Below are 57,671 nucleotides of genomic sequence, written 5' to 3' on the forward strand. Positions count from 1 at the left end.
TCTCATCTTCACTTTCCGTTGCTTTTGCTTAAATTGTGCATAGCGTTTGTCATACCAAAGCCCCAAATCCAGTTGCTCTCATTGATATTATCAAAAGCAGGAACACTTACATCGGCAATAGATGCTGGTGTATAACCTTGCATTGCCTTATCAGCATCTTCAGCAGCCTTAGCATACTCACCCATAGCAAGATAAGCACGAGCACGAAGACCATAAGCCACATGCTGGTCAATCTGGGTCTTGTCAGTACGACTATAACCATCCAGGAGTTCGATAGCCTTTGTCAGGTCTGCGACAATTACATCATAAACCTCAGCCACGGTAGCACGTGGATTGTTGTTAGCATCGTTTTTGCCGATGATAGGTACACAAGGCTGATCCTTGGAAGTTGCATAGCCAAACTGGAAATATGGCGCAAGTGCCATATAATCGTATGCACGAGTAGCATAAGCCTGTCCAGCCTGAGCCTTACCCTTTGCATCTGCGGTCTCTACATTAATAGAGTTAATAACCTGCTCGGCAACACCAATCTGACGATATGGCAATGTATAGCGAGCATAAGGGTTGGCATAATCAGGATTACGGGTTGAATACTGACAAGCTGCAGAGAACCAGTTGTAGGTATTATTACCTGAGAACATATCAGCACCTTCCAAATCCTGTGACAATGCTGCAGAAATGAATCCGAAATCATCAGCTCGGTCATTATCAATACCAAACACTGTCAATGGAGAACCAGCCATGGTATACATACCATTCAATGTGGCATCAAGACGACTAGACAGGGCATCTGTAGTTTCCTGTACCTGTCCACCAGTAATTTTACCTGATTCAGGATTCTGATCATCAATATCAGAGCATGATGCAACAACCATTGCACCAAGCAATAAAGCTGAAATCTTATTTAGTTTCATATTTATTCCTTTTTTTAATTTTTAGAATGTGAGACTGATACCCGCAGTAATAGAGCGCAAAGCTGCATAACCACCACCTGCAAGACCAGATCCAGAAGTCATAGAACCGATACCATAGTTGAAACGTGGATCAAGTCCCTTGCGCTTCGTAAGCATGAAGATATTCTCTCCTGCTACATAAATGCGGAGATTGGTCAACTCGAGTGGGCGAATCAACGCCTTAGGGAATGTATAACCCAATGTCAAGTTGTTCAAGCACAAATAATTAGAGCTTGTCAAGAAACGATCCTGAGTTGTCTGTGAACCAATACCTGGATCATCAGCAGCAGCCTGGCTTAAACGTGGAATATCAGAATTCTTATTAGTCTCGCTCCATGCATTGAGCAAGTCTTTATGCATAGCACTACCTTGGCTTGTACCATTGTGCATCAAAGCCTGATACTGACCATCGTAAATCTTACCACCCAACTGATATGAGAACTGAGCACTCAAATCAAATCCATAAGCAGCTACACTTGTTCCAAAACCACCAAAAATGGTTGGGAGAGTAGAACCACAGTCATACTGTGTTGCCTTTGTGATATCTGTAGTAAGTTCCTTCTTAGTATAAGCGTAATCGGCAGCCTTTGCAGATTCCACCTTCTTACCATCGGCATTGTAATACACATCCTGGTACCACTGAGCCTGACCAGTCTCGTGGTTAACTCCTGCATACTGAACCATAAATGCTTCATATACAGAACCACCAACTTTCAGGACACGACCACTAGACTGAAGACCATTCTCGCCAAGTGATGGGTCGAGCTTTGTTATCTCATTATGGTTAAGTGTACCATTCCAATTGATACTCCACTCGAAGTTCTGTGTTCTAATTGGAGTACCCTCCAAAGAGATCTCAACACCACGGTTCACCATCTCGCCGATGTTAGCATAGTATGAAGATACTGAAAGACCTGATGACAATGGCAATGACTTTGACCACAGCAGATCTACAGTCTTCTGATTGTAGTATTCGATAGTACCAGTCAGACGGTTCTTGAAGAATCCGAAATCCACACCAACATTCCAGTCATTATGAGTCTCCCAAGTCAAGTTCTCATTACCTTTTTGACTCATTGTTACAGAGAACTGGCCTGTTTCTTCATTATAGGAAGGAGTATAGCGATCTGCCCAATAGTAGTAGTACTCACCAATTTGGTTTGCATACGGAGTTGTATCCAACTGGTCGTTACCTACAGAACCATAGCTAACCTTCAACTTCAAAAGGTCAATCCACTTAACATCCTTCAAGAAATCTTCCTTGTTCATCTGCCAAGCCAAACCGACACTTCCGAAAGTACCCCAACGATGACCAGGGGCAAATGCAGAAGAAGCATCACGACGAAGAGAGGCATTTACAAAGTATTTGTCTGCATAATCGTACATCACACGACCGAAGAAACCTTCTGTCATATAGTTATTTGTGAAAGAATTGTTCTTCTTCTTGCTTGTGCCAAATGCATTACCCAACTCACCAATGAATGGATCGTAAAGACGGGTATTTGAACCTGAGAGATATTGATACTTGAGCTTATACTGCTCGTAACCAGCCAATATATTGAAATGGTGATTACCGAGAGACTTATCGTAGTTGATAGTATAACGCTGGTTTACTGTAAAATATCGGTTTGCACTTACAGAAGCAATACCATCATCTGCCTGACCGTTGGCAAAAGCGCTCGCCAAATCATTGACACGAGTATTACTAGAGAAAGCATTCAGGTTGGCATCCAAAACCAAGCCCTCGATAGGAGTAATCTGTACATCCCACTGTCCCTGCAGAATATCACGATAACTGTGGCTGCGGTTATATTCGTTATCACGAACAGCATTACCAGAAATAGCAGGACGCTGGAAGCCTGTCTGATTAGCATCATAAACAACACGACCACCTTCTGTCTTGATACTTCCATCTGCATTGCGAACATACAATGGATAGATAGGAGCTACATTGTTGGTGATATAGAACAGGTTGCCAGAACTACCATACGTATAGACATCATATTGTGGAGACTGAGAATCGGTGTGAGTAAAGCTCAAACCTGTAGTCAATTTTAACCATTTCTTTGCCTGATAATCCACAGTGGTGCGGGCAGTATAACGCTTCAACTCTGAGTTGTCAACAATACCACCATCCTGCAAGTAACCTGCACTGGCAAAATAATTCATCTTACCATTAGAACCTGTTACGTTAGCATTGTATTCCTGACGGAAAGAACTATGGAACACCTCATCATACCAATTATCTGGAGTATAATAGTATGTACCATCACTATATCCCAAGGTTGCCTTAGGATTAATCTTAAAGTCCTTTCCAATCAGCTGTTCACCCTGAGGAACGGTATATACCTGATAACCCAAACCACCATCGCGGCTATTGTAGAGGTTTTTGCAAGCGAAATCGTATGCCTCATCAGCAGTTGCACCATGATAGTACTGAGAATTGTACATTGCCTTGAAATGAGTCTCGTAGTACTGAGCAGGATCCTTGATTACGTCATACTGAGGAACGAAACGTGAGTTGGAACCCCACTTTGCATCAAATGTTACACGAGCATCCTGACCATCACGAGCCTTCTTAGTTGTGATAATAACAACACCGTTGGCACCACGAGCACCATAGATGGCACTAGCAGAAGCATCTTTCTGTACAGAAATGCTCTCAATATCAGCAGGATTGATGTTTGAAATTCCTGCCTCGTAAGGAGCACCATCAACAATGTAAAGAGGCTGTGAACTGGCACTGACAGAACCAATACCACGAATACAGATTGTTGGAGCTGATCCTGGCTCGCCTGAAGAAGAAGTAGCCTGAATACCAGCTACCTTACCAACCAAAGCTGTAGTTGCAGAAGAAGCTACATGGGCTGTAATGTCTTCTGACTTGATTTCTACGGCAGAACCTGTAAATGCTGATTTTTTAGTCTTACCGTAGGCAATGACCAATACATCATCCAATGCATTGTTGTCTGGGTCAAGAACAATTTTCATGTTCTTGCCAGCCTTTACAGTCTTACCAATCATACCGATGTAAGAAATCTCCAACTTAGCATTTGCAGGAGCATTCAATGAGAAGTTACCATCAACATCGGTAACTGTACCGGTTTGTGTACCAGCAACTTTGATAGAGGCACCAATGACTGGGCTTCCATCCTCAGAAGAGGTAATAGTACCGGAAACTTGAGTTTGCGCCAACGCCATTCCTAAACTAAGGAAGAGGCAGGCAATAAACGTCATGAGTCTTTTTTCCATAAATCTCTCTCGTTTAATTAATTAATAAATATATAATGTTTTATATTTCTTTCTCACTACATATCCTCCCAACTTTTATTGAGCGTGGGGGCTCATTTCTTGTCTCCAACTCTTATCCCGAACTGGTGGGGGTGGGTATGTTGGCATACCTTATTATATATAGGGAAGTATCTCAAACTTCACTAAATTTTAATAATATTTTTAATCGGCTGCAAAAATAAGCATTTTTTAGGAAATCACCAAACTTTTTTCTAGAAAAGTTGCACTTTGCTCGACATTTTATTATAAATATGCGGTTTTTATACACATTTGCTTATGAAAAACAAGCGAAAGCGGCAGTTTTGTCAAAAACTGCCGCTTTCGCTGAAATACTAACTTTCTGTCTTTAATTCTTTGTCTAGAACAAAGAGCATATAGAGTGGGATGTTGATGGTTTTTGAACTGTTGTTTCTCTCGTATGACAAGAGACTGGTGCGAACCAACTTGTCTTGCACCTTCCAGTATGAGTGGCTTCCTTCCGTGACTGTCTTTCCATTTTAACAATTGGGATATAAGTAGTCTTTCCATACGCTAAAAATTATGTTTTGGCAAAGGTACTAATAAACAGTGAATTACGCAAGGAAAATCACATTTTCCTAAGGACTTTTAAGTATATTTATCACATTTTCCTAAGGACTTTTCTGTTAAATCATCACATTTTCCTAAGGACTTTTTGGGGCTTAAATCGAGAATTCTGTCGTAATCTCAGAAAAAAAGCAAGATTACGACAACTTTTAAACGAGAAATCTGTCGTAATCTCGATAAAAAAGTGAGATTACGACAGATTTTCATGATTTTTCTCTTTAAAAGATTAATTATTTTGTTTCGTCTTTACTAGTCTGTGGATGGATTAGAAATCAGAAACGCTTACGGCTGTGATAGGCACGATGCGGAAGTTGTCCAGTGCAGATTCCCTTTATACCTTATTATATATATATTTAGTATTCGTATAGCTTGATGTGGAGTATTTTGTTGTCTCCACATGAGATGCGGGCATGACGCCCCTGGTGGTCCTGATCGCCATTATCACGACGGATAAACTGTAATTTGCCGTTTTTGTCTATTTCAACCTGGTCTACATATCCGATACCGATACGCTTACCTTTGAAGGTTGTGGCTTGTTTCTTTGTTTCGGTTCCACCGTTGTCAACAAATCCGTCCTCACCGAGTTTCTTTTCTTCAGCTTGCGCTTTTTCAGTCCTGCTTTGGAAGACTACGACGATTCCATTACCTGCTATGATGTATTCGTTCTTGGCTAGTTTCACAATCAAGCCACCGCCTTCAGGCCATTTACTTCCATCTGTAGCGCGAGGATCCCATGGTAGCGTGAAGAAATGACGGCAGGTCATGGTGATATCGCCATCTTCAATGATGCGCTCTTTATCTTCCTGGTCGAAGAGTAATCCCCAGTTTTTACCCTTTCCCTGATGCTGAAGCAGGATAGGAGAGAGCTGATTGATAACCTTGTATGAACGTCTGAGACTGTTCTTCACCTTGTAGTAAGCTTCATCGAGAGCAAACGGACTGAAACTGATGGCATCTGTTTCGCCGAAGGTATAATATGCCTTTACGCCGCTATTGATATCGCATTTCACTTCAGGAGTGAAGAAAGGATTGTCGGCACGCTTGTATTTCTCTACCCATCCCTTGTAACCGGTATCATAGATATCTGGTGCAAAGATGTCGATACTTGGTGCACCGCATTTCCAGATATCAATCAGATGGACAAGTGGTCCGGCAGAAGGATATTCGCCTGGTTTTCTGCCACGACTGTTCATTGCAGCATTTACATACATCGGAATATTGTAGATGGCTTTGCCTGCTGAGGCTAGCTGCTCTACATACTTGGCATAATAATATGCTTGGAATTTCTCGTCAGCATAACGGTCTGTTCCGAAAACTTCTGCCCATGTACCTTTCTTCTTGAGCTTGAGTGCCTTGAGCAATGAAGCAGGAACGGGTTGTCTGTAAGCTTTTTCGGCAAGAGGAGAGTGGTCGCGGGCAGATTCGAGCATGCCGATTTCGTTTTCTACCTGCATCATGATAACGGTATTCTCCTGACTGTCTACTGCTTTAATGTGCTTCATCAGTTCGCAGAATGCTCGCTTGTCTGCTTGAAGCAGGTTATTGCTGAAGGCTGTGCATATCTCTAATGGCTTGCTGTTCTCTGTGAGTGAACGAGGAAAACGCTTGGTGTTTTCCTTTACCCATAGTGGAGCATAGCAGCTCATGGAGTTCTTCCAGGCACCGAACCATAGGAAGACAATCTTCAAGTCATGCTTACGGGCAGTTGTGATGACGCTGTCTACAAGTGCAAAATCATATTTGCCCTCATTAGGTTCTACAAATTCCCAATATGCAGGAACGAAGACAGAGTTGACTCCGCTATTCTTCATCTGTTTCAATGCTTTCCTGATGTCGGCAGGACTCGTTGCGGCTGAGTTGCTCAACTCACCAGCCAGGAGAAGCATCGGCTTGTCGTTGACAACAAGCTGGGTTGCAGAGCCTTGCTTCTGCAGTTTCACTCCAGCTTGTATGTTGATGCAGCATAATAATGCAAGAAAAGATAATACAATCTTATTCATAAATCTTCATTTTAGAAAAGGTTTGAAAATACTTGAGACAGGTATTGCGCCATTCCTTTGCATTCTCCAACTGTACATTGAGCAGAGAGTCTGTATGTTGCCATTCCTGCTCATGTCCCTTCATATACTGCTTGGCTGAGGTATGCCAGAAGTCGCGGTAAACTTCTACCATCGCCACACCCATGTTGTACTTCATGCAGAGTTCCTGCCAGAGGGTGCTGCCTGATTTCATCTTGTAAGTCCAAGGCACATGATGGAACCAGAGGAGATATTCCTCAGGGCAAGTCTCGATGTTGTCATACATACTGCGGTAAGGTTCCGGATACTGACCAACGGCATCTGTACCTTTGGATGACCGGTCGAAACCTACGCCCTGTGCATTTGCCTTATGGTAGTATACCGGGCACCATTCCAAAGGATAACTTGCGATGAAACCATCTGGCTCCGGACCGTAGTGGTGGTCGAACTTGAAGATGTGGTGCAAACCCAAAGGCATCATATAGTTGACGCAAGCTTCGCGCGAAGTCATCATCATCATCTCTACCGGCTTGGTAAATTTCTCGTCCTGATTTTCGTAGGTCTGTACGAGCCATTCGTGAGCAATCTCCTCGGCTGTAAGTGAAGGATTCCATGCCAATCGGCCAAAAGCATACCAGTTAGCCTGAGAGAAAGAATGACCGCACCAGTTGGCATCATCACCGATATTGGCTACACCTGAGATTCCAACCAGTCTGTCTGGATTAACAAAGCCAAAGAATTCCTTCCACATAGGAGCGAGATAGGTGAGATGCTTAGACTGACCGAGATATTCCTGGGTAATCTGAAGTTCTGCTATCTGTGGAGTCTGTTTGATGTTGTCGAAGATAGGAGCGTATGGCTCACGAGGCTGGAAGTCGAGCGGACCATTCTTTGACTGTAGGATGACGTTGTCACGGAACTTGCCATCCATACCTTTGAATTCGCTGACAGCTTGCTTCACACGGTCTTCTCCCTTATGGTTAGCACCATATACAAAGCTTCGCCACATGATGATACCTCCGTATGGTTTGACGGCATCGGCAAGCATGTTGGCTCCATCGGCATGTGTGCGGTGGTAGTCGCCAGGACCAGGCTGTCCTTCAGAATTGGCTTTTACGAGGAAACCGCCAAAGTCGGGGATGGTAGCATATATCTCTTTTGCCTTCTTCTTCCACCACTGCTGAACCTTCTTATCCAGTGGGTCGGCAGTCTTGGTGTAGCCTAAAGCCATAGGCGAAGCGAAGTTGATGCTTAGGTATACCCGGATGCCATAAGGACGCAGGATGTTGGCGATGACTTTCACCTTATTAATATATTCTGCAGTCATCATCTTTGGCGATGCGTTTACATTGTTCAGTACGCTGCCGTTGATGCCCAAAGAGGCGTTGGCACGGGCGTAGGTGATGAGACGGTCGTGCAGACTCTTACTGATGCTGCCGCCCTTACCGTTTTTGCCGAGTTTGATTTCTTCCCATTTGAAAATGCTCTTTCCGGCATAGCCACGTTCGATGCTGCCATCGAGATTATCCCAATGGTTGAGAATGCGGAGACCCACTTTTGGTTTCTCGGTCTCATCGATAGCTTTGCTGAAGTTCTGCTGATTGCCGCTACCTGTGTTGTAGGCATCGGTGTTCTGAAGTCGAATTAACTCGTAGGCACCGTAGAGCAAACCGATAGGATTGCTGGCGGTGATAGTTGCTTCGTACTGAATGTTGTCGCCTTGCTGGGCAGGACGGGCGTAGATGTTATAGCCCTCGCCCAGGTTGAGACTCTTGTCTATCTTGAGCTCAACATTCTTGCCACGCCAGTTGTTTTCTAACTCCTGCTTGGCAATCTTGGCTGTTGCATCATCAGGCAACTGTGAGATGACTTGGCATGAGTTAGCATACTGCTTTCCGAGCCATAACTGTGAACCATCACTCTGTGCAGAAACATGGAGTGATGTAAGTACCGTAAATAATAAAATGAGGTATTTCTTCATATCTTTGCAGATCGTTAGTTTGTATTGTTATTGTTTCTGCTGCAAAGATACGAAAAAATACCTTTTATATATATAGCGGTCGTTTATTTTTCATTTCTCTTTGTTTCAGCATACTCGCTAGGCGACATGCCATAGTGTTTTTTGAACACGGTAGAGAAGTGGGTCTGGTTGTTGAAACCTACAGAGTAGGCTACCTGCGTGATATTAATCTGCCCCTCTTCGATGAGTCGTGCCGCCTGTTCCAGTCGGAGGTTACGTATAAATTCTCCGGCAGAAACACCAGCAATCTCCTTCAGTTTACGGTGGAGCTGTGCACGGCTGATACCTACCTCCTCGGTAAGTTTCTCTACATTTAGGTCGGGATCGGCAAGGTGGCCGTTGATATATTTCATCACGCGTTCCATCAGGGCATCGTTATTGCCCTTTACCTGAATCTGCTCAATCTTCGCCTTTTGGCCCTGTGCTCCGCTGTATTTGCCGCGGATGCGTCGCACATTATCCACCAGGTTGTCGATAAGGATATGCAGCTCTTCCATGTCGAAAGGCTTTGCCAGGAAAGCATCGGCTCCTCTGCGAAGTCCCTCCAACCGGTGTTCCACCTCGCTCTTCGAGGTGAGCAGGATGACAGGAATATCGCTGATGTTGCTGTTGCTCTTGATGTTCTTGAGCATGGTGATTCCATCCATCTCCGGCATCATCACATCGCTTATCACGAGGTCGTACTTGCCGGTGAGCAGCATCTTCAAACCCTCCTTGCCGTTGCAGGCACGCTCAAAGCGGTACCAGTCGCTCAGTTCTGTCTTGATGTATTGGGCAATCTCGCTGTCATCGTCAACTATCAGGATATTGAAGTTGCGGTTGGCCTGTACTTTCTTTTTGGTAATCTCCTGCTCCTTCTTGTCTTCTTCTTCCAGTATCTCGCCTGGCTGCAGATGGCTGTTGCCCAGTGGAATGCTTACTTCGAAGCAGGAACCCTTGATGCCGTCGGTACGGTTGTAGGCCTTGATCTTGCCTCCGTGCATTTCTACAAATGCCTTACAGAGGTTGAGTCCGATACCGGTTCCTTCGATATGGAGACCGCTGCTGTTGTTTCCCTGATAGAAACGTTCGAAGAGGCGGTCGGTCTTCTCTTCCTTCAGTCCGATGCCTGTATCTTCTACCCTGATGGTGGCATTCTTTTCGTCTTTACCTATGATAACAGTAATCTCGCCGCCATCAAAGGTATACTTCATGGCATTGGAGAGCAGGTTGGAGATAACCTTGTCAAAGTTGATGCGGTCTATCCAAACCTTCAGCTTGCCTTTATCGCTGCTGAGGCTTTCGTCTTCTTTGAGCTCAAGGGTGATGTTGCGCTCCTGTGCATTGAAGCGGTAGAGCGATACGATGCCATGCAGGAAATCCTTGAGCGGAGTCTCCTGGCAATGGAGATGCATCTGGTTCTTGTCTATCTTTCGTTCATCAAGAATCTGGTTTACCAGAAGCAGGAGGCGCTGGGCATTGCGGTCGATGGTATCGATATCCTGTTTGCTTTCGGCATCTGTTAATCTTGTTTTCAGCTTGTTGAGCGGTCCCATGATTAATGTCAGCGGCGAGCGGATGTCGTGGGTGGCATTGATGAGGAACTGCATCTTGGTCTCTTCCAGGTCTGCCTTGCGGCGGCGCTCGTATGTATAGATAACATACAGGATGACGCTTGCTATGATCAGGATATAGAGGAGATATGCCTCGGGTGATGCATACCAAGGGTCGCATACCTTGATGTTGATGATGGTAGGATTCTTGGAATATCTGCCATTGCTTGTAGCTCTCACCTCCAGCGTATAGTCGCCCGGTTTCAACTTGTTGAATGCTACGGCATTGGCTCCCTCATTGGTGCTGTTCCATTTGCCGTCGTTGATGCGGTATTGGAAACTGATATTATCGGTGTTCTTGTAGTTGAGCAGCGAGAACTCCAGAGTGAATGAATTCTGGGAGTAAGGAATGCTGAAGTCTTTGACCATACAGTTGATTGGCTTTCCGTCGATGATGAAGTTGGTGAGATGTACATCTCCCAGTTCCATCTTCTTGGCTCTGACAACGTCAGGATAGAAGGTTGTCATACCGTCACTGGTTCCGAAGGCGATAAGGTCGCTGGCGGTATGCATGGAAGAGCCCAGCACGTACTCACGGGTAGTAAGTCCGTTGCCGTTGATGTGCCCGATAAACTGTCTGTTCTTCTGTTCGTACTGCCAGATGCCCATGGTTGTACTTACCCACAAGTCACCCTTCTGGTCTTTGATGATGCTGCAGACCTGCTTGCCTTTCAACGCTTCCGCATGAGGGAAGTTCTTCGTCTTGTTGCTCTTTCTGTCAAACAGATAGAGTCCTTCTTCGGTACCGATGATAATATCGCCGTTCTTTCCTTCGCAGATACCATTCGCCTGTCTGTCTTTCAGAATGTTGAGCCATCCGAAATCCTTGAAACTGAGCGTTCGGGTATTGAGACAGGAAACTCCATTAGAGGTTCCTATCCATAAATGGCCTGTATGATCGAGCGCCATGCTTCGCACCCAGTCGTTGCAGAGAAATCCTTTATCGCCTCTTTGCTGCATATTCAGAACGGTAACCTTGCCGCTTTCCACATTATATATATATAGGCCTTTGCTGTATACAGAAATGTAAAGGTTGCCCTGTGCATCGTCAGTCATACAGTAGATGCCGGCGCTGGTAAAGGTGAGTTTCTGCTGGTATGTACCTGTATGGGGGTTGTAGCTGTAGAGTGCGCTGCCATTGCTGATCCAGTAATCGCCACGTCGGTCTTTATAGATGATGCCGGTACCTGCAGGTGACTGAGGGTGGGCGATAATCTTGCCTGAAGCGTCAAAACAGAACACACCACTGTTCTGTACCGTACACCATGTTTCACCATTTTCGCCTTGTGCAATAGATGAAACGCTGCTGCCGATGATGTAGTTCTGTGCAGAGAAACTCCAGCTGTTGAAAGCCTGCTGGCGCTGGTTGATCAGGTACAGACCTTTGTTGTAACATCCTATCCAGAGATTGTTGTCCTTATCTTCGATGATTTCGTTGACGAAGGCGGTAGCCAGATTGAAACTGCTGTTGCTGTTCTCCAACTGTTCTACCCTGTTGCTTCCCTTTCTGATCATGAGAACACCATGCTCGGAGGTGCTGATATAGAGGTTGCCTTCGTGGTCGAAGGTAGCATTGTTGATGGTTACATTATTCTTATAGCCGCCAAAGTCGTAGCCGGCATCAGCGATGCGGCCTGTGCGGTAATCATAATAGACGATGCCATACATGCAGGCGATGAGCATGGTCTGCGGGCGATGCTGGATGAAAGCCACAGGTGCTCCGCATGGCGATTTGAAGTCTTTGCGCTGCACCTTGCCTTGTTTCTTGATGAAACGGGTGAAGATAGAAAGGTGGCTACTCTGCCAGAGATAATGATGCTTATCTTCGTAGATATGGGTAAAGAATACATCAGAATCGCGCTCAGCGTATTGCCTTTCCTGTCTGATAGTGAAAAGGTCGTCTGTTCCTTTCTGGGTATTTCTGTCTTTTACAGAATAGAGACCATATCCTGCAGTACCTAGCAGGATATCGCCATTGTGACTTTCTACCATAGAATAGATACGTGGCTTTCTGCCATCAGGAAACTGGAGACGGGCGAAATCGTTCGTCTCATAATTATAGCGCATCAGTCCCTTGGCACAACCTATCCACAGATTACCTTTCTTATCTACCAGCAGGTCGGAGATAATGTTGTCAGTAATGGAGGTTGTGTCTTCTTCGTTGTGCAGATAGTTGGTAAAGCGATAGCCGTCGAACTTGCTGAGTCCGTATTCGGTTCCCACCCAGATATATCCGTATTTATCCTGCACAATGCAGTTGATAAGCGAACTTGACAGTTTGCCCGATGTGAAAAGTTCACCACTGTCAGCCCATACCATGAGCGAGATGGTGATAGCGAAGAGTGCCGTTAGGCAATGTCTGATATGCTTCATATTTTCTGTCCGTTTTCTTGTTTAAAATAGGTTGTTACGGCTGCAAAAATAACAAAAAACAATGAAAGAAACAAATTCTAATGCAACAAAATGTTTCATTTCTTTTTGTTTCTTTATCTTTTTGTGCCCTTTTTGCAAGTATGAAACAAATAGAAAAGTAATGGTAACTATTAAATACCTGTTATTTCATTACTTATCAGTAAATTTGCATCGTCAACAACAATAGAAACATTAAAAGCATCATAATAACAATGAATAGACAAGCAATCAAAATCTTATCGCTGGCGCTCGTATTGGCTACGTCAAGTTCTGTAGCTTTTGCCCAGAAGGTATGGAAAGGAACTTGGGCTACTGCAGTGGAATGGACTGGTAAAGGAGATATGCCTAAGGAAAGCTTGAGCAACCGTTCTTGCCGACAGATAGTTCATGTATCTTTTGGAGGAGAGGAACTCAGAGTGAAGCTCAGCAACGAGCAGAGTAAGGAGCCGGTAGAAATCAAATCGGTGTATATTGCAGATACTGATGTTCCAAGCAATTGGGGAATCAATGCCAAGACGGTGAAGTATCTCAAGTTTAATGGCAAGAAGAATGTAACCATTGCTCCGGGCAAGGCTATCTTCTCTGATGATTTGAAATATGCCCTGAAAAGTGGACAGCGCCTTACGATTACCATCGACTATGGCAAGCAGACTCCAGTGAATGCAACATCCCATCGTGGTTCGCGTACTACCTCTTATATAGTAAGTAATGTAAAGGGCAAGGCGGTGAAACCTGCAGATGCAGCTTTCGATAAGCAGGAGAAGGCTGACCACTGGTACAATCTTTCTGCCATTGATGTGAAGACCGATAAGGCTACCCCTGTGGTAGCTATCCTCGGAAACTCTATTACCGATGGCCGTGGAAGTACTACTAACCATCAGAACCGCTGGACCGATTTCCTCTCGGATGCCCTGAATGCAGAGAAACCATATGGCGTGTTGAATCTCGGAATCGGTGGCAACTGTGTGGTACAGGGCGGATTGAGCGAACCGGCCATGAAGCGTTTCGACCGTGATATCCTGGGGCAGACAGGTGTGGATAAACTCATCATCTTCGAGGGAACCAACGATATCGGTTGCTGCAGCGGAAATTATGAGCATGTAACAGATACCCTGATTGCCTGCTACAAGGTGCTGATAGCGAAAGCCAAGGCAAAGGGAATCAAGGTGTATGGCGGAACCATCACCCCAACCAAGGGAAACGGCTGGTATTCTTACTGGCATGAGGCGATGCGACAGACCGTGAACGAATGGATCAGAAAAAGTGGTGCCTTCGACGAGGTCATCGATTTCGATGAGCTGACCCGCGATCCGAAAGACCCTCAGCGTCTGAAGGCTGAGTATTCTGACGACTGGCTGCATCTCAATCCGAAGGGATATGAGGCAATGGGCAAGTTTGCCGCAGAGAAATTGAAGTAAATATATTATATGCATCTTTTATGTTATATATATAATAAGGTGTAAACTTAATGACAGAATAAAATATGGAACAGACATCTGTAACACAGGAATCTAAGGGATTCTACAAACTGAATTGGCTACAACGCATCGGATTCGGATCTGGCGACTTGGCGCAAAACCTCATCTACCAGACCATCTGCATGTATCTGTTGTTCTTCTACACCGACATCTATGGACTTAATCCTGGTGTTGCTGCCACCATGTTCTTGGTGGTTCGCTTGGTCGATGTACTCTGGGACCCGTTGGTGGGAACTTATGTAGATAAGCATAATCCACGTTGGGGTAAGTATCGTTCATATCTCGTCCTGGCGGGTTTGCCACTCACCGTACTTGCCATCCTCTGTTTTTGGAATGGTATGGAAGGACAGACAGAAACCATCAAACTTATCTATGCCTATGTAACATATGTAGGCTTGTCTATGCTTTATACATTGATCAATGTGCCTTACGGAGCCTTGAACTCTTCGCTGACTCGCGATACAGACGAGATAACCATCCTTACCTCTGTACGTATGTTCATGGCAAATGTGGGTGGACTCTGTGTATCGGCAGGTGTTCCAATCCTGGTAGCCATGCTCGCAGCAGCCAAGGATCTCCCTATCGAGATGGCACTCTTCATGGGTTTGGGCTCTTTGCCATCTTTCATCTTTATGCCACTGGTTCCTGCCATCAAGAAAAAGGTGGGCAAGAAGAATATGTTCTACATCTTCCTTACTGTGGCTATCGTGGGTATGGCGATGCTTTATATCATCAGCAAGATGGGATCTGTAAAGGATCATATCACGCTGGTTTATATCGCTCAGTTCATCAAATCAACAGGCGTAATCGTAGCTACAGGATATATGTGGGCTCTGATTCCAGAGGTTATCTCTTTTGCAGAATATACCAGCGGCAAGCGTATTGCCGGCATCGTCAATGCCCTGACCGGTATCTTCTATAAGGCAGGTATGGCTCTGGGTGGTGTTATTCCTGGTGCAGTTCTTGCATGGACCGGTTATCAGGCAGCAGCTGCTCAGGAGGGCAACTCTCTTCCTACCGACAGTAATGCTTGGTTTGTTGCCATGCTGATTTTTGCCCTGGTAGGTTTCGCCCTTCTGGTATTCTGCTTTACCCAAACCAAGGAGCGTGTGGTAATGGACGAGAAGGAAACCAAGAATGTTAAGGTGAGTGACCTGTGGACAGAATTCTTCCATAACCGTCCTCTCCGTATCGTGGCACTCTTCTTCATTACAGCCTTCGCCATGATGTCGGTAGGTAATGCTGCCGGTGCTTACTTCATGAACGATTTGGAGCAGCAGACTCCTCTGGCACAGGAGGGTATCCGTTGGCTGGTATGTGTGATTCCTGCCATCTTGCTGGGTTTGGCGATGTTCATCATCTCTAAATATGAGTTGACCGATGAGGTCATCGACGACATCAACAAGAAGATTGAGGCCCGACACAAGGGAGAAAACTAGATACTATAATTATTAACGAGAAAAATAGATATAAGACATGAAAAAGATCACAACTCTGACACTGGGGCTGATGCTTGCTTCAACAGCTTTCGCTCAAAAAGCGAACTCAGTAGCTCAAATCCCAACATTCCAGGAAGCTATGGGTAAGTACTTCCTGGTAGGTGCTGCCATTAATACCGATTTGCCTGATGGACAAGACCCTGCAGGTGAGGAAGTAGTGAAGAAACAGTTTAACCAGGTAGTTGCCGAAAACTGTATGAAGGGTGAGAAGAATCATCCGGAGGTGAATCGCTTTGATTTCACAGATGGCGATAAGTTGGCCGACTGGGCAGAGAAGAACGGCAAGACCTTGATCGGGCATTGTCTGGTTTGGCATTCTCAGCCACCTAAGTGGATGTTTACCGATGATAAGGGTAATCTGGTAAGCCGTGAAGTGCTTATCGGCAGAATGTATAACCATATTATGAATGTGGTTACTCATTATAAAGGTAGAGTAAAGGGTTGGGACGTTGTGAACGAGGCTTTCGAGGATGATGGCTCTTACCGCAAGTCTCTATATTATAAGATTATCGGTCCGGAGTTCATCGAACTGGCTTTCCGCTTTGCGCATGAGGCTGACCCTAACGTAGAACTCTACTACAATGATTATTCTACTTCGAAGCCAGCCAAGCGAGAGGCTATCTGCAAACTGGTTCGCGATTTGAAGGCGAAGGGTCTCCGCATCGATGCAGTAGGTATGCAGAGCCACAATGGTTTTGATTATCCTGACTATGCTGAGTATGAGAAGAGCATCGAGGCTTTTGCTGGTGAAGGCGTGAAGGTGATGCTGACGGAGTTAGATATGAACATGCTTCCTAATCCGGAAGGATTCGGCGGAGCGGAAATCAGTCAGAAGTTTGAACTTCAGAAGAAGTACAATCCATACGTGAAGGGACTTGACAAGAAGGCGCAGAAACTCTTCAATCAGCGTTATCTCGATCTCTTTAAGATTGTAGAGCGTCACAAGGATGTCATTAGTCGTGTTACCTTCTGGGGTGTCAACGATGGTCACTCTTGGTTGAATGGCTGGCCTATCCCTGGCAGAACCAACTATCCACTGCTCATCGACCGCAACAACGAGGTGAAGCCAGTGGTGAAGGAAATCGTCAATCTCTTTAAGTAAAATCTCTTTAGATAATATTGTACATCTCTTAAAATAATAAACAACAATGAAAGCAAGATATTTGTTCCCAAAGGATTATATGGCAGACCCATCTGCCAATGTGTTTAACGGTCGCCTGTATGTTTACCCATCTCATGACTGGGATAGCGGCGAATGCTTCGACGATGATGGCGGTCACTTCCAGATGAAAGACTATCATGTTCTCTCTATGGACGACGTGATGGAAGGTGAGGTAACCGATCATGGTGTGATTCTCGACGTGAAGGATGTGCCATGGGCTGAGAAGCAGATGTGGGACAACGATGTAGTAGAGAAGGATGGCAAGTACTATCTCATCTTCTCTGCCAAGGATTATAATGGTGTGTTCCATCTAGGTGTGGCTGTAGCTGATAAGCCAGAAGGTCCTTTCATTCCGAATGCCGACCCTATCCGCAAGTCATACAGCATCGACCCTTGTGTGTTCAAGGATGATGATGGCAAGATTTACTGCTACTTCGGTGGTATCTGGGGCGGTCAGCTTCAGTGGTATAAGGACAACAAGGCTCTGAAGGATGAGCATCTCCCTGAAGGCAAGGAGAACCCATTGCCATCTCGTGTAGCCATGATGACGGATGATGTGCAGCAGTTTGCTGAAATGCCAAAGCCTGTTGTCATAGTTGACGAAGAGGGTAATGTATTGCCAGCTGATGATCCACATCGCTTCTTCGAGGCCAGCTGGATGCATAAGTATAAGGGCAAGTATTACTTCAGCTACTCTACCGGTGATACTCATTATCTCTGCTATGCTGTAGGTGATAATCCTTATGGTCCGTTCACTTACAAGGGTGTTATCCTGGAGCCTGTAGTAGGTTGGACAACCCATCATAGCATCTGTGAGTACAAGGGACAGTGGTATCTGTTCCATCACGACTGCGTGCCATCAAATGATACAACCTGGCTTCGCAGCGTAAAGGTGGCTCCTCTCTTCTATGATGAGGATGATAACATCTTGCCGGTTCAGCCTGAATAAGAGTATTATAATTTTTAGGTTTATAATAGTTTTGATGAATAGTTGATATATAAGTTAATGTTAGTTTAGAAGGAACGGCATCTTCGTGAGGAGATGCCGTTTTCACATATATGCCTTTTCTTTCTTTTCTTCTCTTTCTGTTTTCTCTTACTTTTCATCTAATGTTATTTTTAAGTTATTTCTATCATTTTATAGGAGATTTCGGATATTTTTGTTTACCTTTGTGCCCGTAAACCATAAAAAGAATAATTTATGTTGAGATTACTTTTAAGGCTTTGGTGGTTGCAGCAGCGCCGTAACTTCCACAAGCGAGATGCCTTCGTGGCGTGCTACATCATCTTCCTGTATGTGGTGATGGGCGTGAGCTTCTTTCTCAGCTTCACCGAGAATGGGGGAGAACTTGGGGGCGAAGACATGCCTGCCCTGTTGGGAGCCGGTATCGTTGTCGGTATGCTGATTCCGGACATCATCATGAAGATGGTGATGAAGCGGGATATTACGGCGATGGATGATTACGTGAAGTCGCGACCTGTGCCGGAGAAAATCTGGAACAAGTTCCTGCTCACCACCAATCTCGTGAGCTTCTGGAACTATGTGCTTCCAGTGCTTATGCTTCCTGTATTTATCTATTTCCTGCCTGTAGGTCAGGTTATTGCCAGTTTCTTTCTGTTTCTGGCGTTCTCTTATATTGACGGCATCTACATCACCTGCTACCGCAAGGCAACAGAGTGGATTCTGAAATGGCCCTTGATATTGGGATGGGTGGGAATGTTTGCCGTGCTGATAGGATATATGTTTGTGAGTTCCTTTTTCCCGGTATGGATGGGATGGGCGGGTATCTTCTTCCTTGCCGGAGCGGTATTCGCCGGACTTACCATCTATCTCTATCACGAAAAGATTTATAACGAGCAGAAGCAGAAGGTTTCCAGGTTCCGTGGTTTCAGCCATATCAACCTCTTCAGTCTGCAATATATCGGCACATTGAGAGCAAAGCGTGTCCGTACGATGGTGATTATGATTGCTGCCATCTTCCTTTTCGATGCCTATCTCTTTGCCTTGCTTCCGACAGAAGCGGGACAGGAAATGGGGGACAAGGTGGCTATGACTACCCTCTATGTAGCGGGTGCCATCCTGCTGCCATCGGTGGTGTTGTCGCAGTGGACCTTTGGCATTGAGGCAAACTTCTTTCATGGTTTGATGACCAAGCCTGTTAAGGTTAAACAGATGCTGCAGAATTGCTTCTATTATTATATGGTGGTGAGTGCTGTCGCCTTGTTGCTCACCCTTCCGTTCCTTTTCCTGCAGGTAGGAATCGGAATCCAGGTGCTTATCAGCGGTTTCTGTCTGGCAGTATTCATCAATCTCTTCAATCTGCCTACGGCACTCTTCTCTTCCCGTCTGGAGATATTCCAGACTTCCATGTTCAGCATGCAGGGAGCTAATCTGAAGATTAATCTTTATGCCATCGCCTTTCTCTTCCCGCTGGCTGGTGTCTGTGCTGTCTATTATTTCTTCGGTGAGACGGCATGGTTTATCACCTGCATAACGCTGGCAGTCTTCAGTATCGCCATCCATAAATGGTTCATCGCCAAGATAGCTGCCATCTTCGAGAAGAACAAGTATAAGCGCATGGAGAAGTTTATGGAAAGCTAAGTAAACATTAAACACTACACATTAAACATTAGAATAATGGATATCAAGATTCAGAATCTCAAAAAGATATATAATGGCAATACCGTACTCGATATTGATAATCTGGGTGTTGCAAAGGGCGAGCTGATAGGACTCGTAGGTAATAATGGTGCGGGCAAGACCACCTTGCTCCGTCTGATTCTCGACCTGATTCAGGCTGATGATGGTTTCGTGGAAAGCAATGGTCAGAAGGTGAACGAGAGTGAGACCTGGAAGGAATATACCGGCAGTTACATCGACAGTAGATTCCTCATCGACTTCCTCACCCCTGAGGAATACTTCGATTTCATCGCTGATGTTTATCACATTGACGATGAAACCCTGCAGGAGCGATTGGCTCAGTTTGAGGGCTTTATGCACGATGAAATCATGGGAACCAAGAAGTATCTCCGTGATTTTTCTCAGGGTAACCGACAGAAGATTGGCATCATCGGAGCGATGATCATCAATCCGAAGGTTCTTCTCCTGGATGAGCCTTTCAACTATCTTGACCCATCTTCTCAGATGACTATCGCCCACATGATTCAGCGTATCTGCAAGGAGCAGGGCACCACGGTCATCATCTCCAGCCACAACCTCAACTTCGTTGCCGACATCTCTACCCGCATCCTTCTGCTGGAGAAAGGCAAGCTGGTGAAGGATCTTCCTAATGTCGATGGTGCTGCCATCGCCGAACTCAACGAGTACTTCGGTATTCAGGCGGAATAAACTTTTTCCGTTAATATTATACAAATTCCATGATATGATTTGTATAATTATCGTTAAATGCTTACCTTTGCACCCAAACGAAGAAAAAAGAATCAATGAGCAAAGGAAAATTAGCAAAGTTTGCGGATATGGAGCGTTTCGAGAACGTGTTCCAGTATCCATATAGTGTAGTAGATGACGTGCCTTTCGATATGAAGGGCAAGTGGCGTGAGATGTATTTCCACAATGATAACCCTATCGTGCTGGAGTTGGGATGCGGCAAGGGTGAATATACCGTGGAACTTGCCAAGCTCTATCCTGAAATGAACTTCATCGGTGTGGATATCAAGGGCGCACGAATGTGGACCGGTGCCAAGAAGGCGATAGAGGAAGGACAGAAGAACGTGGCTTTTCTCCGTACCAATATCGAGATTATCGACCGCTTCTTTGCTGCGGATGAGGTGCAGGAAATCTGGCTCACCTTCTCTGACCCGCAGATGAAGAACCCTCGCAAGCGTCTTACATCTACTTACTTCATGAACCGTTATCGCCACTTCCTCGTGGATGGCGGTATCATCCATCTGAAGACGGACTCCAACTTCCTCTTCACCTATACCACTTATATGGTGGATGGCAACCATCTGCCTGTGCTCTTCCGCACCGAGGACCTCTATCATCAGGAGGGCATCGATGAGGAAACCCGTAAGATTCTCTCTATCCAGACCTATTATGAGAGTATGTGGATAGAGCGTGGCTTGAACATCAAGTATCAGAAGTTCGCCTTGCCACGCGAGGGTGAGCTGGTGGAACCTGATATTGAGATTCCGCTGGATGATTATCGCAGTTATCGCCGTGATAAGAGAAGTTCAAAGGATACAGCGAAGTAGATTTCTACAATGATTTGAATAAGCTTCCGCAATGCTTTGAATGCCTTTCCTCAAGCGTTATTGGCGTTTGAAGAATGCGTCATAAGTATCTGAAAGAAGTAACTGAAGTTGTTCGGAGATACAATAGAAGTTGTTGGAACAGTAAGTATCTCGAAGCGCACAACAGTTGATATGCGGTCGCACATCAGCTGTTGTGCGCTTGTCTTTCAGCTGTTGTGCATGCGTAGAACAGCTGTTGTGCGGTTTTAAAATAGCAATTCTTATTGATTGTCTTTGTTAATCAAGTTGACGACTACTTTTACCATAACATCTTTTTCCTCAGTTCTGCTTTCTGCAATCATCAGAGTCAGGGCAACGAGTGTGTTGTCGGCAATTCTCTTATGTCCATTTTCTGCATACAGAATGCCATTCTTCTCCATAAACCAAAGAAAAAGCATGGCCGCAATTCTCTTGTTGCCATCGCTGAATGAATGGTTTTTTACGACAAGGTAGAGCAGCATGGCTGCTTTTTCTTCTACCGAAGCGTAGAGCTCTTCACCGCCGAAGGTTTGGTAAATCTGACCTATGCTGCTCTTGAATGAATCATCCTTCTCATTGGCAAACCATTTACTGCCTCCAAACTTTTCTTTCAAAGCATTGATGGCTTCCATTGCATTTTCGTAGGTGGCATGGAACGGCTCGGCTTGAGTCGTCTTGTCTATGAGTAATGTCTGATAATCATATTTGTCGAGAGTATCCAGGGCATAAACATAGTCGCTGATGACATTGAATAGTCCGTTATATTCGCCTTCTGAAACCTGATCTTGTAATGTAATCGCACGTGACATCAAACGAACCACTTCTTTCAGTTCGTTGTAATTGTCTAGGCGTTTCTGGTTGATGGCGTAACCCTTGATAATGTATTGCTTCAAGATGGAATTAGCCCATTGACGGAATCTGGTACCATTGATTGACTTTACACGATAGCCTACGGAGATAATGACGTCCAGGTTATAATATTCCGTTTCGACAACCTGTTCAAAGCCGTCGTGGCGGCCATATTTCTTGGTATGTGCAAATTTTGCACATACCAAGGATTTGTCGAGTTCACCTTCTTTGAAACAGTTATTGACATGTCGTGAAATCACAGTTCTGTCACGGCCAAACAACTCTGCCATTTGGCTTTGTGTAAGCCAAACGGTATCATTCTCTAATTTTACATTCAGCTCTATGTTTCCCTCTGGGGAACGATAGATTTCGATGGATGAATTCCTCTGCTCCATACCTTTCATTATTAAAAGTTCTTATTCTAGTACCCAACTTTTGGATAATTTGGCAAAGATACGATTATTATATGATTCCTACAAGGTTTTCGAGTATTTTTTCTTCTTTTTGATGAAATTTGCGAAAGATTGAAATGGAAGGAATGTTTTGTTTTTGATTACTTCCAGATTAAATATCAGGACTAGTCTTAGGTTAGGGATATGTATAGTATGTTATGTTCTTCCTATACCTTTTGTTAAATCCAGGAATAATCTTGTTGAATTCAAGAAAAAAAGGTGGAAATGCTTGGCGTTTCCACCTTATTTTATTATATTTGCAGCAAGTTTTTGAAGAAATGCTGTAACCTTTGTGGACTGCATGGAACTGACGAAACGACTAAAAGAACAGAAAAGTAATAACTAACTAGATAAACGACAAAATGATGAACTACAAGAAATTGGCTCTTACCGTTGCGGCTGGAGCGATGGCAACTACAATGATGGCGCAATCAGCACCAAAACTGAATGCCAATAACATCGAAGAAGTAATCAAGGCGATGACCTTGGAAGAGAAAGCCCAACTCTTAGTGGGCGGTGGTAACGATGGATTCGTGGGTAGTGGTGCTATGCTCGGACATCAGAAGAAGTTCGTGCCGGGTGCTGCGGGTACTACTGTAGCCATCCCTCGTCTCGGCATTCCTACTACCGTACAGTGTGATGGTCCTGCCGGAGTTCATATCGATGCTCATCGCGAAGGTGACAGCCGTAGCTACTTTGCCACCGGTTTCCCTATCGGAACCTGTCTGGCTTCTACCTGGAACACCGACCTGGTGCGCAAGGTGGGTGAGGCAATCGGTAACGAAACCCTAGAGTATGGCTGTGATGTTGTGCTCGGACCGGGTATGAACCTGCATCGCAATCCGCTCTGTGGCCGTAACTTTGAGTATTATTCAGAAGACCCAATCGTAACGGGTCTTATCGGAACCGCCTTTGTACAGGGTGTGCAGAGTCAGGGCGTGGGTGTAAGTGCCAAGCACTTTGCCGTGAACTCTCAGGAAACTGACCGTACCAAGGTGGATGAGCGATTGAGCCAGCGTGCTCTCCGTGAGCTGTATCTGAAGGGGTTCGAGATGATGGTTCGCAAGAGCAATCCTTGGACTATCATGTCTGCCTATAATAAGATTAACGGTGTTTATGCCCAGGGCAACAAGGGTCTCCTTACCGATATTCTCCGCAACGACTGGGGATATAAGGGAATCGTGGAGACTGACTGGATTGGTAAGCGTGCCGACCTTCCGCTGGAACAGGAAGTAGAGGCTGGCAACGACCTGATGATGCCGGGTTATCCAGCACAGGTGCAGGATATTGTTGATGCAGTAAAGAATGGCAAGCTTGATATCAAGGATGTGGACCGCAATGTTCGCCGCATGCTCGAATATATCGTGAAGACTCCTCGATTCAAGGGATATAAATATAGTGGTGAGCCAGACTTGAAGGCTCACGCAGCTATCACCCGTCAGAGTTCTACCGAGGGTATGGTGCTCCTGAAGAATGATGCCGCTCTTCCTATCCAGGGCTTGAAGACCGTGGCACTCTTCGGTGTCAACTCTTACGACTTCATGTCGGGTGGCCTCGGTAGTGGAGCCGTTAATGTAGGCTATTCTGTAGATATGGTTACCGGTTTGAAGAATATCGGCGTGGCAACTACTCCTCAGCTTACGGAAATCTATCAGAATTATGTGAAGTATGCCAAGGCTAAGTTGAAGGCAGACAAGAATCCGATGATGTGGTTCCTGGATCAGGGTCAGCCTAAGCTCGATGAAATCGAGATTACTGAGCGTTGTGTAGCCAGCGAGGAGCCAAAGGCAGACGCTGCCATCATCACCATCGGTCGTCAGGCAGGTGAGGGTATGGATCGCCAGATCAATGGTGAGTTCAACCTCAGTCAGATAGAGCAGGATATGATTTTCCGTGTATCTGATGCTTTCCATGCCAAGGGCAAGAAGGTGATTGTCATCATCAACTCTGGTTCTGTGATGGAGACAGCCAGTTGGAGAGACCGTGTGGATGCTATTCTCGTAGCTTGGCAGCCAGGTATCGAGGGCGGCAACTCTGTTGCTGATATCCTGACCGGTAAGGTGAATCCATCGGGTAAGTTGACCATGACCTGGCCTATCGCTGCTACCGATCATCCATCTACTGCCAACTTTGCCAAGGATTACGATATGTACACCTACAAGAATCTGCAGGATTGGAGCAAGGGTAATATCAAGGGTTACGATTATAGCAACCACGAGGAGGATATCTACGTAGGTTATCGCTACTTTGATACCTTCAAGAAGAATGTGGCTTATCCTTTCGGTTATGGTTTGAGCTACACTACCTTCGAGTTTGGCAAGCCATCTGTCAAGGCTAAAGGCAACAATATCGAGGTTAGCGTAACTATCAAGAATACCGGTAAGGTTGCCGGCAAGGAAGTTGCTGAGGTTTATGTCACCGCTCCAAAGGGCGCTTACGAGAAGCCAGCCAAGGAACTCAAGACCTTCGGCAAGACCAAGCTGCTGAATCCAGGTGAGAGCCAGACTTTGAAGATGACCCTCGAAAAGCGCGATCTTGCCAGCTTCGATGAGGCTAACAGCCAGTGGAAGGTAGATGCAGGTAACTATCTCTTCAAGGTAGGTAGTGATGTAGAGAACATCAAGGGTACTGCTACATTGAAGGTGGCAGAATACACCGAGAAAACAAGCAATGCTTGCGCTCCTAATGTTCAGTTGAACTATCTGAAGCAGAATAAATAATTCGTGGTTTGTGCAAAATGAAATAGATTAAACAGAAACGCCTCTATCCCAGAAAAAGAGATAGAGGCGTTTTTATTGTAATTCCGTTGTAAGGAATAGACCACACTGCGCACGCAGATAGTTCGCTTTTATTCTAGCATTGTTCGGTTACCTCTTCGTAGATTTCGCGGCATCTCTTTTCCTTCATTTTATTCTTTACGCCAACGGCAATCATATCCTCTACGGTCGGATTTCCAGTTCCATTTACAGATGTTGCGTGTTCACCATTATATCCCTCGGTGCAATGGGTGAGGTCGTAGGTATGGCGAAACTTGACCAACCAATGACCATCCTCATTTGTAAAAATGGCTTTCGGGCGACAACCGCCACTATTACCACTATTATATAATAGCAATCCTGCGTCATTATCCTGTTGCTCCTTCAATACTTCCAAGGCTTTGGCTTGTAAAAGGTCAAAGTCCTCTATCTCGTGTCCTGTCTGGACAGAAGTTATAGGTTCGTAGGTCAATGCGCCCATACCTCCATTACCCACGATGCTCAGTCGGTCGAGAGCAGATAGCTCAAAGTCGTTGATGCCCTCTTTTAGCAAGGTTTTATGCAATAGGTATCTACCATATCCATCGGGAAGGCTGTCTTCGAAGATACCAAAGTTCCCGTTGAAAGGGGTGGCTTTGGCAATGAAAAGACCAGGCTTCAGTGGCAATTCCAACGGAGATATACTAAAGCCAGATGCCAACCACTGATTGTCATATTCGAAGGTGCATACCTTTCCATCGGCACTCAATGACAGTGTGCCGACTTTCTCCTGGTGATATTTCACGGCTAAAGATTCTATATGTTTCATTGTCTGTAAGCCTTTTTCTTGTTAGCGTTTCTTTTTATCTGTTGCAACTCTTCCATAGTGGAGTACTTGGGTTGCGAGAAGACGTTCTTGATTTCTGAGGTGTAGTCCAAAGCTATGGCGATACCTATCAGATTTTTGAGGGAGATGAGGCCTTTTTGCTCGAATCTGGTGATGTTGCTGACGGCAACGCCTGACTTGTCTGCCACTTGCTTACGTGTCAGATTCTTCTCTATTCTTCGTTTTCTGAAGTCGTTTGCCATCTCCTTTGCAATCTCATCAGGATTGTCGTGGAGGTAGTTATCTAATATTGCTAATATATTATTCGTTTCTTGCATAATCGTTGGGATAATAACAAGATATTATCAGTTGCAAAGATACAAATAATAATGTTATATTCCAAATAAAAATCAACTAAAAAAGTTAAAATCCCTTATAACCTTGTCTCTTATCCTTAAAAGCAAAGAACTCCCATCTCTGAAAAGAGACGGGAGTTCTTGTTTAGAAGGAATACTGGGCGGAAATCATCAGTTCGCGAGGGCGAAGATAATAGCAGTTGGTCAATGTACTGATGCCGCTATAGATGGTTTCCATATAATTCTTCTTATTGAATAGGTTTCGAAGCTCTGCTGAAAGGCGGAGCTTTTTCATTCTCCAAACTGCAGAGGCATCGCCAAGGAGGGTGTTAAGATGGCTGCCCTCTTGCTGTTCATTGCGATAATGTACGAGCGAGAAGGAGAGGTCCACATGGCTGATGGTAGCGGTGGCAGATACGCTTTGGTGCCAATTAAATAACGATGACTTCGCCATTTTTTGACGTTTCGAGTTGTAAAAAGAGAATTCTCCCTCATAGCTAAAGGCACACCAGGACGGCGAGAAGTCGATGCTAGGCTTCACAGTATAGTTGTCGGCGGTGTAGCTGATGGCTTTGCCGCTGCTGTATTGCTCACCCTTGCTGTAGTTGTAACTGCCCTCCAGGCGGGTCTTCAGATGAAGGTCGTAGAAGCCCTTCGATATGTAGAGTGATGCCCCTAGGTTGTTGCTCTTGCTGTCCTGCTTATATAATGAGGTATAGTATTTGCCATCCTCGATGCGTAGGTCGGATGCCGTGTTCATCCAGTTTTTGCTGGCATTGACCGATGCGCTGAAGAAGATTTCCTTGATAGGGCGCTTGTAGTCGTAACTCAACTTGCCATAAAGAGAGCGAGTTATCGGAATGATGTCGCTCGAAGCGTACCAAGAGCGATAACTTTGACGATATTGCTTCATGGTGTAGTTGGTGGCATTGCCTGTTCCTGTACTGTATCCTGTGTAGATAGTCAACTCTCTACGGAAATCCAATTTCTTATATAAGTAAAGGTAGGGTGATATGGTAAGTAAAGTTTTCTGTGGATAGGTGAAGCGTTCCCAGATGAAATCGGGAGAGAACGACATACGGAACGTCTCGGTCTTGTATTGCCAGTAAGGGGTGAACTTCCCTGTGATGTTAAGACTGTTTTTGCCGATTTCATCGCTTCTTTCCTGATATTTCGCATAGATGTTGTTGAGGTCGATACTCATTCTATATTCCTGTGTCCAGTGGAAGCGATTCTTCATCCACTGTAAGGCGTGGGCAGTATGCCAAAGGTTGGTGCGGATGCGATTCCGCTCGTCGTTAACGTAGAGGTCCGCCACACCATGGTGATAGTCGGCAGTGCTACGCCAAGAGAGTTGACTTTTCTTGAAGACGAAGAGACGGTAGATACTTGCCGAGAGGTCGAGCTTTGGGATGCGGACACGTTGGGTAAGCGTATCGTTGATGTTTGACAAACCGTCGCTTTGTGCTGTGCTGAGGCTGATGCTCTCGTTGCCATAATGCTCAGCCTTGTTTACCTTGTTCTCCCATTGCAGATTGAAGGCATCGCTGATCATCGTCTTGTGGTTGTGCTCCGTGGTAACTGTGGGAGCTTCGCCGCCGAGGTCGTAGATACTCATGTTCTCTCGCTCTTGTCTGGTTACCGTACGAAGATAGTTGGCTTCTATGCGAGTCTCTGTATCGTCCTTGTTCTTCTTGATATGGTTGATGGAGTATTTTTGCGAGGTGTTGAAGCGCAGGCGTTCTTCGTCGATAGGAGCGTCAAGCGATGGCACCGATACCCATGATGGAAGGGAGGCTGGAGCCAGACGATTGCTGTAAGATGCAAGTTGGTTAAGTGCATAGCCGAGATTTTTACCTGTTCTGTCGTATTCTGCATCATACATCATCTGTTTCTTCTTGCCAATTTGCATGATATTGATGCTTCCGCCTACGTGGGACGGATGCCCTGCGAGCATGTAGAGCTTGAGGGTGGGCATCAGTTTGTCGCGGGCACTATCTTTCAGGGCGATGTTCATCGCTACATTATCCGTAAAGGTCTTGCTTTGGAGCGCCTTGATAGGTTGGTCATGCTCGATGACTTCGGCCTTTTTTACGTCTTTTGCCTTGATATTCTCTTCTAGTTGGTTATATTTGCCACCGGTCAGGTCGAGACCTTCCACAGTGAATCGGTTGATGGGCTTACCATTGTAGTTGATACGACCATTCTTCTCTATATCCACGCCTGGCAGCTTTTTCAGTACATCTTTCAGTGAGTTATCTCGTTCGTTGGCAAAGCGAGTGAGGTCGAAAGATATGGTGTCTCGACCTGTGATGCGAGAGCCTTTTACTTGTACTTCCTTCAAGACAAAAGCTGTTGAAGCCATACTGATGATGGTTTCTTTTCCCGATGAAATCGATGTTTTTGTCTTTTTATACCCCATAAACGTGGCCTGCAGTTTGTCGTTGGCTTGCTTTTCGGTGATAGAAAGCACGAAGGTTCCGTCCTCCTTTGTTCTTGTAAACTTCAAGGGTTTGCCATTGCGGAGCAGCGTGATGGAGACGTTGGCTAGACGGTTATGGGTCAATGAATCTTCTACATAACCATGAATCCTGGTAGCAGTGTTGTCGTCATCGAGTAAGATAGGAGTGCTTCTCTTGCTCTGCATCGCCATTGGGATGCAGAACAAGAGAAAGAAAGCGATAAAACTGATAATTATTCTCTTCATTTATTATTGAAGTTCAATCGGATTGAAGACATTCTTCTTATTCATGAATTTCTTCATGTCAATAGGGTTGCCCTTTTCGTTCTGTATTTTTATGATCTTGATGTTTAATGTTTCCAACACCATTCCAGGCGTAAACTTCTCTTTGAATTCTCTGAGGTCTTTTTGGCTGATCTCTTCTCTCTTGGCCTTGGGGAACGTGATAGGTGTTGGTGCTGTCAACGTACTCATGCCGATGGCTGTGAATGAATATTCTTTGTTTTCATCGTATGCTTTCAGTGTCAAGCCCGGCAGTCCAATCAGCTTCCAAGGACCTTCTGGCAAAGGAATGTCTTCGGCATACCATGCATACCAAGTTCTTCCCTTGAAGTTGGTCTTGGCTAGTTGGCAATGATAGCCGATGATGGTTGTTGCGCTGTCGGGGATGAGTTGCCAGTCGGGTGTCTCCACGTTCTCTGTGCATTTATAATCTGTAGTGCCGACAGATTCCAATTGGATGGATTTGCCAGTAGATGGATAGTTCTTGTAGTAGGAGAACGGGAATCTTCCACCTTTAGGTAAATCTGAGAAGTCGAAATTGCCAGTCTTGGCTTTTTCGTTCATGAGTGAATCCTTTACCTGTTTCGTTCTGTCATAGAAGCTGGTCGCCTTTTCACCAATGTCGAGGCGCATCTCGCTATCCGTGTAGATGAAGGGTTTGATGGAAGGATTGTTCACCCATTTCCCCTCATAGGTAATGCGATACTTGGCGTTGTCGATGTTCTCGACTTCCTCCTTACTGTTTCCCGAGATAGAGCGCACAGTGACTTTTGTGACTTGTGCTTTTGTTGCAGCACTTCCCATAAAGAGCAAGGTTGCTAAAGCTAAGATGATTTTCTTCATAATTCTGCCTTTATCTGTTAATTTGCTTGCAAAGTTACATATTTTGTGGCACTCTGCAAAAAAAATACAGCTATTTATAGCTTTTTAATAGACGATAAAACTAGCGAAGAGTAAACTAAAAAGTTATCTGTTTTATTTTACATTCCTTTTAGTTGCTCCTTTACTTTCGCTGTAAGTTTAGCTTTTTCCTTTTCATCCTTCAACTTATCTGCTTTTGCCAAGAACATTTGGAGATAGAGTTTTGCCTGTGGCTTCATCTTGGCTCCTATATACATTTGCGCAGCATTATAATAGTTGTGAGGATCGTCCTCGTCATCATATTCGATGCACTGTGCGAAGGCATGACCTGCATTCTCGTATTCCATTTTATAGTAATAAAGCTCAGCGAGTTGCTGGTTTACATATAGTCCACGACTGCGAGGGTAAGCCACGGTTATAGACCGTTCCAGGTTGATGATGGCGTGTCTTGCCAGGGTTTCCTTTTCCACGATGTTCTTAGTCTGTTCGGAAATCTTCTTGCAAGTCATGCCCAAGTAGAAGAGACAGTTCATATTTGGGTTGTCTTTCTTCATCTCTGCCGCCTTGTTCAGATAGGTATAGGCTTCTCGGTACTTTTCTAAGTTATAATAGCACAATCCTATGACGAGGTTAGACTCAAAATTGTCGAATCCATCGGCTATAAGCTTCTTGTATCTAGGGATGGCTTGCTCGTATTTAAGCTGTAAATAGAGTGAATAGGCAAGCTCCTTGTTGATGAGAATATTCGTGGAGTCACGTTTTTCTACATACGACAAGGCGAAAGCTGAAACCATTTCTGGCTTCCCATGGTTGTTCCATTGCTGAAGTAGGGTGGCAAATACCTCCCCGTCGTATGGGTATTTGCGATAGATAGTCATGCCATATGATTCTACCTTTTTTTTATCGCCAAGATTAAGATAGGAATAGAACATCATGCGCAAGTCTTCATGGTTGAGACTGTCGTTAGGAATGCTATCCATGCAGGCGATGCACTTCTTGTTGTCGCCACGAAGACGATAGCAAGAAGCGAGCTTTCTGAGAACATTCAAATCGTGTGGATGTTCATTGATATATTGCTGGTAATAGGTGATGGCATGGAACGAGTCATGCTCGTTCATGCAACTGTCGCCCTGCAGTATCAAGCGATGGATGGGAGTTTGTTCTTTCTTGGCTGATATTCCGATGATTCCAAGGAATACCAAACAAGTGATGAATAAATATCTTTTCATGCTTATATTGTTCGTTTGTTGTTATGACATAGAATACGATCAGTAAATCGAGCTGGAGTTACTCCAGCTCGATAGGGTTGCCCTTGTTGCTTCGGTTTAGAGCCTTGATGGCACCTTCGGGTAATTTCTTAAACGTAAATCCAGTTTTTCTCGCTGTTGCTTTGAGAGCTTCTGCGCCATCAAATTTATGCTTAGCCTCTCTTAACTCTTTCTGTGTTACTTTCTCTCTTGCCCTTTCCGTGAAAGTTATGCTTTCGGTCCCATTCAATGTACTCATACCGATAGCATTGAATATGTATTGTTTGTTCTGGTCGTAAGCAAGTAAAACAAGACCAGGCAGTCCGGAAATTTTCCAAGGTCCTTCGCTTATAGGTATGTCTTCTGAGTACCAGGCATACCAGGGCCTGCCTTTGATGAGTGCTTTTGCCAACAGGCATTTATAGCCAATGATGGTAGTTGTGCTATCTGGGATAAGCTGCCAGTTTGGCACCTCTAATTGTTCTGTACATTGGTAATAGTTACCAAGGACTTTATCCAGTAAAGTGGTTTGCCCCTTTGATGGATAGTTCTTGTAGAATTCCCAACGGATTCTGCCACCTCTAGGAATTTTACTCATGTCATATTGCCCCGTCTTAGCTTGTTCATCCATGATAGAATCGGATATTTGCTTGGTTCTATCATAGAAATGAGTTGTCTTGCTACCGATGTCCAGTCGCATTTCGCTCTCCCAATAGTTGTAGGGAACTGTTGTGGTATCTGGTACCATTTTCCCATTGTAGGTGATGCGATAGTTTACCTTGTCAATATTGACCACTTTCTCATTTTTGTTGCCTTTTTGAGCATTCAAGCTGCATACTGTGAGTATGGCTGCTAATAATAATGTTATTCTTCTCATAGTCGTTTGATGTTTTGAATTTCGGATGCAAAGGTAACACAAATGATAGAGGTAGCCAAATCGGAATTACACGTCAGTGAGTACAGATATGTTGATAACGAGAGAGTTACGATTAGGAAAAACTTAAAATACAAGCTTTTTGTAATGCTTCGATAAGTTAATGAAGTAAAGCGAAAAACTTATGGGAGTGCTTAGCTGATGATGTCATCGAACGACTCTGCTCCAGTGTCACTCTTGATTCTCGACTTTCTTACCCTGATATTCGAGAGAGAGTATTGCAGGATTTGCATCACTTCCTCATCACTCTTGCCGATATGGTAGAGGATGCAGAAGAGGCTTTGTGATGGATTCAAGTCGTAGTTCTCCAATCGTTCGCTATACTTCTCGTCTATCACCTTGAAGCTGGCGAGAAGTTGTCGGATGCCTTGCTTACCTATCTGGCTGATGTTTTGATTTTGTATCGTCATCGAATAATACACCAAGCCTTGGCTGATCTCTGTGAGCTCGGTAATTTGAGCCTTGTATTCTTCTATGTCCTTGTCACGGCGTTTCAGTTTGCGAAGCTGGGTGGTGATTTCGTGGTTTAATCGTTCGCATTGCTCCGATAACGAAGAGTTCTCCACATCTTTTAACTGATGCAGTGACTCATGCAAGTTTTTTATAGTTTGGTGAGCCTTTCGGATTCTGGAAATGGAGAGGTAAGTCATCGACAGGAGAATGATGAGCACGATGATGATTCCTACAAATATATAGGTCTTAACCTTTTCATAGCGATAACGGGTGTTACCACCCTCGTACATCAGTTTTACTTGATTTTCCTTTCCTGAGTTTTCGTCTTTGGCAAGCAAGGGAGCTTCTTGTCGTAATTCGTGGGCAACACGGTTTGCCATGAGCGTATCTCCTTTTTGTAGGGAGAGGAAATATAAGGGGAGATAATACTTATATCCTAAAGCAAAGGAATAGGAACCCCATGACTTTAGGCATTCTTGATCTATGCTATAGTTTTCTTTGATATGCTGCGTGGCGAAGGCATGGGTTTCCTTGCTGTTTCTTGTGAGCAAGCGATAGAAATCGATGTTGTTGTCGTATTTTACCCCGAAATTGTCTTGCGCTTTCTTTGCATAGCTTATCAAGATGGAATCAGGCACATCGCCCCTGTCCATCAAGGCTTGGAAGTAATGATAGTACATGGGGCCCAAGGTGCTGTCCTTGTTCTCTTTGATTTGATTGGCAATTTCGAAAGCTTGGTTGGCAAGTTCCTGATCTTGGTTGTTGATGCCACGATAGAGTAGTGCCCAGGCACGGTAGCGGATATTGTTGGTTTGGCGAGCCTCGTCTTCTAACTCTACGGTGTAAATGTTTTGGTGGGTAATGCGACACAATATGTCGTACATATCCAGCTTCTCCTTTTCTCTCATGTTGCTATCGTAGGCGATGGCCTGTGAGAACCATTTGATGGCTTTTGCGGTATCTCGATAGTTGTTGAGTATCGAGGCTCCCTTATAATATAAGGAACGTGCGAGAAGGGGTTCATCCTTTTCGTTCACGAAGATGTTGATGGCATCGTCTATGTAGTTTTCTTTATAAATGTAACCTTTGAGTTGATACTCTATCTTGGCTGTTAAGAGCTTATAGTAGCCTTTGTTGTCGTTGCTGTCAGCACGAGAGAGGAATACCTTGGCTTGTGCTGGGTATTCGTCGGCAAGGTCGTCTATCTCAGGGAAGGATAGGCGATATCCTGAGTCCATGCAACTGGCGAGAATGGCTAGCTGCATGATAGTGAACAGAAATATGATGATTTTCTTGCTTGTATAAATCATATTGTTATCGTCAAATTATCAACTTTACATTTGTTGTTTCAGAAATCTTTTTGCAAAAGTACAATAAATTGTCGATAAGAACAAGAAAATAAGCTTTCTATTTCAGATTTTTGTAGAAACTCGCAAAAATCTGAAATAGAAAGCCTTTGAGATGTCCCTATCGCTCGATTGGATTGAAGACAAGTTTCCTTGCTTTTGGTTTGATAGGTCTTCCATTCTCATCTGTCCACTTTTCATATCTTAGCATCTCGCTTCCATCGTCTCTCAGCTTGATTTTGGTGAGGTCAGACTGGGAAACTTTCTCTGCCTCTTCGGGCTTGGCGTATTTGAGAGTCTCCTTGCCTTTCAGGTCTTCCAGTCCGATGGCGTTGAGATAGAATTGTTGCTGTGCATCGTAGGCACGGAGTATGAGACCAGGCAGACCGCAGAGCTTCCAAGGACCTTCTGACACAGGGATATCCTCAGCATACCAAGCTAACCAAGTTCTTCCCTTGAAGTTGGTCTTGGCGAGTTGGCAATGATAGCCGATGATGGTTGTGGTGCTGTCTGGAATGAGTTGCCAATCAGGAGTCTCGGCCTTTTCGATGCAGTGATAGGTTCTCAAAGCCCACGATTCTTGAAATAGGGTCTGACCGTTCTTTGGGTAGTTCTTGAGGAATTCAAAGTCCATGCATTTTACCGGCTCGGCTTTTCTTAGGTCAATGACATCGCCTGAAAGTATCATTTGTAAGACTTGCTGCTCCCATTGCTCCTTGGACTGGTTATAGAAGTGAGTGATGTTGCTACCGATGTCGAGTCGCATCTGTGCCTTGCGATAGATATACAGTATTTCTGTGGTGTCGTTTACCTGTTTCGTATCATAGGTGATGCGATACTTCACTTGGTCGAGGGTGAGCGTGTCCACACCCGATCTCATCTGTGCTTTTGCGGTCAGGCTGCCTAAGGCGAGGATGGCTGCAAGAATCATTAGAATCTTTTTCATGTTCTCTATTTGTTTTTTGATGCTTATTTACGGATAAGACGCAGAAATAGGGAAATGGTAAACAGAATAATGATGGTTTGCAAGATGCCGGTATTCTGCTATTTTGATATTTCGTCAGGAGTAATTGTCAAGTAAATAAAGCAAAAAGACTGGATAGAGAAAAGAAAGTATAATCAACTCTCATCTTTTTAGAAAGGTGGGAGTTTTTTTATCTTAATTTATTTTGTCCTTCACCTATTTTGTTGTAACTTTGCACACTGAAATTCGAATTTAAATTATTTTATGTAATTATGGCAAAAAAAGCTCTTTTAATGATTCTCGACGGATGGGGAATCGGTAAGCATGATAAGGGTGATGTTATCTTCAAGACTCCAACTCCTTATCTCGATTATTTGACAGCAGTTTCAGCACATTCTACTCTCCAGACTTGTGGCGAGGACGTTGGTCTTCCTAACGGTCAGATGGGTAATTCTGAGGTTGGTCACCTCAACATCGGTGCTGGTCGTGTGGTATATCAGGACCTCGTTAAGATCAACAAGGCTTGCGAGAGCGGTGACATCTTGAAGAATCAGGAGATCATCAACGCTTACAGCTATGCTCAGAAGACAGGTAAGAAGCTCCACTTGATGGGCTTGACTTCTACCGGTGGTGTTCACTCTTCTTTGGATCACCTCTTCAAGTTGATTGAGATTGGTAAGGAATATGGTTTGAAGGAGACATACGTTCACTGCTTCATGGATGGTCGTGATACAGACCCTAAGAGCGGTAAGGGCTTCATCGAGGAGGTTCAGGCTTGCTGCGACAAGAATGGTGCACACATCGCAAGCATCGTGGGTCGTTTCTATGCTATGGACCGTGACAAGCGCTGGAACCGTGTGAAGGAAGCATACGACTTGCTCGTTGAGGGTAAGGGTAAGCAGGCTGACGATATGGTGAAGGCAATGCAGGAGAGCTATGATGAGGACGTAACTGACGAGTTCATCAAGCCAATCAATAACTCTAAGGTTGACGGTACTATCCAGGAGGGTGATGTTGTTATCTTCATCAACTACCGTAACGACCGTGCCAAGGAGCTGACACAGGTATTGACTCAGCAGGATATGCCAGAGGAAGGCATGCACACCATCAAGGACTTGCAGTACTACTGCATGACTCCTTACGATGCAAGCTTCCAGGGCGTTCACATTCTCTTCCCTAAGGAGAACGTAATGAATACCCTCGGTGAGTACTTGAGCGCACAGGGCAAGAAGCAGCTCCACACTGCAGAGACTGAGAAGTATGCTCACGTAACATTCTTCTTCAATGGTGGTCGTGAGACTCCATACGAGGGCGAAGACCGTATCCTGGTTCCTTCTCCAAAGGTAGCTACATACGACTTGAAGCCAGAGATGAGCGCTTACGAGGTAAAGGATAAGTTGGTGGGTGCTATCAACACTCAGGAGTACGACTTCATCGTTGTAAACTTCGCTAATGGTGATATGGTAGGTCATACAGGTATCTACAACGCTATCGCTAAGGCTGTTCACGCTGTTGACAACTGCGTAAAGGACGTTATCGAGGCTGCTAAGGCTAACGATTATGAGGCTATCATCATCGCTGACCACGGTAATGCAGACCACGCTATCAACGAGGACGGTACACCAAACACCGCTCACTCTTTGAACCCAGTTCCATTCATCTACGTAACTGACAACAACTCAGCTACCGTAAAGGATGGCCGTTTGGCAGACGTAGCTCCTTCTATCCTCCATATCATGGGCTTGGAGAAGCCTGCAGATATGACAGGTGAGAACTTGATTTCTGACAACAAGTAAAAACGATTTTATATACCTCAAAAAAGTATCCTAAGATACTTGGCCAAGTATCTTAGGATACTTGCGTAAGTATCTTAAGATACTTTTGAATTTATATTAAGCATGAACGTAAAGATAGAAGAAAGTTGGAAACAGCATATAGGAGAAGAGTTCGACAAGCAGTATTTTGTTGACCTCACAAACTTCGTGAAAGAGGAATACCTGCGTACGCCCTGTTATCCTCCTGGCCGCTTGATTTTCAATGCCTTCAATCTCTGTCCTTTTGATGATGTAAAGGTAGTGATTATCGGACAGGATCCATACCATGAGCCGGGGCAGGCAATGGGGTTGAGTTTCTCTGTGCCGGACGGAATCACTTTCCCACCATCATTGATTAATATATTCAAGGAGATTCAGATGGATCTCGGTACTCCGATGCCAGCCACGGGCGATTTAACCCGCTGGGCAAAGCAGGGAGTATTGTTGCTCAACGCCACGTTGACCGTTCGTGCCCATCAGGCTGCGAGTCATCAGCGCAAAGGCTGGGAGGAGTTTACCGATGCTGCCATCAAGGCGCTCAGCAAGGATAAGGAGCACCTGGTGTTTATCCTTTGGGGCGGTTATGCCCGGAGCAAGGCGAAGCTCATCGACACGAGCAAGCACCTGATATTGGAAAGTGTGCATCCATCGCCATTATCTGCCAACAGAGGCGGATGGTTTGGCAATCATCATTTCTCCCGCTGCAATGCGTATCTGCAGCAGAACGGAATTGCGCCTATCCAATGGTAGGTACACCTATTAATATATAGCTATCCACTCATGGGTAGCTATCATTATTTTTTATTATATACTCAAAGAAATTTATTCATCTCAAAAACATTATGAAGAAAGACGAACTGCGTATTCTGCAGGTGGGCAACGTGTTGGTTTCACCTGATATTATCACCGAAAAATTCTGTTGCGACCTTGATGCCTGCAAGGGCGAGTGCTGCATCGAAGGCGATGCGGGAGCTCCTGTTACCCTGGATGAGATTATGGAGATTGAGAATGCGCTGGATGTAGTTTGGGATGATCTCTCAGCTTCTGCCCAGGCTATCATTGATAAGCAGGGCGTGGCTTATACCGATATTGAAGGCGATTTGGTGACGAGCATCGTGAATGGTAAGGATTGCGTGTTTACCTGCTACCAGGATTTGAAAGACCTGGGCGATGGACATACGATTCCTAACTGTTGTCTCTGTGCTCTGGAGCGTGCTTATCGCGAAGGAAAGTCGAAGTTCAAGAAGCCTATCTCCTGTGCCTTGTATCCAATCCGTGCCAAGGATTTCGGCAACGAGGTGTATGGCATTAACTATAACAAATGGCACATCTGCAAGGATGCCATCAAGAAGGGTGAGGAGTTGAATCTGCCGGTTTATAAGTTCCTGGAGGGTCCGTTGATTGAGAAATTCGGCAAGGAATGGTATGATGAGCTTTGCGAAGTGGCAGAGCAAGTACTTGCCGAATTGGAAGACTAAATTCAGTTAGAGACTTTGGAAGATAATAGTTCCGAAGTCTTTTTTGTTTTATAAAAAAAGAGATTTCGAAACGCTGTTGAGCTTATTCCGAAATCTCTAATCCTTCTATATTTGTGATATTACTTCTTCTAAAACCTTTATCCCATGTTATCACGAAATCTTTTTGATGCTCAGCATGGATGCGGTAATAGGCTTGCTCGTCCATTTCGCCACTGCATACATATTGGTTTCCGTTAATATGAAGTGTTGTTCCTTTGCTGGCATTGCGTATCGTGAGCCTGATGGTTCCGCGGAACGGACGTCCGAAGTCTATACGGCATCCCTGATGATCAAATTCCTCCTGGTATGGTTCTAATACCATTTGAAGCTTGTTCTGGGTGAGGTATGGCAGCTGGTCAACAAAGATATAGTTTGTTGAATCTTTGAAAGCACCTGTCGGATGAACCCATCCTGCAGATTGGTATTCTGCCGATTTCCACTCAGTAGTGTATATTCTATTGTCAAAGTGTTCCTTTTCGTTGTAACTGCAGCCCTTCAGGGGTTTGCACCACCATGTTTCGTCTGCTTTATGATAAAAAGGAACAGAGTCTGTATACCAGCCATGAAGTTCCAGCGAGAGTTGTTTGCTCTTATTTCTTATTCTTCCTGGTGCATACCAGACCGCGATGATGTTTTCGCCCTTTTTCAGATATCTGGAGATATCTATGGTTTGCATCAGAAGGATGCTGTCTCTGGCTCCTTCGTTGAAAATGCTTGGCGTAGCATTTCTTTCGTTGATGTATAGGCGGGTATTTCCTCCACTTGCCATGTTTATCTCAGCCTTTAATGGCTTTTGATTAAGGTGATAGATTTTCCTGTATAATATCTCAGAAGAATCGTTGGGGAATGGATATGATACCCAATGGGTACCGAATTCCTGTGCATAGGAATTCAGCACCCAGAGAGTTGTAAAGATGAGAATTGTAAAATATCTCATAGATGATTATTTGTCTATTTTATGAGTTTTGTTTCGCCAGCCTTGAAATTTAATGCTTTCTGCTTACCATTATACTTGACGGTCAGGTTTCCGGCATTCTTGCTGGTGATGGAAGCTTTGCTGACCTTTCCATTGTTCCATACGAGATTAATCTCGTAGTTTCCACGTGCTTTGATACCCTTAATTTCGCCTGCAGGCCATTCTTTAGGTAGAGCAGGAAGAAGGTGCATAGTCTCGCCATCGCATTGCATCAGCATCTCACATATACCTGCTGTGCCTCCGAAGTTGCCATCAATCTGGAATGGTGGGTGAGCATCGAAGAGATTTGGATAGGTTCCTCCTGAAGGGCGATTCTTCGGATTGTTGTAATTGCCCGGATGTACATAGTTAAGCAATTTCCTGATCATAGAATATGACTTGTCTGCTCTGTGCAGGCGAGCCCATAAACTGATGCGCCATCCTGTGCTCCAACCGGTAGAGAAGTCTCCTTTTATCTCAAGAGTCTTGGCAGCAGCTGCAGCTAAATCAGGAGTCTTATCTAATGAAATCTGATAGAATGGGTGTAAACCGAGAAGGTGTGACTGGTGGCGATGATGCCAGTCCTGGTCTTCCCAATCGTAATACCATTCCTGCAGATTACCGCGCTTTCCTATCTGATAAGGGTGCAGACGATTGATAGCATCCTGTAACTTTGCCTGATATGCTTGATCTATACCGAGAATCTGAGCACCTTTGAGTGTGTTTTTAAACAATTCTCTCAATATGGTAAGATCGGCAGTACCTCCATAGAAACTGCAGCCTTGATAGCCCTTGTCGGTGATATATTCTGCCTCAGGTGAAGTGCAAGGGGCAGTAATCAGTTCGCCCGGTTTCTTCGGGTTCTCTATTATCCAGTCAAGCATGAAGTCTGCTGCACCTTTCATCAATGGATAGGCTGTCTGGCGTAGATATTCCTTATCGCGGGTGTAATCGTAGTGATCCCATAAGGTTTGTACAAGCCAGGCACCTCCCATGTTCCAGTTGCTCCACTTAGGACTCTCTTTCTTGGTTCCAACAGGATTGGTCATTGCCCATGCGTCTGTGTTGTGTCCACCGCACCAGCCATTTTCAATTCCATAATAGTGCTTTGCTGTATATTTTCCTGTTACAGACATGGCTTTCACCAGTCCGTCTACAGGCATTACAAGCTCAGACATGTTGGTTACCTCTGCTGGCCAATAGTTTTCTTCCAGGTTGATGTTGATGGTGTAGTTTCCACGCCAAGGAGATTTTCGTGCCGGAGCCCAAAGTCCCTGGAGATTGGCAGGAATGCCTGGAGTTCTCGAACAGCTGATAAGAAGATATCTTCCATATTGGAAATAGAGCATTTCCAGGTAAGGGTTTTGCTCTTCTTTCTCAGTGTAATCAAAGAGTTGCTGGTCGGTGGTTCGCTTGTTGTCGAACTTTGCTCCCTTGAGTGCAAACTTGGCACGGTTGAAGATGTTCTGATAATCGGTTATATGACGCTGTTTTAACTCTGGATAGGTATAGTTGACCAAGTGCCAGGCATTGTCGTTAACCTTTTCAATATATGGAGCCCCTTCTTTTACCGGATGCTTGTCGAATCCGTTGTAGCTGGTTTCATTCACTAAATAGATAACAGCTTCGCTTACGCCCTGCAGATGGAGGATAGAATCAGAGGCAGTAATGGTTCCGTCCTGGTTTTTGATGCTGAGGATGGAGCAGAAGTGGGTACTGTTCTCAGGCTTTCCCATAGCATGGCCCGTGATGGTGAGTTGCTTATTGGAAGCTTTTACTTGATGAGGAATCAGAGAGGTGAGAGAGATGTCGCAGTTGATAGCTTTCTTCTGTGTAGCTGTCAGGTGAATGGCAATCATCTTGTCCGGATGTGATGCGAAATATTCTCGCTGGTATTGTATTCCCCCTCTTGTATAACTCAATGCTGCCGTAGCGTTGTCAAGGCTCAATTCACGCTTGTAGTTACTGAATTGTCCTTTATTTGCATCTTTGATATTGATGATGGCAAGTGGCTGATAGTATTCTGAATTGTGTCCTTGTACATGCAGTTGTAAAGAGTCGGCTGCCTTGTAATCTTCTTTGAACAGAGCCTCGCGAATCTTTGGTATCCATTTGTAGGCATCCCCTCCTTCCTCGAGATTGACAGGCTTTCCTGTCCACAAGGTGATGTCGTTGAGATAGATAGAGTCATTGTTGGCTCCACCATAGATCAATGCACCTAACTTACCGTTACCGATAGGTAATGATTCTTCAAAGGCTGTAGCTGGCTTATTGTACCAAAGCTTCAGCGGTGGAATATTACTCTTTGGGACAGCCTGGAGTGTGCCTGCTGCAGAGAGTAATAGGCAAGAGATAAGTAAATGTTTCATAAGTTGGTTTGTTGGGTTTTATATAAGCAGAGGCTGTGTCATTTATTGGCAAATGGCACAGCCCCTTATGTAAATTAGTTGAATTGTCTTAAGCGTCGATGTTTGCGTATGTGGCATTCTGCTCGATAAATTCGCGGCGTGGTTCCACATCATCACCCATCAACATAGAGAAGATCTCATCAGCCTGGGCTGCGTTCTCGATAGTAACCTGCTTGAGCAAGCGTGTAGATGGGTCCATAGTAGTTTCCCAAAGCTGCTCTGGGTTCATCTCACCCAAACCTTTGTATCGCTGGGTGTGGATGTTCTTGTCTTCTACTCCATCTCCATACTTGTCGATGAATGCCTGGCGCTGCTGCTCTGTATAGCAATACTCGCTTACCTTGCTGCGATAAGTACACTTGTAGAGTGGTGGGGTAGCGATATACAGATGGCCTTCTTCAATAACCTTTGGCATGAAACGATAGAAGAGTGTCATAATCAATGTGTCGATGTGAGAACCATCGACGTCGGCATCGGTCATGATGATAATCTTGTCGTAACGCAACTTGTCGGTATTAGCCTCCTTGCTATCTTCGCCATCTACACCGAAGCGGACACCGATACTTTGGATGATGTTCATGACAGACTCAGCTTCGAATACCTTGTGCCACTGTACCTTTTCTACATTCAGAATCTTACCACGCAATGGGAGAATAGCCTGACGGAAACGGTCGCGACCCTGCTTGGCAGAACCACCGGCGGAATCTCCCTCGACGAGGAAGATCTCGCATTCTTTAGGATCCTTCATTGAGCAATCGGCAAGTTTACCAGGAAGACCACCACCTGTCATGAAGTTCTTGCGCTGTACACTCTCACGTGCCTTGCGGGCAGCTATGCGGGCCGTAGCAGCCAGGACAACCTTTTCGCAGATTCGCTTTGCCTCGTCTGGATGTTCTTCCAGATAATCAGACAAAGCCTCGTTTACAGCCTGCTGAACGGCACCTTGTACCTCGCTGTTACCGAGCTTGGTCTTGGTCTGTCCCTCAAACTGAGGTTCAGCTACCTTGATGGAGATAACGGCAGTAAGACCCTCGCGAAAGTCTTCTGGTGCTATCTCTACCTTTGCCTTCTCAATCTGCTTAGAGATGGTTGGGTCAGCTTCTGCGTAAGCCTTCAAGGTGCGGGTCAACGCCATACGGAAACCAGTCAGGTGGGTACCACCCTCAATGGTGTTGATGTTATTGACGTATGAGTGGATATTCTCAGAGTAATCTGTGTTGTACATCACAGCAATCTCGATAGGAATACCCTGCTTTTCTGTCTTCAGATAGATAACATCATCGAAGAGATGAGTGCGGTGACGGTCTACGTAACGGACGAATTCCTTCAAACCATCCTTAGCGTGGAAAACCTGCTCCTTGGTCTTACCTTCCTCGTCAGGGCGCAAATCTCTCAAGGTAATCTTGATACCTGCATTGAGGAATGCCAACTCGCGCATACGGTTGGCAATGATGTCCCACTTATAGACAGTGTGAGTAAAGATGGTTGGATCTGGCCAGAACTGCTGGCGTGTACCGCGCTTGTTGGTTTCACCTACCACCTTAACCGGATAGAGAGGCTTACCCTTCTCATATTCCTGCTGGTAGATTTTGCCGCCACGGAACACCTGTGACAACATGTGGGTAGAAAGTGCATTCACACAACTTACACCCACACCATGTAAACCGCCAGATACCTTGTAAGAACCCTTGTCAAACTTACCACCTGCGTGAAGCACGGTCATAACGACTTCGAGGGCTGATTTATGTAGTTTCTCGTGCATATCCACAGGGATACCACGACCATTATCTTCTACGGTGATAGAGTTGTCTTCGTTGATGGTAACTTCGATGTCGGTACAGTAGCCCGCCATTGCTTCGTCAATAGAGTTGTCTACTGTCTCGTTTACCAAGTGATGAAGACCCTTTTCGGAGATGTCACCAATATACATCGCCGGACGTTTGCGAACAGCTTCCAGGCCTTCCAGAACCTGAATGTTACTCGCAGAGTAATTATTTGCGTTGTTTTGATTTTCTGCCATTTTAGTATTGTCTTATTTCCGTGCAAAGATACTAAAAAAAGCTGAGAAACAGGAACTTTTGTTTGTGAAAAATCACCAAAAAGTGAAGAAAAAACGTAGAATGTGAACTTTAGCGGCAAAAGTGTCTTGAAAAAGCTATTTAATAATCGTTTTGCGCATTTTTATAGGGTATGTTGTAGTATAAACCGGTTGTGATGGGAAGATTTTATGATGCAGGAAATGGGTAGTCGGGTTCATAGAAAAGAATAAGGCTGCGACCCTATAATAGGATTGCAGCCTTATTTATTTCTTTGCTTTGACTTATAAGTTAGGCCAACTTAGCGATGTGCTTTGTAAGACCAGACTTCAAGTTTGCAGCCTTGTTGTCGTGGATAACGTTGATCTTAGCCAACTTGTCTAAAAGCTTCTGAACAGTAGGATAGAGCTTTGCAGCCTCTTCCTTGTCAGACATGTTGCGCAACTTGCGGACAGCATTGCGCATAGTCTTTGCATAATACTTATTGTGCAAAGCCTTCTTCTTATCCTGACGGATTCTCTTGATTGATGATTTGTGATTTGCCATCTTCTTTATGTTATTTTTTTTTATTTCTTAAATGTTTGTAGTCCCTAGCAGAGTCGAACTGCTCTTTAGAGAATGAAAATCTCTCGTCCTAACCGATAGACGAAGGGACCATTGCTTATTTGCGGGTGCAAAGTTACTACTTTTATTTGAATCTAGCAAATTTTTCATGGAAAATTTTCGCTAAATGCGCATTTTTTTGTATTTTTGCCCTGTTTTTCACTAATATTAGGCAAAATGGAGATAAAAACTAGTGCTATCGTATTGCAAACCATCAAGTATGGGGACTCTCAACTTATCGTGGATTTCTTCACCGAAAAGTTGGGGAGACTCTCCTTTATGGTACGTGTGCCTAAGTCATCTAAGGGGAAGATGAAACGGCAGCTTTTCCAACCGCTCATGGTCTTGAATTTAGAATTTGATTATCGTCTCAAGTCAAATCTGCAGCGCCTTAGGGATGTTTCGATTCAGATTCCATTCTCTGATATCCCTTTTTCTCCATACAAACTTGGCATTTCCATGTTCTTGTCAGAACTGCTTTCATATGCTACCCGTCATGAGCAAGCTAATGGTGCGCTCTATCTTTTCATACAGGACAGTATCGAATGGTTAGACCATGCTAAAGGTGCTATTGCCAATTTCCATATAGTCTTTATGATTCAGCTCTCTTTTCATTTGGGTTTTATGCCCAATATAGAGAGCGGTATGTCTGGCGATTATTTTGATTTGGTAGATGGATGTTTTGCAGCTCATGTTCCTTCGCATGTACATTATTTAAATAAGGAAGATTCTATGCGGCTTGTGTCTTTGTTCCGTTTAGACTATAAAACAATGCACCTCTACACAATGTCTCGTATGGAACGAAACAGGTGTGTAGAGGTGATACTGGAGTATTATAAACTTCATTTGCCAGGTTTCCCGGAAATGAAGAGTTTTGCTGTTCTTCAGGAACTGTTTGCTTAGTCTTTTCAGGTTTCCTCGCTTGCTTGATGTAAACGGGAAACAGACGTTGACTATGTCCTCTGTTTAGGCAAAACTGATAACGCCCTGTACTGTTGCATCATCATTATTGTTTTCTTTCGGTTCTGTATTACCGGAAGCTATATTACGGATTTCTTCCAGAGTCTGTCGGGTACGCTTATAGGTAGGCGTGTTTTCTACCTGAAGGATGACATCCTCGTTATCCAAATCTTCCTGGCGGAACAGGAATATGTGTGGATGGCGCTTATACTGTGTCGTATTGCCGTCGCTGCCATAATAGCGCTTGCGGCGGTCTTCTCTTTCAGCACGTTTCTCCTCTTCTTCAGCGAGACGGCGAGATTCTTCCTCAGTATGTTTCTTGAGGTGGCGGTTCATTCCCTCTACATCTTCGAGTCCGAAACCTGTTGCGAGAACGGTTACCTTTACGCGGCTTCCCAATTCAGGGTCAATGGCAAGACCCCATTTCAGTTCGAAGTCGTCACCGAATTTCTCCATAAAGTCGTTGACATCATTCATCTCGTCCATGGTCAGGCCAGGATTATCTTTCTTCTCGCTTGCAAATGCGATGCTGAGCAGAATCTTCTTAGAGTTGAATACGTCATTATCGTTAAGGAGTGGTGAGTTCAAGGCATCTTCTATCGCTTTCTTTACTCTTCCTTCTCCCTCACCGTAACCTGTACTCATGATAGCTACACCGCCATCTTTCAGTACGGTCTTCACATCATTGAAGTCAAGGTTGATGAGACCATGTACGGTAATGATTTCAGCGATACTTTTGGCAGCTACACTCAAGGTGTCGTCAGCTTTGCCGAAGGCATCGAGAACGGCAAGGTCTGGATAAATCTGGCGGAGACGTTCATTGTTGATTACCAGTAAGGCATCTACATGCTTCGACATTTCCTCTACACCATCCAATGCCTGGTCAATCTTCTTAGGACCTTCAAAACGGAATGGGATGGTTACGATACCAACGGTAAGAATACCTAATTCCTTACTTACTCTGGCGATGACAGGTGCTGCACCTGTACCGGTACCGCCACCCATACCCGCTGTGATGAATGCCATTTTTGTTCCATCGTTGAGCATGTTCTTGATATCTTCAAGAGTCTCTTCGGCAGCCTGGCGTGCCTTGGCAGGTTTGTTTCCTGCACCCAGACCTTCCTTACCTAGCTGCAGGTGTACAGGCACAGGTGAGTCGTTAAGTGCCTGGTTGTCTGTGTTGCAGAGTACGAATGTTACATCGTGTATACCTTCGCGGTACATGTGGTTGACGGCATTTCCACCGCCACCACCAACACCAATCACCTTGATGATGCTATTTTCTTTTTCAGGTTCCCCAAAGTCAAGAATATGAGGAGCGTTTCCATTATCTAGCATAGTCGTATAATCTTTATAGGGTTTATCTATCTGATTTTTTATTTAACCTGTTGTGAAATCTGTTTTCTGATAGCCTGGTCTTTGGCATCTTATTCTTCTTCAGAAATGGTATCTTTCACAAACTTCTTGAAACCTCTCATCATTTTATGGATGAGACTGTTTTCTTTGCGTCTCTTTTCTTCTTCTTCGGCTTCTTTTTCTGCCAGAAGTCTTGCCTCAGCTTCTTCCAGTTCTTTTTGCTTGCGGGCAGCCTCGTCAGCAGCCGCTTTTTCTGCCGCAGTAAGAACAACGCCCTTGCCGGCAGTCTCGTTAGGGTTTCTAGGAGCCTTGTGCTGCTCGGCTGCTACTGGCTTTTCTGCAGAATTGCTGAAGAGATCAGTGCCGATTTCGTCACCTGCACAGTTCATGTCTCCCTTTGCCAGGAGTCCCAATACGGTGTTCATTGTACCATCGTGATTGGTAATCTTAGGATCCTTGGAGTTGACTGTTTGAGAAACAAACTTGGCAATGCGTACTTTGTCGATGTGGGTATGTGTCTTGAAAACCTTATCGATTTCAGGCATGTTGCTGCCGCCACCTGTAAGGATGATACCCCCCAACAGCTTATCTGAGAATTCCACAGGAATCTGGAACCATGCGTTTTCTACGATTTCCTCTACGCGTGCTTCTACGATTTCGATGAACTTCTTGCTTTCAACCACTCTATCCTTGTCGATAGGGTAGTTCAGGGTCGGGTCGATATTGTTGATATCGGTATAAGCCTTGGCATACTTGAGTTTCATCTTTTCAGCATCAGGCTCTTCAATCTGAAGACAAGTTAAGTCTTTGGTCACGTTGCCGCCGCCCAATGGGATGACAGAGAGATGACGAAGTATACCTTTATAATATACAGAAACGGTTGTCGTATCGGCACCCAAGTCAACAAGCATACAGCCTGCACGCTTTTCTGAGTCTGTCAAAACGCTGTCAGCCATAGCTAAAGGAGCCAGGTACATTTCTGCAATAGGAATGTTGGCATTTTCAAAACAGGTATTGATATTGTTATAGAAGTTCTTGCGCCAAAGTATATTCAGGAAGATGCCTTCCAGATGGTTACACTGTATTCCTACAGGGTCTATCTGGTATTGGTTGTCTATCTTGTATTCCTGAGTTGCAGCATCCAGGATTTCCTGGTCCGGATAGGTCATGTTGCGGTTGATATCCATCAGTTCATTGATCATCTCTTGTGAGATGATGGTGTTACCTGGGAGATCCTTGACAATGACGTTCTTGATACTGCGTATAGAGCGACCGCCCACGCCTACATAGACCTGGGTAATATCCTGTTTCAGTATATTCTTCAACTTCTTGATGATGTTGGTCAAGCATTGGCAGGTTTTGTCAATGTTATAGATCACACCCTTTCTGATGCAAGAAGATGAATCTTCCTCTACGGTGGCAAGTACGGTGATGCTGCCGTCCAAATTTTTCTGACCTGCTATACCTGTCATCTTAGATGAGCCAAGTTCGATAGCTACAATAAATTCCTTTGGCATAGTTCTTATATGTTATCTTAATCTGTTTCTATTTTCTAATTAGCTATTTTGATGCTTTTTACATATGATCTGGTTGTCGAATTCGATATTGATATACGAATACTTGTTCCAGCCAGCTTGTGAGAGTCCATACTTATAGAATTTCTCTAATCGATTCATCTTCTTGTTGACGAAATCGTTGATGGCTTGCTCTCGTTTGTCGATGAGGTTGGTCTCTGGCAGGTTACCTATATATATAATGTGGTTGCCTACTCGCGGTACCAGTTCTATTCCTCTATCAGGCAGGACATGGATCTGTTCTATCTGGTTTCGCCAGAGTTCATTCGTCATCAGCGCTTTGCTTAGTAATGAGATGTATTTTTTAGCATACCACTTGTTGATGTAGCCCGTTGCGATGATAATGTCGCATGTATAGTTCGTGTTGGGCATGATCTGATTGTGGTCATCAATATAATAGTCCTCGTTGCTGATGCTTTTGATTCTGACGATTGGCATGCGTTGGGTGAGGTAGATGTCAACAAGACCATCCTGAGTCTTTGAACATTCTGCCGTCTTGACGAAAGGACTGGTCTTCAAGGTTTCTTCTATCATGCGGGCGTTCACCTCTTTGAGCGGTTCCCCCAGCGGATAGAGTTTCCTGGCTTCCAGTCGTTTCTTGATTTCCTTCGCATTCAGAAAGCCATTCGTCATCTCATCTTGAATGTTGATGTTCACCTTGGTGCATACCAATTTCGTTTCATCAGGTTTGTTAAACCTGGTGAAAGCGAATACCAGATAAGTACCGAGTACTAAATCCAGTGCGATGATGATGGTTTTCTTCCAATTGATATGCATTTATTTCTCTTCAAGTATTTTGGTAATTTGTGGAACATAGTTGTCCAAATCGCCAGCTCCTAAGATAACTAGAACATCGAAGTCTCGATTCTTTACCAGGTCAAGAACGTCTTCTTTATGAATCATGCTCTTTTCTACACCTGGTTTCAGATTGTCATAGATAAGCTTGGAGGTTACTCCTGGAATAGGCTGCTCGCGAGCTGGATAGATGTCGCAGAGGATAACCTCGTCCAAGAGACTCAAACTGTTGGCGAAATCTTTATAGAAATCGCGGGTTCTAGTATACAAGTGAGGCTGGAAGATGGCTGTTATCTTACGGTCCTTGTATAACTCTCTGATACTCTTGGCACTCTGATATATCTCCTTTGGATGATGAGCATAATCAGACAGAAATACCAGTTTGTTATTCTTGATCTTAAAGTCGAAACGGCGGTCAACTCCTCCGTAGGTCTTCATGCCGTTACGGAGTTCATCGGCTGTACAACCATTCAATTGTGCCATTGCCATTGCTGCCACACCATTTGTGATGTTGATAGGCACAGGCTGTCCGAGTTCTACGCCCGTTACGTTCTCGATAGGAGAGATGAAATCAAAGGTGATACCTCCATTCTCTATCTTGATGTTCTCAGCGTGGAAGTCGCCCTCGTTCTGGCTGTATTCGTATATCTTGACACCGTCTTGTACGTGTTGTTTCATCTCCAGACCTTTGTGGATGATGAGTGCACCGCCCGGTTGGATCAGTTCTGTATAGTGACGGAAACTTTCCAGATAAGCCTCCTTGGTGCCGTAGATGTCGAGATGGTCTGGGTCTGTAGCCGTGATGACGCTCATCCATGGTCGCAACCAGTGGAAACTGCGGTCAAACTCATCTGCTTCAATGACAACATAGTCGCTCTTGTCGGAGAGGATATAGTTGGTGCCATAGTTCTTTGAGATACCTCCCAGGAAGGCATTACAGTCAATATGGCTTTGGTGCATGATGTGAGCACACATGGTAGATGTTGATGTCTTTCCGTGTGTACCCGCTACGCACAGTCCCTTATGTGTACGGGTTAATGTACCCAGAACCTGAGCTCGCTTCTCGATGGTGAATCCATTCTCATGGAAGAAAACCAGTTCCTTGTGTTCAGCAGGAATTGCCGGTGTGTAGACTACCAATGTTGTCTTGGCGTCCTTGCAGGCTTCTGGTATGAGGTCAACATTCTCCTCATAGTGGATAAGCATTCCCTCTTTCTCCAACTCATGAGTTAGATTGGATGGAGTCTTGTCATATCCGGCTACAACCAACTTCTTGCTGAGGAAGTATCTGGCGATGGCGCTCATTCCGATGCCGCCCGCTCCTACAAAATAAACTGCTTTAATATCTTTTATTTCCATTACTTTGTTGCTAATTTGATTACTTCGTCGGCGATGACGTCGGCAGAGTTCTTTAATCCTAATTTCTTGATATTCTCACAGAGCGAAGCAAGCTTAGCCTCGTCTTTTACCGTGTCAACTGCTTTCTTGAGCAATACCTCTGGTGCATCGGCATCCTTTACGTAGATGGCAGCATCTTTGTTGACTAATGCCATGGCGTTCTTGGTCTGGTGGTCTTCTGCCACATTAGGGCTTGGAACCAGAATAACCGGTTTGCCGATGAGGCAGAACTCGCTGATACTGCTGGCACCTGCGCGGCTGATAACCAGGTCGGCTGCCTTGTAAGCTGCACCCATGTCGCTGATGAAATCAGTAACCTTGAGCATTGGCAGCTCCTGACCTTTCAGTTGCTCCATGATGGCAGCATTATAGTATTTACCTGTTTGCCAGATAAACTGTACGCCGCTTTCTTTCACCAGGTCGAGGTGCTGGAGCACACTCTCGTTGATGGTTCTTGCGCCAAGGCTGCCACCTACGAGCAAGATGGTCTTCTTTTCAGGGTCGAGACCGAACAGCTTACGTGCTTCTTCCTGGGTGATGGTAGTATCCAATACATTCTGGCGAACAGGATTACCGGTCATGATAATCTTGTCTGCAGGAAAGAAACGCTCCATTCCTTCGTAAGCCACACAGATTTTTTCAGCCTTCTTGGCCAAGAGTTTATTGGTTACACCAGCGTATGAATTCTGCTCCTGGATGAGGCAAGGTATTCCTTTGCTGGCACAAACATTGAGAGTCGGACCGCTAGCATAGCCACCTACGCCCACAGCCGCCATAGGCTTGAAGTTTTTGATGATACTCTTTGCCATGTGCTGGCTCTTCCATATCTTGAAGAGTACGGCGATGTTCTTGAGCAGATGCTTTCTGTCGAAGCCGCAGATAGGCAAGCCCTTGATCTCATAACCCGCAGCAGGTACCCGCTGCATTTCCATTCTGCCGAGTGCACCTACAAACAAAATCTTAGCATCAGGGCGCTTCGCCTTGATGGCGTTTGCAATGGATACGGCAGGGAAGATGTGACCACCTGTGCCGCCTCCGCTTATGATAATTCTTAATTCATTATTCATATCCGTTCATGTTTATAACGCAAAGGTATAAAAAAATATCGATTTAACGGCATTTACTGCCATTTTTTCACCTTAATTTATAAAACTCTTGTCAGGCAGCCACCATTTTGCTGTCGTCGAGCTCATTTTGAAGTATCTCTTTCTTCTTGGCTGTTCTACTGATACTCAGGATGATGCCCAGGTACAGACAGTTGATGATGGTAGATGTACCACCTCTACTGATGAGTGGTAGTGGCTGTCCTGTAACAGGAGCCAAACCTACTGCTACTGCCATGTTGAAGAGTGCCTGGGTAACCAGCATGATGGCGAGTCCCATGCAGAGAAAGGCTGGGAAATTGTTCTCACACCTGTTGGCTATTCTGCCAGCTCTGAACAGGAGGATGATGTAGAGGAATGCAACCAGTGCGGCTCCCCATATACCCATCTCTTCGATGATGATGGCATAGATGAAGTCTGAGAACGCCTGTGAGAGGAAGTCTCTTTCTACTGAGTTTCCAGGCCCTTTGCCTACGATGTTGGAAGAGGCGATGGCGATGTTGGCATGTGCCACTTGGGCATCTTTGTCGAGATCGACATCCTGTGGGGCTACAGGCTTTGAGTTCATAAACTTGTCAATACGGGCTTTCCAGGTGTCGGCTCTATGGAACATCTTTTCTGCCATGTTAGGCTTGTTCTGTTCCTGCTCAACCTTCTCGGTCAGCATATTTTCCGGTTTATTGCCCTCTTCGCCCTTGTCCTGTCCTACTATCATGATACCTGCAAAGGCTGTGACGATGACAATCATGCCCAGTCCCACCAGCTTGCCAATCTGGTTCATCGGCACTCGTCCGATGAGCATCATGGCTAAGATTGTGATATTGAGGAGCATGGCTGTGGATAAGTTTTCCAGTCCGATGAGAATTACAAATGGAGCAGTTGCTACAAGTATGAACTTGAATGCCTTCCTGTTGGCTCCCTGAGTTGTTTGCATAGCACTAAGAATCTGAGCTACAGCCAGTACTACCGCTCCCTTTGCTATTTCTGAAGGCTGGAACTGTATGCCCATCAGAGAGAACCATCGGGAGGCTCCGTTGGTAGATTGACCGGTAGCCAAGACCAGAACGAGCAACAGTAATGAGATGCCCATCACGACGGGGGTAACAATCTTGAAGTACTTGCATTTCACCTTGAGCATGCAAATCATGGTGAACAGACCGCCTCCCAAGAGCAAGATGTGGCGGATGACAGGTGCCATGTAGTTTCCTGTCTTGTACGACAAGGAGCTGGAGGCAGAATATACCTCCACGATGCTTATCATACAGAGAAAGAAGAAGACCATCCAGATCACCTTGTCTCCCTTGAAAATATTACCAATGCTCTTGTTATTCATTTCTTTATAGTTCTATCTGTTCTATTTTTTGAAAACTGTTATTCTCCGATAGCTCTTGCCAGCGTCTTAAACTGCTCGCCTCTATCTTCCATGTTCTTGAAGAGATCGAAACTTGCGCAGCATGGGCTGAGGAGTACGGTATCGCCCGGCTTTGCCAATTCCTGGCAGGCTGCTACGCAATCCTTCATGCTGTGAGTGTCGCGTACAGGGATGCCGAGTGCGTCAAAGTTGTCGTGCAACTTCTGGTTGTCGGCTCCGAGATATACGATACCAGCACATTTCTCCTTTACCAGGTCCTTGATCTGGTTATAGTCATTTCCCTTATCCTTACCGCCGATGATAAGGATGGTAGGGGTGGTCATACTCTCCAGCGCATACCAGCAGGCATCTACGTTGGTAGCCTTTGAATCGTTCACATAGTAAACGCCCTGGAACTTGCCCACTTTCTCCAGACGGTGCTCTACACCAGGGAAGTCGTTCAAGCCTTTGTGCAGGGTCTCGTGGTCGATGCCTACGATGTTGCATGCCAGACCTGCAGCCAGACTGTTATAGATGTTGTGCTTGCCGCGTAGACTCATGTCTTCCTGTGGCATTTCGAAGTCTGAAGGGAAGTTGAGTTTGTATTTGCCGTCTTCGATAAAGCCAACGCAACCTTCCTCCTTGAACTCAGAGAATGGGCAGAGATGTGACTTGAGGTTGTACTTAGCCAGCTCCTTTGTAACGATAGGATCATCGTTCCAGAAGATGAAGCAGTCTTCTTCTGTCTGGTTCTGGGTGATGCGCATCTTGGCATCGGTATAGTTCTGCATCTTAAACTCATAGCGGTCCAGATGGTCTGGAGTGATGTTGAGCAGGATGGCCACATTGGCACGAAACTCATACATATTGTCGAGCTGGAAACTGCTCAGCTCGATGACGTAGTACTTATGAGGAGTTTCAGCCACCTGAAGGGCCAGACTCTTTCCGATGTTGCCTGCCAGACCTACATCATAGCCAGCCGACTTGATGATGTGGTAAATCAGCGAGGTAGTGGTTGTCTTACCGTTACTTCCCGTGATACAGATCATCTTGGCATCAGTATATCTGCCCGCAAATTCTATTTCGCTGATGATAGGTGTACCCTTAGCCATCAGTTTCTGTATCATAGGTGCTTCCTTAGGAATACCCGGACTCTTGATGACTTCATCTGCATCTAAAATCTTTTCTTCTGTATGGTGACCTTCTTCCCATTCGATGTTGTGGTCATCCATCAACTTCTTGTAGTTATCCTTGATCTTTGACATGTCTGAAACAAAGACCTCGAATCCCTCTTTCTTTGCCAGCACGGCTGCACCTGCGCCACTTTCGCCAGCTCCTAAAATTACAATTTTGCTCATTGTCTTATTCTCTATACTTGTCGGGCTGATAAGAGCCTGTATTTTATCTGATTTTCAATGTGATGATGGTCAATGCTGCCAGAATGATGGTTACAATCCAGAAACGGATGGTAATCTTTGATTCATGGAAGCAGTTGCGAGGCTTCTTCCACAGATACTTGCAGTCAGGATCCAGCTGACTGTCCTGTGTGCGGAAGTTGTCGTGGATAGGTGTGCGCTTGAAGATACGCTGCTTCACACCTCTCCGCTTTCCTATCTTGTAATAGTAAACCTGCATCATCACGCTGAGGCTTTCTACGAAGAAAATACCGCAGAGGATAGGCAGCATCAGCTCCTTGTGGATGATGATGGCACCTACTGCGATGATACCGCCGATGGTTAGCGAACCCGTATCGCCCATGAATACCTGGGCAGGGTAGGCGTTGTACCAGAGGAAACCGATGAGGGCTCCGATGAAGGCACAGAAGAATACTACCAGTTCCTCAGAACCAGGAATATACATGATATTGAGATAGGCGGCAAACTCGATGTGCGACGACACATACGCAAGTATGCCTAGCGCCACACCTATGATGGCGGAGTTTCCGGCACACATTCCGTCCATACCATCGTTGAGGTTGGCACCGTTTGATACGGCTGTTACAACGAAGATGGTCATGATGACGAAGAGAATCCAGCCTGCTGCTACCTTGTACTTACCGCAGAAACTGGTGATGCTGGAATAGTCGAGGTTGTGTCCCTTGACGAATGGGATGGTGGTCTTCAGCGATTTTCTTGCTTCCGTACGATGCTTTACCACCGTTTCCTGTCCCTGTTGCTCGATGGCGAGGTTCTCGTTCATCTTAACATCAGGTGAAGACCAGAGTACCAGTCCCACGATCAGGCCGATGCCAATCTGTCCTATAATCTTATATTTGCCCTTCAATCCCTCCTTGTCGCGCTTGAATATCTTGATGAAGTCGTCCATTCCACCGAGAAAGCCGAGCCATACGGTGGTGATGATCATCAGAATCAGATAGATGTTGCGCAAACGTCCGAGTAACAGTACCGGTACGAGGATAGCCAGGATGATGATGACACCACCCATAGAAGGAACGCCAATCTTCTTGACACCAAACGGGTCGATGCTGGCATCGCGCTGTGTCTCTGTAATTTGCTTGCTCTTGAGATACTTGATGAATTTCTCGCCGAACCAGGCAGAGATTACCAATGATAAAATCAGCGCAAGCAGGGCACGGAATGAGATGTAGCCCCACATGTGAGAACCTGAGATGCCCCACTGCTCCAGAAATCTAAAGAGATAGTATAACATTTTTCTTTCTTTTCTTGATTGCTTTTACTTCTGTGAAATTCCGAAGATGTCGCGAATCACCTCCTTATCGTCAAAGTGGTGCTTTACGCCCTTGATCTCCTGGTAATCTTCGTGTCCCTTACCGGCTACGAGAATCACGTCGCCCTTCTTTGCCAGCATGCAGGCTGTGCGGATGGCTTCCTTGCGGTCTACGATGCTGATTACCTTCTTCATTTGCTGGGCATTGAGTCCGGCAAGCATGTCGTTGATGATGTCCTGTGGCTCTTCGAAACGTGGGTTGTCGCTGGTGATGATTACCTTATCGCTCTGCTTTACAGCCTCCTGTGCCATCAATGGGCGCTTGCCCTTGTCACGGTTGCCACCGGCACCGCAAACGGTGATGACTTCTCCGCCCTTGCCTTCGAGCACTTCGTGGATGGCGTTCAATACGTTCTCCAGTGCATCTGGTGTATGGGCATAGTCAACAATGGCGGTATAACCTTCTGGTGACTGGATTGGTTCCAGTCTTCCGCTTACGCTGTGAAGGGTACTCATCACTACGAGTACATCCTCTGGCTTCTTGCCGAGCATAATGGCTGCACCATATACGGCGAGCAGGTTGCTCACGTTGAACTTACCGATGAACTGTACGCCCACTTCTCTGCCGTCAATCTCCAGATACATGCCGCCGAAGTGACACTCCAGGATCCTGGCTCTGAAGTCTGCCATGCTGCGGGTAGAGTAGGTTTTCACGGTAGCCTTGGTGTTCTGTACCATGATCATGCCGTTCTTGTCGTCGGCATTGGTAATGGCAAAGGCTGTCTTAGGCAGTCCGTCGAAGAAAGCCTTCTTGGCGTTACGGTAGTTCTCGAATGTCTTGTGGTAATCGAGATGGTCGCGGGTCAGGTTGGTGAACAAGCCTCCGGCAAACTGCAGACCTCCGATACGCTTCTGTGCGATGGCGTGAGAAGAGCACTCCATGAAGGCATACTCGCAGCCAGCCTCTACCATCTTGCCCAGGAGCATGTTCAGTTCGATAGGGTCTGGGGTGGTATGGTCGGCAGGGATAGCCTCGTCCTCAATGTAGTTGCAGACGGTAGAGAGCAAACCACACTTATGGCCGAACTTGCGGAACATATTATATAATAAGGTGGCAATGGTGGTCTTACCATTGGTACCTGTTACGCCTACCAGTTTGAGCTTTCTTGAAGGGTCGCCGTAGAAGAGGGTTGCTACCTTGCCGACAGCATCCTCGGTCGAAGCGACCTGAATGTAAGTTACGCCCTCAACTTTCTCTTCAGGCATGTCTTCGCACAAAACCGACTTTGCGCCCAGTTCCAATGCCTTTGGAATAAACTTGTGACCGTCAACCTGCGTTCCCTTCATGGCAACGAAGAGATGACCTTCCTTAATCTTGCGAGAGTCGATGTTTACTCCCGTAACCTCTACATCAGCATCGCCGATTATCTGAACCGGCTCGATGTTTTTGAGTAATTCTTGTAACTTCATATCCTGTTTCTGTTTTATATTCTATATATTTCTTTATCTACACCTTATTATATATAGGGTTTCAGATAACTGTTTCTGAGTTTTATTCGAGCACAATGCTGCACACGGCACCTTTCTTGATGACCGTTCCCGGCATCAGACTCTGCTTTACTACCTTTCCTCTACCTATAATCTGGGTCTTGATGCCCCGGCTCTCCATATTGTAGATAGCGTCTCGGGCTCCCATTCCGGTAATGTCGGGTACGATCGTCTTGCCGTATTGCTTCTCCCTGATGAGCTTGATGCTGTGGTTACCCACGCGCTCTGCCTTGCCCCAGATAGGGTTGCCGTCGGCATAGCTGCCACTCCAGTTGGCATTGGTCTTGATGCCGAGGTGGCTGAGCACATAGTTGGCAGCAAGGATATTGCCTGCCTTTACGTCAGGAACGAAGACGGATGCTGAGTCGCGGGCGTCCTTTACGTCAACTTTCAGACTCTGCGCCATGATGCCTTCTGAAATCTGATGGAAGACCTTACCGCACATCGTACCGCCCGAAGCAGGCAAACCGGATTTCTGTATGCAGACGATACAGCTGTAGCGTGGCGCATCGGCAGGGAAGTAGCCTGCGAAACTGATGAGATAGCTGGTTCCGCC

Annotated in this window: 40 protein-coding genes (1 of these 40 running past the window's edge); 12 read left to right on the forward strand and 28 right to left on the reverse strand. The window is 45.2% G+C overall.

The genetic code is table 11. From position 1 onward, the window contains the following. Positions 1 to 8 precede the first annotated feature (8 nt). From DWV53_RS01745 to DWV53_RS01770, 5 genes are all read right to left on the reverse strand, one after another. Positions 9 to 914, reverse strand: a complete 906-nt coding sequence (locus DWV53_RS01745; protein ID WP_118151240.1) for a RagB/SusD family nutrient uptake outer membrane protein — start codon at positions 912 to 914, stop codon at positions 9 to 11. Between the two features lie 21 nt (positions 915 to 935). Then, positions 936 to 4,205, reverse strand: coding sequence for a SusC/RagA family TonB-linked outer membrane protein (locus DWV53_RS01750; RefSeq protein WP_118151242.1), 3,270 nt, complete (start codon positions 4,203 to 4,205; stop codon positions 936 to 938). 977 nt (positions 4,206 to 5,182) lie between these two features. Next, positions 5,183 to 6,829 (reverse strand): DUF5597 domain-containing protein, encoded by a 1,647-nt coding sequence (locus DWV53_RS01760; protein ID WP_118151244.1) that lies wholly within the window; start codon positions 6,827 to 6,829, stop codon positions 5,183 to 5,185. Next, entirely contained in the window at positions 6,822 to 8,828 is a 2,007-nt protein-coding gene (locus DWV53_RS01765; protein WP_118151246.1) for an alpha-glucuronidase, read from the reverse strand. The genes DWV53_RS01760 and DWV53_RS01765 overlap by 8 nt, the downstream gene beginning before the upstream one ends. An 83-nt stretch (positions 8,829 to 8,911) precedes the next feature. Then, the gene (locus tag DWV53_RS01770) at positions 8,912 to 12,832 is read right to left on the reverse strand and encodes a hybrid sensor histidine kinase/response regulator transcription factor (protein WP_118151248.1); all 3,921 of its coding nucleotides are present in this window, start codon (positions 12,830 to 12,832) and stop codon (positions 8,912 to 8,914) included. Positions 12,833 to 13,083: 251 nt separating this feature from the next. On the opposite strand from DWV53_RS01770, the gene DWV53_RS01775 reads away from it, so the two are divergent. The 7 genes from DWV53_RS01775 (at position 13,084) to trmB (ending at position 21,225) form a co-directional block, all read left to right on the forward strand. Continuing rightward, positions 13,084 to 14,289 (forward strand): SGNH/GDSL hydrolase family protein, encoded by a 1,206-nt coding sequence (locus DWV53_RS01775; protein ID WP_181992383.1) that lies wholly within the window; start codon positions 13,084 to 13,086, stop codon positions 14,287 to 14,289. A gap of 65 nt (positions 14,290 to 14,354) precedes the next feature. After that, positions 14,355 to 15,788 (forward strand): MFS transporter, encoded by a 1,434-nt coding sequence (locus DWV53_RS01780; protein ID WP_118151250.1) that lies wholly within the window; start codon positions 14,355 to 14,357, stop codon positions 15,786 to 15,788. A 37-nt stretch (positions 15,789 to 15,825) separates the two neighbouring features. Further along, positions 15,826 to 16,950, forward strand: a complete 1,125-nt coding sequence (locus DWV53_RS01785) for an endo-1,4-beta-xylanase (RefSeq protein ID WP_118151252.1) — start codon at positions 15,826 to 15,828, stop codon at positions 16,948 to 16,950. A 46-nt stretch (positions 16,951 to 16,996) separates the two neighbouring features. Next, positions 16,997 to 17,959, forward strand: a complete 963-nt coding sequence (locus DWV53_RS01790) for a glycoside hydrolase family 43 protein (RefSeq protein ID WP_118151254.1) — start codon at positions 16,997 to 16,999, stop codon at positions 17,957 to 17,959. A 252-nt stretch (positions 17,960 to 18,211) separates the two neighbouring features. Next, positions 18,212 to 19,612: a DUF5687 family protein gene (locus tag DWV53_RS01795; protein WP_147468719.1), complete on the forward strand. Its 1,401-nt coding sequence runs from the start codon at positions 18,212 to 18,214 to the stop codon at positions 19,610 to 19,612. Between the two features lie 36 nt (positions 19,613 to 19,648). Next, positions 19,649 to 20,359 carry an ABC transporter ATP-binding protein gene (locus DWV53_RS01800; protein WP_118151258.1) on the forward strand — a complete coding sequence of 237 codons (711 nt, stop codon included), beginning with the start codon at positions 19,649 to 19,651 and terminating at the stop codon, positions 20,357 to 20,359. 95 nt (positions 20,360 to 20,454) lie between these two features. Next, positions 20,455 to 21,225: a tRNA (guanosine(46)-N7)-methyltransferase TrmB gene (gene trmB / locus DWV53_RS01805; protein WP_040553112.1), complete on the forward strand. Its 771-nt coding sequence runs from the start codon at positions 20,455 to 20,457 to the stop codon at positions 21,223 to 21,225. A 260-nt stretch (positions 21,226 to 21,485) separates the two neighbouring features. Here trmB and rhuM read toward each other — a convergent pair whose 3' ends face one another. Beyond that, positions 21,486 to 22,496 carry a RhuM family protein gene (gene rhuM, locus DWV53_RS01810; protein ID WP_118151260.1) on the reverse strand — a complete coding sequence of 337 codons (1,011 nt, stop codon included), beginning with the start codon at positions 22,494 to 22,496 and terminating at the stop codon, positions 21,486 to 21,488. A 413-nt stretch (positions 22,497 to 22,909) separates the two neighbouring features. Here rhuM and DWV53_RS01815 point away from each other — a divergent pair, with 413 nt between their 5' ends. Continuing rightward, entirely contained in the window at positions 22,910 to 25,264 is a 2,355-nt protein-coding gene (locus DWV53_RS01815) for a beta-glucosidase (protein ID WP_118151365.1), read from the forward strand. A 133-nt stretch (positions 25,265 to 25,397) separates the two neighbouring features. On the opposite strand, the gene DWV53_RS01820 is transcribed toward DWV53_RS01815, so the two are convergent. From DWV53_RS01820 to DWV53_RS01855, 8 genes are all read right to left on the reverse strand, one after another. After that, positions 25,398 to 26,108 carry a HipA N-terminal domain-containing protein gene (locus DWV53_RS01820; protein WP_118151262.1) on the reverse strand — a complete coding sequence of 237 codons (711 nt, stop codon included), beginning with the start codon at positions 26,106 to 26,108 and terminating at the stop codon, positions 25,398 to 25,400. Next, a complete protein-coding gene (locus tag DWV53_RS01825; protein WP_118151264.1) occupies positions 26,105 to 26,443 on the reverse strand; it encodes a helix-turn-helix domain-containing protein in 339 nt (112 codons plus the stop codon). Before DWV53_RS01825 ends, DWV53_RS01820 begins: the two co-directional genes overlap by 4 nt. 163 nt (positions 26,444 to 26,606) lie before the next feature. Continuing rightward, positions 26,607 to 29,168, reverse strand: coding sequence for a TonB-dependent receptor (locus tag DWV53_RS01830; RefSeq protein WP_118151266.1), 2,562 nt, complete (start codon positions 29,166 to 29,168; stop codon positions 26,607 to 26,609). Between the two features lie 3 nt (positions 29,169 to 29,171). Next, complete coding sequence (locus DWV53_RS01835; RefSeq protein ID WP_118151268.1) at positions 29,172 to 30,047, reverse strand: GLPGLI family protein; 876 nt, start codon at positions 30,045 to 30,047, stop codon at positions 29,172 to 29,174. A 137-nt stretch (positions 30,048 to 30,184) separates the two neighbouring features. Beyond that, a complete protein-coding gene (locus DWV53_RS01840; RefSeq protein WP_147468720.1) occupies positions 30,185 to 31,294 on the reverse strand; it encodes a tetratricopeptide repeat protein in 1,110 nt (369 codons plus the stop codon). Between the two features lie 58 nt (positions 31,295 to 31,352). Continuing rightward, on the reverse strand, positions 31,353 to 32,189 hold the full coding sequence (locus DWV53_RS01845) for a GLPGLI family protein (protein ID WP_118151271.1): 837 nt from the start codon (positions 32,187 to 32,189) through the stop codon (positions 31,353 to 31,355). A 191-nt stretch (positions 32,190 to 32,380) separates the two neighbouring features. Next, positions 32,381 to 34,009 carry a hypothetical protein gene (locus DWV53_RS01850; protein ID WP_118151273.1) on the reverse strand — a complete coding sequence of 543 codons (1,629 nt, stop codon included), beginning with the start codon at positions 34,007 to 34,009 and terminating at the stop codon, positions 32,381 to 32,383. A gap of 157 nt (positions 34,010 to 34,166) precedes the next feature. Continuing rightward, on the reverse strand, positions 34,167 to 34,991 hold the full coding sequence (locus DWV53_RS01855; RefSeq protein WP_118151275.1) for a GLPGLI family protein: 825 nt from the start codon (positions 34,989 to 34,991) through the stop codon (positions 34,167 to 34,169). 290 nt (positions 34,992 to 35,281) lie between these two features. Between DWV53_RS01855 and gpmI the strand changes: the two genes are divergently transcribed. The 3 genes from gpmI to DWV53_RS01870 all read left to right on the forward strand — a co-directional run bounded on the left by gpmI (position 35,282) and on the right by DWV53_RS01870 (position 38,301). Continuing rightward, entirely contained in the window at positions 35,282 to 36,805 is a 1,524-nt protein-coding gene (gene gpmI / locus DWV53_RS01860; protein WP_117692940.1) for a 2,3-bisphosphoglycerate-independent phosphoglycerate mutase, read from the forward strand. 102 nt (positions 36,806 to 36,907) lie between these two features. Next, positions 36,908 to 37,573 carry a uracil-DNA glycosylase gene (locus tag DWV53_RS01865; RefSeq protein WP_118151277.1) on the forward strand — a complete coding sequence of 222 codons (666 nt, stop codon included), beginning with the start codon at positions 36,908 to 36,910 and terminating at the stop codon, positions 37,571 to 37,573. A gap of 92 nt (positions 37,574 to 37,665) precedes the next feature. After that, positions 37,666 to 38,301 (forward strand): DUF3109 family protein, encoded by a 636-nt coding sequence (locus tag DWV53_RS01870; RefSeq protein ID WP_118151279.1) that lies wholly within the window; start codon positions 37,666 to 37,668, stop codon positions 38,299 to 38,301. Between the two features lie 82 nt (positions 38,302 to 38,383). On the opposite strand, the gene DWV53_RS01875 is transcribed toward DWV53_RS01870, so the two are convergent. From DWV53_RS01875 to rpsT, 4 genes are all read right to left on the reverse strand, one after another. Then, positions 38,384 to 39,277 carry an alpha-L-rhamnosidase N-terminal domain-containing protein gene (locus tag DWV53_RS01875; RefSeq protein ID WP_117692945.1) on the reverse strand — a complete coding sequence of 298 codons (894 nt, stop codon included), beginning with the start codon at positions 39,275 to 39,277 and terminating at the stop codon, positions 38,384 to 38,386. A gap of 14 nt (positions 39,278 to 39,291) precedes the next feature. Then, positions 39,292 to 41,664, reverse strand: coding sequence for a glycoside hydrolase family 95 protein (locus DWV53_RS01880; RefSeq protein ID WP_118151281.1), 2,373 nt, complete (start codon positions 41,662 to 41,664; stop codon positions 39,292 to 39,294). Between the two features lie 88 nt (positions 41,665 to 41,752). Continuing rightward, a complete protein-coding gene (gene gyrB / locus DWV53_RS01885) occupies positions 41,753 to 43,723 on the reverse strand; it encodes a DNA topoisomerase (ATP-hydrolyzing) subunit B (protein WP_006847646.1) in 1,971 nt (656 codons plus the stop codon). Positions 43,724 to 44,030: 307 nt separating this feature from the next. After that, a complete protein-coding gene (gene rpsT / locus DWV53_RS01890; protein ID WP_006847644.1) occupies positions 44,031 to 44,285 on the reverse strand; it encodes a 30S ribosomal protein S20 in 255 nt (84 codons plus the stop codon). A gap of 234 nt (positions 44,286 to 44,519) precedes the next feature. Here rpsT and recO point away from each other — a divergent pair, with 234 nt between their 5' ends. After that, positions 44,520 to 45,245, forward strand: coding sequence for a DNA repair protein RecO (gene recO, locus DWV53_RS01895; protein ID WP_118151283.1), 726 nt, complete (start codon positions 44,520 to 44,522; stop codon positions 45,243 to 45,245). Between the two features lie 63 nt (positions 45,246 to 45,308). Here the strand turns inward: recO and ftsZ are convergent, their stop codons facing one another. The 10 genes from ftsZ to DWV53_RS01945 form a co-directional block, all read right to left on the reverse strand. Next, on the reverse strand, positions 45,309 to 46,640 hold the full coding sequence (gene ftsZ, locus DWV53_RS01900; protein ID WP_118151285.1) for a cell division protein FtsZ: 1,332 nt from the start codon (positions 46,638 to 46,640) through the stop codon (positions 45,309 to 45,311). A gap of 89 nt (positions 46,641 to 46,729) precedes the next feature. Beyond that, positions 46,730 to 48,175, reverse strand: coding sequence for a cell division protein FtsA (gene ftsA / locus DWV53_RS01905; protein WP_022121277.1), 1,446 nt, complete (start codon positions 48,173 to 48,175; stop codon positions 46,730 to 46,732). A 39-nt stretch (positions 48,176 to 48,214) separates the two neighbouring features. Then, complete coding sequence (locus DWV53_RS01910; protein WP_117587299.1) at positions 48,215 to 49,009, reverse strand: cell division protein FtsQ; 795 nt, start codon at positions 49,007 to 49,009, stop codon at positions 48,215 to 48,217. Then, complete coding sequence (gene murC, locus DWV53_RS01915) at positions 49,010 to 50,386, reverse strand: UDP-N-acetylmuramate--L-alanine ligase (RefSeq protein ID WP_118151287.1); 1,377 nt, start codon at positions 50,384 to 50,386, stop codon at positions 49,010 to 49,012. It abuts the gene before it with no gap. After that, entirely contained in the window at positions 50,386 to 51,492 is a 1,107-nt protein-coding gene (murG, locus tag DWV53_RS01920) for an undecaprenyldiphospho-muramoylpentapeptide beta-N-acetylglucosaminyltransferase (protein ID WP_118151289.1), read from the reverse strand. The genes murC and murG overlap by 1 nt, the downstream gene beginning before the upstream one ends. Positions 51,493 to 51,583: 91 nt before the next feature. Continuing rightward, on the reverse strand, positions 51,584 to 52,861 hold the full coding sequence (locus DWV53_RS01925; protein ID WP_118151291.1) for an FtsW/RodA/SpoVE family cell cycle protein: 1,278 nt from the start codon (positions 52,859 to 52,861) through the stop codon (positions 51,584 to 51,586). Between the two features lie 38 nt (positions 52,862 to 52,899). Further along, positions 52,900 to 54,237, reverse strand: coding sequence for a UDP-N-acetylmuramoyl-L-alanine--D-glutamate ligase (gene murD, locus DWV53_RS01930; protein WP_118151293.1), 1,338 nt, complete (start codon positions 54,235 to 54,237; stop codon positions 52,900 to 52,902). Positions 54,238 to 54,280: 43 nt separating this feature from the next. Next, on the reverse strand, positions 54,281 to 55,549 hold the full coding sequence (gene mraY, locus DWV53_RS01935) for a phospho-N-acetylmuramoyl-pentapeptide-transferase (RefSeq protein WP_118151295.1): 1,269 nt from the start codon (positions 55,547 to 55,549) through the stop codon (positions 54,281 to 54,283). Positions 55,550 to 55,573: 24 nt separating this feature from the next. Then, entirely contained in the window at positions 55,574 to 57,037 is a 1,464-nt protein-coding gene (locus DWV53_RS01940; RefSeq protein ID WP_118067294.1) for a UDP-N-acetylmuramoyl-L-alanyl-D-glutamate--2,6-diaminopimelate ligase, read from the reverse strand. Between the two features lie 82 nt (positions 57,038 to 57,119). After that, a protein-coding gene (locus tag DWV53_RS01945) for a penicillin-binding protein (protein WP_118151297.1) crosses the window boundary here: on the reverse strand, positions 57,120 to 57,671 show its 3' end. Its footprint extends 1,608 nt past the window's final position; the window shows 552 of its 2,160 coding nt (coding positions 1,609-2,160); its start codon lies off the right edge, out of view; the stop codon is at positions 57,120 to 57,122.

Origin of the sequence: Segatella copri, assembly GCF_003465495.1 — a bacterium.
Classification (GTDB): Bacteria; Bacteroidota; Bacteroidia; order Bacteroidales; family Bacteroidaceae; genus Prevotella; species Prevotella copri_G.

What these genes read in the sequence shown, in the direction of transcription:
- DWV53_RS01745 (WP_118151240.1), bottom strand. Translation starts at nt 914, where the DNA reads ATGAAACTAAATAAGATTTCAGCTTTATTGCTTGGTGCAATGGTTGTT.
- DWV53_RS01750 (WP_118151242.1), bottom strand. Translation starts at nt 4,205, where the DNA reads ATGGAAAAAAGACTCATGACGTTTATTGCCTGCCTCTTCCTTAGTTTA.
- DWV53_RS01760 (WP_118151244.1), bottom strand. Translation starts at nt 6,829, where the DNA reads ATGAATAAGATTGTATTATCTTTTCTTGCATTATTATGCTGCATCAAC.
- DWV53_RS01765 (WP_118151246.1), bottom strand. Translation starts at nt 8,828, where the DNA reads ATGAAGAAATACCTCATTTTATTATTTACGGTACTTACATCACTCCAT.
- DWV53_RS01770 (WP_118151248.1), bottom strand. Translation starts at nt 12,832, where the DNA reads ATGAAGCATATCAGACATTGCCTAACGGCACTCTTCGCTATCACCATC.
- DWV53_RS01775 (WP_181992383.1), top strand. Translation starts at nt 13,084, where the DNA reads ATGAATAGACAAGCAATCAAAATCTTATCGCTGGCGCTCGTATTGGCT.
- DWV53_RS01780 (WP_118151250.1), top strand. Translation starts at nt 14,355, where the DNA reads ATGGAACAGACATCTGTAACACAGGAATCTAAGGGATTCTACAAACTG.
- DWV53_RS01785 (WP_118151252.1), top strand. Translation starts at nt 15,826, where the DNA reads ATGAAAAAGATCACAACTCTGACACTGGGGCTGATGCTTGCTTCAACA.
- DWV53_RS01790 (WP_118151254.1), top strand. Translation starts at nt 16,997, where the DNA reads ATGAAAGCAAGATATTTGTTCCCAAAGGATTATATGGCAGACCCATCT.
- DWV53_RS01795 (WP_147468719.1), top strand. Translation starts at nt 18,212, where the DNA reads ATGTTGAGATTACTTTTAAGGCTTTGGTGGTTGCAGCAGCGCCGTAAC.
- DWV53_RS01800 (WP_118151258.1), top strand. Translation starts at nt 19,649, where the DNA reads ATGGATATCAAGATTCAGAATCTCAAAAAGATATATAATGGCAATACC.
- trmB (WP_040553112.1), top strand. Translation starts at nt 20,455, where the DNA reads ATGAGCAAAGGAAAATTAGCAAAGTTTGCGGATATGGAGCGTTTCGAG.
- rhuM (WP_118151260.1), bottom strand. Translation starts at nt 22,496, where the DNA reads ATGAAAGGTATGGAGCAGAGGAATTCATCCATCGAAATCTATCGTTCC.
- DWV53_RS01815 (WP_118151365.1), top strand. Translation starts at nt 22,910, where the DNA reads ATGAACTACAAGAAATTGGCTCTTACCGTTGCGGCTGGAGCGATGGCA.
- DWV53_RS01820 (WP_118151262.1), bottom strand. Translation starts at nt 26,108, where the DNA reads ATGAAACATATAGAATCTTTAGCCGTGAAATATCACCAGGAGAAAGTC.
- DWV53_RS01825 (WP_118151264.1), bottom strand. Translation starts at nt 26,443, where the DNA reads ATGCAAGAAACGAATAATATATTAGCAATATTAGATAACTACCTCCAC.
- DWV53_RS01830 (WP_118151266.1), bottom strand. Translation starts at nt 29,168, where the DNA reads ATGAAGAGAATAATTATCAGTTTTATCGCTTTCTTTCTCTTGTTCTGC.
- DWV53_RS01835 (WP_118151268.1), bottom strand. Translation starts at nt 30,047, where the DNA reads ATGAAGAAAATCATCTTAGCTTTAGCAACCTTGCTCTTTATGGGAAGT.
- DWV53_RS01840 (WP_147468720.1), bottom strand. Translation starts at nt 31,294, where the DNA reads ATGAAAAGATATTTATTCATCACTTGTTTGGTATTCCTTGGAATCATC.
- DWV53_RS01845 (WP_118151271.1), bottom strand. Translation starts at nt 32,189, where the DNA reads ATGAGAAGAATAACATTATTATTAGCAGCCATACTCACAGTATGCAGC.
- DWV53_RS01850 (WP_118151273.1), bottom strand. Translation starts at nt 34,009, where the DNA reads ATGATTTATACAAGCAAGAAAATCATCATATTTCTGTTCACTATCATG.
- DWV53_RS01855 (WP_118151275.1), bottom strand. Translation starts at nt 34,991, where the DNA reads ATGAAAAAGATTCTAATGATTCTTGCAGCCATCCTCGCCTTAGGCAGC.
- gpmI (WP_117692940.1), top strand. Translation starts at nt 35,282, where the DNA reads ATGGCAAAAAAAGCTCTTTTAATGATTCTCGACGGATGGGGAATCGGT.
- DWV53_RS01865 (WP_118151277.1), top strand. Translation starts at nt 36,908, where the DNA reads ATGAACGTAAAGATAGAAGAAAGTTGGAAACAGCATATAGGAGAAGAG.
- DWV53_RS01870 (WP_118151279.1), top strand. Translation starts at nt 37,666, where the DNA reads ATGAAGAAAGACGAACTGCGTATTCTGCAGGTGGGCAACGTGTTGGTT.
- DWV53_RS01875 (WP_117692945.1), bottom strand. Translation starts at nt 39,277, where the DNA reads ATGAGATATTTTACAATTCTCATCTTTACAACTCTCTGGGTGCTGAAT.
- DWV53_RS01880 (WP_118151281.1), bottom strand. Translation starts at nt 41,664, where the DNA reads ATGAAACATTTACTTATCTCTTGCCTATTACTCTCTGCAGCAGGCACA.
- gyrB (WP_006847646.1), bottom strand. Translation starts at nt 43,723, where the DNA reads ATGGCAGAAAATCAAAACAACGCAAATAATTACTCTGCGAGTAACATT.
- rpsT (WP_006847644.1), bottom strand. Translation starts at nt 44,285, where the DNA reads ATGGCAAATCACAAATCATCAATCAAGAGAATCCGTCAGGATAAGAAG.
- recO (WP_118151283.1), top strand. Translation starts at nt 44,520, where the DNA reads ATGGAGATAAAAACTAGTGCTATCGTATTGCAAACCATCAAGTATGGG.
- ftsZ (WP_118151285.1), bottom strand. Translation starts at nt 46,640, where the DNA reads ATGCTAGATAATGGAAACGCTCCTCATATTCTTGACTTTGGGGAACCT.
- ftsA (WP_022121277.1), bottom strand. Translation starts at nt 48,175, where the DNA reads ATGCCAAAGGAATTTATTGTAGCTATCGAACTTGGCTCATCTAAGATG.
- DWV53_RS01910 (WP_117587299.1), bottom strand. Translation starts at nt 49,009, where the DNA reads ATGCATATCAATTGGAAGAAAACCATCATCATCGCACTGGATTTAGTA.
- murC (WP_118151287.1), bottom strand. Translation starts at nt 50,386, where the DNA reads ATGGAAATAAAAGATATTAAAGCAGTTTATTTTGTAGGAGCGGGCGGC.
- murG (WP_118151289.1), bottom strand. Translation starts at nt 51,492, where the DNA reads ATGAATAATGAATTAAGAATTATCATAAGCGGAGGCGGCACAGGTGGT.
- DWV53_RS01925 (WP_118151291.1), bottom strand. Translation starts at nt 52,861, where the DNA reads ATGAATAACAAGAGCATTGGTAATATTTTCAAGGGAGACAAGGTGATC.
- murD (WP_118151293.1), bottom strand. Translation starts at nt 54,237, where the DNA reads ATGAGCAAAATTGTAATTTTAGGAGCTGGCGAAAGTGGCGCAGGTGCA.
- mraY (WP_118151295.1), bottom strand. Translation starts at nt 55,549, where the DNA reads ATGTTATACTATCTCTTTAGATTTCTGGAGCAGTGGGGCATCTCAGGT.
- DWV53_RS01940 (WP_118067294.1), bottom strand. Translation starts at nt 57,037, where the DNA reads ATGAAGTTACAAGAATTACTCAAAAACATCGAGCCGGTTCAGATAATC.